Origin of the sequence: Glycomyces sp. NPDC021274 (assembly GCF_040641195.1) — a bacterium.
In the GTDB taxonomy this organism is placed as follows: domain Bacteria; phylum Actinomycetota; class Actinomycetes; order Mycobacteriales; family Micromonosporaceae; genus Glycomyces.
Genome location: NZ_JBFADC010000006.1, coordinates 284,534 through 327,851 on the forward strand (window position 1 = coordinate 284,534; position 43,318 = coordinate 327,851).

Genomic DNA, 43,318 nt, shown 5'->3' on the forward strand with positions numbered 1-43,318 from the left:
AGACTCTGTTCGAGTTCGTTCATATGCGTCGGTGTGAACGGGGACCGGGATAGTCACCGTTCTCGGCGCCTGGCGGGTTCAGGAGCCAGCGGCGGAGTTCGTCGCGCAGTTCGGGCTCGGTGAGGATGCTGCGGGCGCGCTTCAGTTTCTGCGTGTACATGCGCCGACCGACTTCGTGCATTTCGAATGCCATCCGAAGCCGGTCGGCGGGCGACTGCGAGTCCATTGCTCCAGTCTATAGGGGCCAGGTGCGAGGAAGACCGGGAGAAACGAGCCGATCAGTCGGCGTCGCGCATCCGCAGGAGCTTGCGGGCCTCGACCGTGGTGATCGCAGGCCGCTGGGCCAGCGCCGCCGCTGCCGCGGCCCGCTCCACCAGCTGGTCGTTGCCGGTGACCGCCTGCCGCCTCGCGTACGACACCGTGTCCTCCATGCCCACCCGCAGATGCCCGCCGTGGGCCAGCGAGGCGAACATGACAGGCAGCGTCGTCCTCCCGATGCCGGTGGCCGAGAAGGTGGTCCCCTCGGGGAGGTACCGGCGCACGCCCTCGGCGAACGCGGTCACCGTGGCGGCATCGCCGGCCGCGCCGCCCGGCACGCCGAGCACGAAGTCGACGTGCACGTGCCCGCCGAACGGCAGCCCCTCCTTGTCCAGCAGCCGCTCGAGCGCCGAGAGGTGTCCCAGGTCGAACAGCTCGTACTCGGGCACGACCGCCTTGTCCTGCATGCGCCGGTGCAGTTCGGTGATGAACGCCCAGCGGTTCATGAAGACGTCGTCGCCGAAGTTCACCGTGCCCATCGTGCAGGAGGCCATGTCCGGTTCGGCGTCGAGCACCGCGAGGCGGGCCCCTTCGCCGTCGCGCACCGAGCCGCCCGTCGAGAGCTGCACGATGAGGTCGGTCGTGTCCCGAAGGGCCGCAACGGCATCGCGCAGCCGCACCGGGTCGAGGGTCGGCCGGGCGTCGTCGTCGCGCAGGTGCACGTGGATGATCGAGGCGCCAGCCTGCTCGCACCGCTTCGCGGTGTCGACCAGCTCGTCCAGTGTCACCGGCAGCGCCGGGACCTCGGCCTTCTCCACTTCGGCCCCGGTAGGCGCCACCGTGATGAGGGTGCCGGTCATGCGACCTCCGCAGCCTCGTCCTGGCGGGCCGCGGCCTGCCGCGACCGCGCCGCGGCCGCGTCGCCGTCCTCCTTCGCGCGGACCGGCGCGTGCATGTTCGCCCACCACTGCTGGCCCGCCTTGGACAGCGTGTCGATCGGGTCGTAGAACGGGTACCGGCGGGTGAGCGCGTCGGGGTCGTCGGCCTCGATCGAGGTCCGGTAGTTCTTGGTCCAGTAGGAGATGCCCAGTTCCCGGTCGTACTCGGAGAGCTGGTGGACCCAGCGCTTGCCGACCATCGGCACGTCGCAGATGATCCGCGGCGTCGCGTATCCGGGCAGGTAGCCCATGATCGCCGTCTGCAGCTCCTGCGCCTGGGCGACCGAGGTCCGCCAGTGCTCGGCGTTGGGGATCATGTCGCACATGTAGAAGTAGTACGGGAGGATGTTCGCCTCGCCCTGCAGCGCGAAGCACAGGTCGAGCAGGTCCGCCTGGGTGTCGTTGACGCCGCGCATGAGCACGCCCTGGTTGCGCACGTCCCGCACGCCCGCGTCGAGCATCGCCGCCGCCGCCCGCGCCACGGCCGGGGTCACCGAGTTGACGTGGTTGATGTGCGTGTGGATGGCGAGGTTGACGCCCTGCCCGGCCGCGCGCTTGGCGACGCGGGCGAGCCCATCGACGATCTCGTCCTGCAGCCAGTGCTGGGGCAGGCCCATGAGCGCCTTGGTGGCCAGGCGGATGTCGCGGATGGTCTCGACGTCGAGGAGCCGGTCGAGGAACCGTTCGAGCTGCTTCCACGGCAGGTTCGCCACGTCGCCGCCCGAGACGACCACGTCCCGCACGCCCGGGTGCGCCTCGAGGTAGTCGAGGATCGCCGTCTGCCGGTCGACCGGTTTGAGTGCCAGCCGCCGCTTGTCCACTGTGGGCGTGGAGTTGCCGACGAGGTCCATGCGGGTGCAGTGCCCGCAGTACTGGGGGCAGGTCGAGAGCAGCTCGGCGAGCACCTTCGTCGGGTAGCGGTGGGTGAGGCCTTCGACGGCCCACATGTCGTGCTCGTGCAGCGAGTCGCGCGTCGCGAACGGGTGCGAGGGCCAGTCGGAGCGCCGGTCGGAGGCGACCGGGAGCATGTAGCGGCGCACCGGGTCGGCGTAGAACGCGTCCGTCCACGAGCCCGGGGCGGTCTCCTCGACCTGGGGCGCCATCGTGTTGAGCATCTGCGGCGGCAGCAGCATCGACATGGTCGCCGAACGCTCCATGTCGGCGGCGAGGTCCTCGTAGAACGACTCGTGGAGCCGGTCGCCGATGAGGTCCCGGAGCTGCTTGACGTTCTTGACGCAGTGCACGCGCTGCCACTGCGCCGAGGCCCAGTCGGCCTCGGTCACGTCCGCCCAGCCGGGGAACCGCGTCCAGTCGGGCTCCTCCAGCCTGCGACGCCGGTACTGGTAGGGCTGCTCGATCACGGGTGCTGTGTCTCCCGTCGGTCGATCCGACACCTTTTCACCTCCATGTCCGGGCTGTTGGCCCGGGGAACCTCGCAGACGGGGATGACCGTCCTTGTGACGAGGATAACCTTCCGTTACTGTAGTGCGCTAGGTCCCGCATATTGAGACTCCATAAACTCCCTGCTACAAGAAGGGCGGCAACGATGTCGAAAGGCTCACCGGTCGGATCGCACCGAGTCGTCAGCCCCGCCGGAGCGCTGCCACAAGCGGCCGACCGGCTCGACCCCGACCCCGAGATCGCCGACGACGAGGTCCGTATCAGCGTCGAGCGCCTCAACCTCGACGCGGCCTCCTACCGGCAGCTCCACACCTCCCACGGCGGCGACGGCGACGCCGTCCGCGCCGAAGTGCGCGCCATCATCGCGCAACGCGGCAAGATGCACAATCCCGTCACCGGCTCCGGCGGCATGCTCATCGGCACCGTCGACGCCGTCGGACCCCGCTCCCCGCTCGGCCTCAAACCCGGCCAGAAGGTCGCCACCCTCGTCTCGCTCACCCTCACCCCGCTGCGCATTGATGACGGCTTGATGCGCTGGGACGGCAACTCCGAGCAGGTTCCGACCAGCGGCCACGCGATCCTCTTCGCCCGCTCCATCGCCGCCGTCCTCCCCGATGACCTGCCCGAGCACCTCGCGCTCGCCGTCCTCGACGTGTGCGGCGCCCCCGCGCTCGTCCGCCGCGTCGTCGCCCGCCGACCCCACGCGACCACCACCGTCGCCGTCCTCGGCGCCGCCGGGAAGTCGGGCTCGCTCTCGCTCGCCGCCGCCCGGGACGCCCACGCCGCGAAGGTCGTCGCCGTCGTCCGCGACGAGATCGAGGACGCGCAACTGCGCGGCTCCGGCCTCGCCGACGACATCGTCATCGCCGACGCCACCGACCCGCTCCGCCTCGCCGAGAAGGTCAACGACGCCCTCGACGGCCGCGGCGCGGACGTCACCGTCGTCTGCGTCGACGTGCCCGGCTGCGAGCACGGCGCCATCCTCGCCACCGCCACCGGCGGCACCGTCGTCTTCTTCTCCATGGCCACCTCCTTCCCGGCCGCCGCCCTCGGCGCCGAAGGCCTCGCCGCCGACGTCGAGATGCTCATCGGCAACGGCTACGTCCCCGGCCACGCCGAGTACGCCCTCCACCTCCTCAGGGCGAACCCGCACCTGAAGGACCTCTTCATCGCACGCGTCGGCAAGGAGGACGAGGACTAGATGGCCGCCGAACTCCCGCTCGACCCCGCCGTCGTCGCCCAGGCCCGCCGCCTCGCCGCGAAAGCCGCGCAACCCGTCGTCGACCTGGCCCGCAGCCACACCACCGTCTCCGTCGAACGCGCCACCCTCCGCCTCGCCGGACTCACCGGCGCCGACCCCGACGGCATCCCCTGGGTCAACCGCCTCGCCGACGCCGTCCAAGAGCAGGTCGGCATCGAACACGGCATCGCCCTCCCGGTCTTCCACGCGCTCAAGGACTTCCCCGACCTCGACCGCCTCGCCCACGCCGCCGCCGCGGACGGCGTCCGCTTCACCCTCCCCACCGCCAACGACGCACGGACCGCCCGAGAACGCGCCCAGGCCGCCGTCCAGCACGGCTTCGACCGCATCGACCGGTCCCGCGACCGGCGGGACGCGCTCGTCGCCGAGATCGGCGACCCGCCCCAGCGCCCCTGGATCTACCTCATCGTCGCCACCGGCGACATCTACGAGGACATCCCGCAGGCCCAGGCCGCGGCCAAAGCAGGGGCGGACGTCATCGCCGTCATCCGCTCCACCGGGCAGTCCCTCCTGGACTACGTCCCCGAAGGCGCCACCCGCGAGGGCTTCGCCGGCACCTACGCCACCGGCGAGAACTTCCGGCTCATGCGCGCCGCGCTCGACGAGACCTCCCGCGAGGTCGGCCGCTACATCCGCCTCACCAACTACGCCTCCGGGCTCTGCATGCCCGAGATCGCCGCGCTGGCCGGGATGCACCGGCTCGACATGATGCTCAACGACTCGATGTACGGCATCCTGTTCCGCGACATCAACCCGATCCGCACCTTTGTGGACCAGCGCTTCTCGCGGCAGGTGCACGCCCGGGCCGGGATCATCATCAACACCGGCGAGGACAACTACCTGACCACGGCCGACGCGGTCGAAGCGGCGCACACCGTCACCGTCTCGCAGCTGCTCAACGAGCGGTTCGCGCACGAGGCCGGGCTGCCGGACCCGCTGCTCGGCCTCGGGCACGCCTTCGAAATCAACCCTGAAGTGCCCGAGTCGTTCCGGCTCGAACTCGCCCACGCGCTCCTGGCCCGCCAGCTGTTCCCGGACGCGCCGCTGAAGTGGATGCCGCCCACGAAGCACATGACCGGCGACGTGTTCCGCGGCAACCTCCTCGACGGGTTCTTCAACCTCGCCGGGGTCATGACCGGGCAGTCGATCCTCTTGGTGGGCATGATGACCGAAGCGGTCGTCACCCCCTGGCTCTCCGACCGCGACATCGCGCTCCAGAACGTCCGGTACGTGCTCAGCGCCTGCGCCGGGCTCGCCGAGGACTTCCACCCGCCCAAGGACGGCTTCATCGCCGCCCGCGCCAACCAGGTCCTCGGCGAGGCCGTCGACCTGCTCGGGAAGATCGTGGACGACGGCCTGCTCAACGCCATCGCCGACGGCACGTTCGGCATCATGAAGCGCCCCGCCGACGGCGGCCGCGGCCTCGACGGCGTCGCGAAACGCGCCGACGACTACTGGAACCCGGCCGCGGAGGAGCTGGACCGGACCAGCCCCGACCAGGACGCGCCGAAGGAGGCCGCCCGATGAGCCGCATCGTCAGGCCCTACGGGGACACCACCGGCGACGGCATGGTGCAGCTCTCCTTCACCCTGCCCGTCCCGCACGACAAGCGCGCCGAGGGCGCGGCCCTCCAGCTCGCCGCGAAGATGGGCCTCGACGGGGCGATGCTGGTGCACGCCAAGCCGATCGGCGAGGGCTACACGTTCTTCGTCGTGTACGGCGCGTCCACGCACCTCGTCAACCTCGACGAGGTCAAAGTGGTCGAGAAGGACTACCCGCACCTGAGCCCCAAGGAGGTCAACGACGCCATCCGCGAGCGGCTCGGGCGCAAGCTCTGCGTCGTCGGCGCCTGCATCGGCACCGACGCCCACACCGTGGGCATCGACGCGATCCTCAACATCAAGGGGGTCGCGGGGGAGAAGGGCCTGGAGTACTACCGCGAGCTGCGGGTCGTGAACCTCGGCGCGCAGGTCGCCGTGCCCGACCTCGTGAACCGCGCGGTGGACGAGGAGGCCGACGCGGTGCTCGTCAGCCAGGTCGTCACCCAGAAGGACGCCCACCTGCACAACACCCGCGAGATGGCCGCGGCCTTCCGTGAGGCGCTGCCGCCGGGCCGCCGCCCGCTGCTCGTCGTCGGCGGGCCCCGCTTCGACGAGGGCGCCGCGACCGAACTCGGCGTCGACCGGATCTTCACCCGCGGGACCACGCCCTCCGATGTGGCCTCGTACCTCGTCCACCGGCTCGTCACCAGTAGGGAGACCGCAGCATGACCGACCACGACGGCACCACCGTGACCCACCGCCGCTACATCCCCTACAGCCACTCCCACTACGGCGGAAACCTCGTCGACGGGGCCTACGGCCTGGGGATGTTCGGGGATGTCGCGACCGAGCTGTGCATCATCACCGACGGCGACGAGGGCCTGTTCGCCTCCTACTCGGACGTGCAGTTCAAGGCGCCGGTGAAAGCGGGCGACGTAGTGGAGGCCACCGCCACGGTGGTGCGCACCGGCCGCCGCAGCCGCACCGTCGAGTTCACGCTCAGCGTCGTGTGCCGCGCCGACCCCGCACGGGGCGACTCGGCGGCGGCCGTGCTCGACGAGCCGATCATCGCCACCACCGCCACGGGCACCGTGGTCGTCCCATGAGCAAAGCCGTCGTCTGCGTCGACGTCGGCTCGACCTACACCAAGGCCGCCGCCGTCGACGCGGACTCCGGCGACCTCCTCGGCACGGCCTCGCGCCCGACCACGATCGGCACCGACGTCATGGACGGCCTCCGCGCCGCCGCCGAGGAGGCGACGCCCAAGGGCGCCGACGTCGTCGACACCCTCGTCTGCTCCTCCGCGGGCGGGGGACTGCGCCTCGCCGTGATCGGCAACGAGCCCCTCGTGACCGCCCGAGCCGCCTACCGGGCGGGGCTCAGCGCCGGCGCCCGGGTCGTGGACGTGCGCGCCGGGAACCTCGCGGCGGGGGACTTCGTCGACCTCGCCGGGGCCCGCCCTGACGTGATCCTCCTGGCCGGAGGCACCGACGGCGGCGACGAGACCGCCCTGCGCGCCCACGCCGAAGCCCTCGCGCAGTCCGGCCTGCGCACACCGGTCGTGCTGGCGGGCAACGCGAACGCCGCCGACGACCTCGCCGAACTCCTCACAGGGGCCGGCATCGACACGACCCGTGTCGCGAACGTCCTGCCGCGCATCGGCGTCCTCAACCCCGTCCCTGCCCGCACCGCGCTGCGCGAGGTCTTCCTCCGGCATGTGATCAGCGGGAAGCACCTCTCCGCCAGCGCCGACTTCACCCGGATGGTCAAGGCCGCCACGCCCGACGCCGTGCTCACGGGCGTGGAACTCCTCGCCGAGGTCACCGGAGCGGACCTGCTCGTGGTCGACGTGGGCGGTGCGACCACTGACGTCTACTCGGTGCTCACTCCCGACGCCGAACGCGAGGGCCCGCGCGCCGAAGTGGCCGGAACCGCTTGGCGCTCAAGGACCGTCGAAGGCGACCTCGGCGTGCGCCACACCGCCGTGGGCATCGTCGAAGCGGCCGACGACGAGGACCTCTCGGCGAGCTGGGGCCTCCTGGAGGCCGCGCGCCTGCGCGCCGCGAATCCGGCCTTCCGGGCCGCCGACCCGGTCGGCGCCGTTGCAATGAGCGCTGACGCCGAGCTGAGCGCGCTCGCCGCCCGCATCGCGGTGCGGCGGCACGCCCGCGGCGAGCGCATCGGCGGTCCCCACGAACCGCTCCGCGGCGGCAAGGACCTCGCGGCCGTGAGCCTCGTGGTCGGCTCCGGCGGCATCCTCCGCCGCGATCCGGGCGCCGCCGACTGGCTGCGTGAGGCGGTCGGCGCGGACACCTCCGGCGGGGTCCGGCCGCCCAAGGACGCCCGCTTCGCGATCGACGCGGACTACCGGCTCGCTCCGGCGGGACTCCTCGCCGCGAACGGACACCGCTACGCCGCAATAGGACTGCTCGCGTCCACTTCGTTCTGATCCGAGGCAACCGTTCGCCCATCCTGCGGCGTACCAGTCCCTGACATCCCTCACCACCTTGCAAGCCACCGAAAGGCGACCATGGAACGACGCGATGTAATCAAGCTCGGTGCCGCAGTGACCGCCGGGGGCGCCGTCTTCGGCTCCGCCTCCGCCGCGCACGCGGAGCAGTCCACTGCGCAGGCCGCTGCCACGACCGCCGCGCAGATCAAGGCGGTCTGGGACACCGAGATCGCGAAAGCCGGCGGCACCTGGCAGGGTTACGTGACCCTCCTCGACGGCACCGCCGCGCCCGTGACGGCCGTGAGCAAGAACTCCAGGAGCATCCAGACCGCCGCGAGCATCAACAAACTCGGTATCGCGCTCGGCGTGCTCGACAAGATCGACCGCGGCGAACTCGCCCTGGACGACCGGATCACGCTCACCCCGGACATCATCCTCACCGGCTCCGGCTTCTACTTCCACCAGACCGCGTACGGCGACGAGATCACCGTCGCGAACGTCCTGGTCGCCATGCTCCTGACCTCGGACAACACCTCGGTGCGGCTGTGCGGCCTGGTCTGCCCGCCCGCCGAGATCAACGAGACGCTGGCGGCCAAGGGCTTCAACGACACCCGCGTCATCCCCAACCCGGCCAACCCGAGCCGCATGTGGCTCGGCGACACCACCGCGTACGAGACGAACCGACTGCTCACCCGCCTCGCCAAGGGCGAGCTGCTCTCCGCGAAGAGCACGAGCTTCTTCCTCAATGTCCTGAAGGGACTCAGCGGCTACCACGACGGGTTCCGCCGCAACATGTCCTCGGTCGAACGCGCGCGCGTCGCCGTGAAGTACGGCGCGGACGACGCCACCCGCAGCGAGTCGGGCGTGGTCTACAGCGCCTCGGGCGCCCCGGCCCTCGTCTACTCGTTCATGGCCCAGTTCACCGACCACTGGGGCAACTACGGCGCGACCCACCCGGCCGTCCAGGCCCACGCCGTCATGGGCCGCAAGATGTTCGACATCGTGAACGCCGCGGGCATGGCCGCGTCCGACGCGGTGACGCTCGAAGTGGAGCAGGAAGCCCTCAACGGCGGCCTGACCCAGTAGTCCGGACCACGGAGTCCCGGCCGCGCTCGCGGCCGGGACTCCGCCGTCTCCAGCAACCGTCAGCCGCCGTGCAGCCCCTGCTCACCGGCTCGCTACGATCCGTTCACCGCGCGGAGCGAGAGTGATGCTCGCAATCAGTTCCCGCGGCGCCCCCCGAGTCCGCGAGGCTTGGTCCACCGCACCGAAACGAGCACAACATGCCAGGACAACAGCACACGATCGGCCGCCGCGCCCTCCTCGCCGGCTCCGCCGGGATCGTCGCCGCCGCGGTCGTCGCCGAACCGGCCGCCGCAGGTGAGACGACTAGCGCGCTCCAGTCCACAGTGGATTCGATCGCGTCCGAGGCGCCCCGCACCCAGTGGGCCCAGTACACCGGCCCCGCCTTCGTCGACACCTACAGCACCAACACGGTCGAGAACCTCACCCCCGAGACCAACGCCGCCGTCCGCATCCTCAGCGGCTTCAAAGACCTGTGGCAGACCGGCTCGGCATGGAACAACGGCACGGCGCTCGACGAGGACGTCCTCGAAGCGAACCTGGAGTACAGCGAGGAGGTCACCGCCGCCCGCACCCCCGCCGCGTCCAAACAGGCCTACATCTTCGACCGCCAGCACCAGAGCTACAGCGCCATCGGCGGCCTCGGCCCCCTCGAAGCCCTCTACAAGACCGGCGCGAAGGCCGTCACCGCCATCACCGGCGCCCCCGACGGCATCCCCGCCGACAAGATCAGCGACTCGCTGCCCCCCGACGCCCCAGCCGGTTCGGCGATCGGCCCCGGCGCGACCGACTCCGACCTGGGCAAAGTCGCGCTCCTGGTGAACACGGTCCGAGGGAACAACACCTCCTCGAACCCGAGCAAACTCGCCTACCAGTACCCGCGCCCGTGGCGGATGAACCGCGCCAGCGAAGTCGTCGAGACCGGCGGCATCCCCGTCCTCGGCGTCCCCGCCTACGACTCGGCGGTCGCGGCCGCCCCCGAGCTGCTGCGCCAGCGCTCCACCACCCCCGCCGACGACGGCGGATTCCCCTCCGGCCACACCAACGCCGCCTGGCTCGCCGGGCTCGCACTCGCCTACGCGGTCCCCGAGCGGTTCCAGGAACTGCTGATGCGGGCCTCCGACACCTCGCACTCGCGGATCGTCGCCGGGATGCACAGCGCGGTCGACGTGGTCGGCGGCCGCATCCTCGGCACCGCACTCGCCGCCGCCGTGCTCTGCAACCCCGCGACCGCCCAGATCAAGGCCGACGCCCGCGCCCAGGCGCTGGCGTACTTCACCGAGCAGACCGGCGTTTCGGCCGACGAGCTGCACGCCTATGCGCACCGCGAGGCCACCGACACTGACGAGTACGCCGACCGCGAGGCCAACCGGGCGCGCTTCGCCGAACGCCTCACCTACATTCTCGAGCGCTCGGGCCGCGACACCGCGTTCACCGTCCCCAAGGGAGCGGAGGTCCTGCTGGAGACCCGCCTGCCCTACCTCAGCGCCGACCAGCGCCGCGAAGTCCTGCGCACCACCGCCCTCAGGGCCGGTTACCCGATCCTCGACGGCCCGGAGCAGTGGGGCCGACTCGACCTCTTCGCCGCCGCCGACGGCTACGGCCGCTTCGACGACGGCGTCCAGGTCACGATGGACGCCGCTCTGGGCGGCTTCAACGCCGCCGACACCTGGCGCGGCGACATCGGCGGGTCCGGGAAGCTCACCAAGGCCGGCACCGGCTCCCTCACCCTCACCGGCGACAACTCCTTCTCCGGCGGCGTCGCGCTGCAGGCCGGCACCCTCCGGGCCGCCTCGGCGAACGCCCTCGGCAAAGGCGGTGTCACCCTCACCGGCGGCACGCTCGCGGTCGACACCGGGCAGCTCGAAGTGCGCGCCCTCGCCCAGTCGAACGCGACCCTCCAGGTGCTGCTGAACGACGGCGACGAGCCCGCCCTGGACGTGGACAAGAAAGTCACCCTCGGCGCCGGTGCGGTCCTGCGGGTCACCCTCGACCCGCAGCGCCCGCCCACCCCGGGCGTCGACCTCCCGGTCATCAAGGCACAAGAGGTCAAGGGCACGTTCGCAGAGATCGTGCTCGACGTCCCCGGCTACACCGCCACCGCCGAGTACGAGAAGAAGCGCGTCAAGGTCCGCATCGACGCCGCCTGACCGGGTCGGCCCCGGCCGTACGCCGGCCGGGGCCGAATCCCCACAAATCCAGGGCCGTACATTTGTACGATTGCATTTGGACGAACGGCCCGCGATCTCCATAGGCTTCAGGCGACTCCCACGAAAGGAACACCATGAGCGCCAACGAAGTCCTCGCCTACTACACCCGGCCCGGCCCGCTCTCCGACGCCGGAGCGCACCACGACGCCCTGCTCGCCCTCCCGGCCGACGTCCCCGGCCTCCTCGCCGCCGTCCAAGGCGCCCTCGTGCACCAGGACTTGACCGGCCTCTACGGCTTCGCACTCCCCGAGGACCGCAGGGACACCGCCCACTTCCGCGCGACCGCGGGCATTCTCGACCGGATCCTCGCCGAAGACCGACGGCCCCTGACCGAGGCGCGCGAACCGGAACGCCGCTTCGCCTGCACCTGCCGCACCTTCACCCTCGTCACCGTCGCCGCTCTCCGCGCCCACGGCGTCCCCGCCCGCGCCCGCTGCGGCTTCGGCAACTACTTCCCGGCCCCAGGCTGGCACATCGACCACTGGGTCGCCGAGTACTGGAACGGCGAACGCTGGATCCTCTCCGACGCCCAGATGGACCCGATTCAAGTCAAGGAGTTCGGCCTCGACTTCGACCCTGCGGACGTCCCGCGCGACAAGTTCGTCGTCGCCGGGCAGGCCTGGAACGCCTACCGGGCGGGCGACATCGACGCCGACAAGTGCGGACTCCCCGGCATCCCCGGCGAGTCGGGCCCCTGGTGGATCGCCGCCAACCTCATCCGCGACACCGCCGCACTGTCCAACATGGAACTCCTGCCCTGGGACCTGTGGGGCGCGATCCCCGAACCCGAAGACGAGATCGGACCCGACCTCACCGCCCTGTTCGACGAACTCGCGACCACCACCGCCGACCCCGCGACCGCCGCCGAGGTCCGCTCACGCTACGCGACCGACGAGCGGCTCCGCGTCCCCGACCAGGTCCGCAACGCGGTCCGCCAGGCGGCCGAGCCGGTCATCCCGGCCTCCTGACCCACCGGTGCTGTACGGTTCGGTGCGTATCCCACACAAAAGGAGTGACCAACAGTGGACGTGGAGCGCACCGAGCTGCCCGGAATCGGCGTGCGGTTCGAATTCGAGACCAAACGCCATGTGCGCCTAGGCATCGTCGCCCACCGCGAGGGCCGCCGCGACTTCATCATCTACGACCCCGACGACCCCGACTCGATGCTCGACTGCATCGTCTTCTCCGCCGACGAATCCGCCGCCATCGGCGAACTCCTCGGCGGCGCCCGCATCGTCGAGAAGCTCAACCGGCTCCACCACGAGATCGACAACCTCGTCTCCCGCCAGCTGAAGATCGACGCCACCAGCCCCTACGCCGAGCGGCCCCTCGGCGACACCCGCGCCCGCACCCGCACCGGCGCCTCCATCGTCGCCATCGTCCGCGCGACGGACGGCGTCGAGACCGGCCCGCCCCCCTCCGCGCTCCTCCACGTAGGCGACCGCCTCGTGACCATCGGGACGCAAGAGGCCGTCGACGCCGTCGACCGGATCCTGCGCGGTATCGACTAATGCACGAGACCGTCGAGCTCCTCCTTGAACTCGGCCTCCTCATCGGAGCCCTCGGTCTGCTCGGAGCCATCGCCGGCAAGTTCGGCATCTCCGCCATCCCGCTCTACCTGCTCGCCGGCCTCGCCTTCGGCCACGGCGGCATCTACGAGATGCACGCCATCACCGGCTTCCTCGACGTCGGCGCCGAAGTGGGCGTCGTCCTGCTCCTGTTCACCCTCGGCCTCGAGTACACGCCGCGCGAACTGCTCGGCACCATGAAGACCTCATGGCTCGGCGCCGTCGTCGACCTCGTCCTCAACGCCACGCCCGGCGTGCTATGCGCGCTCCTGCTCGGCTGGGGACCCGTCGCGGCCGTCGTCTTCGGCGGCGTCACCTACGTGTCCTCCTCCGGCATCATCGCGAAAGTCCTCTCCGACCTCGGCTGGCTCGGCAACCGCGAAACGCCCACGATCCTCGCGCTCCTCGTGGCCGAAGACCTCGTCATGGCGCTCTACCTGCCGATCCTCACCACGATCCTCGCCGGACTCGCGTTCGGACAGGCCGCGATCGGCCTCGGCGTCGCCCTGCTCGCCGTCGCCGCGGCGTTCGTCATCGCCTCCCGCTTCGGCGGCCTGCTCTCCCGGTTCCTCGCCTCGCCGAGCGACGAGATCCTCATGCTCAAGGTCATGGGCCTCGTCCTCGTCGTCGCCGGACTCGCGGAGAAGGTGCACGTCTCGGCCGCCGTCGGCGCGTTCATCGTCGGCATGGCCCTCTCCGGCGAGGTCTCGCGCCAAGCCGAGGAGACCCTGGAGCCGCTCAAGAACCTGTTCGCGGCGGTCTTCTTCGTCAACTTCGGGCTCGAGACCGACCCCGGCGCGCTGCCACCGGTCCTCCCGGTCGCCATCGCGCTGGCGGTCTGCACGATCGCGACGAAGTTCGCCACCGGCTGGTGGGCCGCCGGCCGCTCCGGCTCCGCGTTCACCGGCAAGCTCCGCGCCGGACTCGTGCTCCTACCGCGAGGCGAGTTCTCGATCGTCATCGCCGGACTCGGCGTCACGGCGGGCCTCAATCCCGCACTCGGATCCGTCGCCGCCGCGTACGTGCTGATCCTGGCCGCCATCGGCCCGCTCGCACCGCGCCTCGCGGGCCCGATCGTCGCCAAGCGCCGCAAGAAGAACCGCGCGAGGCGACTCGCGCAAGCGGCGTCCTAGCAGCGCGGTGGCGGGAGTCGCATCCTTCACTCCCGCCACCGCACACGCCGCACCGCCAGCCCGGCTTGATAGAACTCAGGGATGGCTGAAACCGCGAAAGAGCCCCGCCCGCAAGACGAGGTCGTCGACATCGCCCGCGACCTCATCCGCATCGACACCACCAACACCGGCGACAACGCGACCGCGAAGGGCGAACGCGCCGCCGCCGAGTACGTCGCGGAGAAGCTCGCCGAAGTCGGCCTCGAAGCCCGGATCTATGAGTCGGCGCCCGGCCGCGCCTCGGTCGCCTGCCGCTACCCCGGCGCCGACCCCTCCCGCGGGGCCCTCCTCCTCCACGGCCACCTCGACGTCGTCCCCGCCGAAGCCAGCGAGTGGACCGTCCACCCCTTCTCCGGCGAGATCAAGGACGGCTACCTCTTCGGCCGCGGCGCGGTCGACATGAAGGACTTCGACGCCATGCTCCTCGCGCTCGTCCGCGACTGGAAGCGCCGCGGCAAGGTCCCCCCGCGCGACCTGGTCCTCCTCTTCACCGCCGACGAGGAGGCCGGCTCCGACTACGGTGCCCGCTTCATGGTCGAACAGCACCCCGAGGTCTTCGAAGGCGTCACCGAAGCGGTCGGTGAAGTCGGCGGCTTCTCCATGACCCTCCCCAACGACCTGCGCGTCTACGTGGTCCAGACCGCTGAGAAGGGCCTCGACTGGCTCCGCCTGCGCGCCACCGGCCGCCCCGGCCACGGCTCGATGCTCCACGACGACAACGCCGTCACCCGCCTCACCCGCGCCGTCGCCAACATCGGCCAGCACGAGTTCCCGGTCGAGATGACCCCCACCGTGCGCCAGTTCCTCGAATCCGTCTCCGACCTCACCGGCATCGAATTCGACCCGAACAACCCGGACGAGACGGTCGCCAAGCTCGGCCCCGTCGCCCGCCTCATCGGCGCGACCCTGCGGAACACGGCCAACCCGACCCGCCTCAACGCGGGCTACAAGACCAACGTCATCCCCTCCACCGCCGACGCCGTCATCGACTGCCGCTCGCTGCCGGGCCGCAACGACGAACTCGAAGCGATCCTCCGCGAACTCGCCGGCGACGGCATCGACTTCGAGTACGAGATCCGCCAGCCCGGCTACGAGACCTCCTTCGACGGCGTCCTCGTCGATGCGATGGCCGAGGCGATCCGCCAGGCCGACCCCGGCGCCCACACCGTCCCGTACATGCTCTCGGGCGGCACCGACGCGAAGGCCTTCGCCACCCTCGGCATCCGCTGCTTCGGCTTCGCCCCCCTGAAACTCCCCGCCGACCTCGACTTCACCGCCCTCTTCCACGGCATCGACGAGCGCGTCCCGCTCGACGGCCTGACGTTCGGCGTCGACGTCATGGACCGCTTCATCTCCCAGTCTTAGACCGCGAGAACCCAACGGGCCCTGAGCCAGTGAGCGCGCTCACCGGTTCAGGGCCCGACTGATGCTGGACACCGCCCCCTGAGCCCCGCTACAATCGGTGGCGATGTTGATCTTCCTTTAGAAAGCAGCCAGGCCTTCGCGTAGAGCACCGCTCCGCGACGGCCGCCGAGGCACGCATCGCAATCCATGAAGCCCTGAACGCTTCCCGCGTGCCGCTCATCCGCAATTCCCTCGCGAACGACTGCTTTCTGGAGGCGCGCATGTTCCGCCATGCCCAACTGACCCTTGTAGACATCACGAAGCGCTACGCCGACCACCTCGTCCTCGACCGCGTCACCTTCACCGTGAAACCGGGGGAGAAGCTCGGCGTCATCGGCGACAACGGCTCCGGCAAGTCCACCCTGCTCAGGCTCATCGCCGAAGTCGAGCCGCCCGACAACGGCGAGCTGACGATCGTCTCCCCCGGAGGCGTCGGCTACCTGCCGCAGCAACTCGACCTGCCCGAACACGACACCGTCGCCGACGCGATCGACCTCGCCCTCGCGGACCTCCGCGAGATCGAGCGGCACATGCGCGAGACCGAACAGGAACTCGCCGACGGCGACGACGCCGCAGGCGAGCGGTACGCCGAACTCCTCGCGCACTTCGAAGCCCGCGAAGGCTGGGACGCCGACCTCCGCGTCGACCAGGCACTGGAAGTCCTCGGGCTCCCAGGCCTCGACCGAAGCCGCCCTTTGGGGACGCTCTCGGGCGGCGAGCGCTCGCGACTGATGCTGGCCGCGACCCTCGCGGCCAGGCCCGCGCTCCTACTGCTCGACGAGCCGTCGAACGACCTCGACGACAACGCCGTCACCTGGCTCGAAGCGCAACTGCGCGACTGGCCCGGCACCGTGGTCGCCGTGACCCACGACCGCGCCTTCTTGGAGGCCATCACCACCACCATGCTCGAAGTGGTCGATCGGAAGGCGCGCCGCTACGGCAACGGCTACACCGGGTACCTCATTGCAAAGGAGACCGAACGCCTGCAAGCGGCGGAGGCTTACGAGACCTGGAAGGTCGAAGTCGAACGCCAGCAAGGCATCGTGGACCACAACGCAGGTCGCATGGATGCGATCCCGCGCAAGCTCGAAAAGCCCGGATCAGGTGCCGGGGCCTTCCGGGCTCGGGGTCGCACTCATGGTGCGGGCAGCCGCATCAAGGTCGCGAAGCAGATGCTCGAACGGCTCCGAGCGCACCCGGTCCCGAGGCCGCCCGATCCGATGCGCTTCGAATCCGCACTGGAGACCACCGGTGCGGGCACCGAGGCGCCCGCCTTGGTGCTGAACGACATCCGAGTGGGCGACCGACTCAAAGTGGACAGCCTGAAGATCGCCCACGGCGAGCGGGTCCTCATCACCGGACCGAACGGTGCGGGCAAGACCACGCTCATGAGGGTCCTCGCAGGAGAACTCGATTCCGACCAAGGCGAGGTCGAACGCAACGGAGCCGTCGGCCACCTGCGCCAACTCGCCGGACCGGGCTCGGGCCGGCAGTCGGTCCTGCGGGCCTTCGCCGAAGGCCGCGTCGGCACGCTCGAAGAGCACGCCGAAGCACTCGATCGCTTGGGCCTGTTCGCCCATGAACAGTTCGGCACCCAGGTGACGGCACTGTCGGTGGGCCAGCGCCGCCGCCTCGAACTGGCCCGACTCGTATCGAGACCGGTGGACATCCTGCTCCTGGACGAGCCGACCAACCACCTGTCCCCGCTGCTGGCCGAACAGTTGCAGGAGGCACTGAAGAACTACGCGGGAACGGTGGTCCTGGTCAGCCACGACCGCCGCCTCCGCGAGTCCTTCCAAGGCGGCCACCTGGAAATGGACGCGGGCACGATCGCCTGACACGCACCCGCCGAAGGTGGGACCGGAACCGGCGCAACCGGATTCGGTTCCACCCCCTCCCCGGAAAGGAACCCCTCATGGCCCTTACGATCATCTACGAGACCCACGCGATCACCGAGGACAACGAGAACGGCATCGCGACCGGTCGTCTTCCCGGCCGCTTGTCGGCCCGGGGGCGCGAGGTCGCCGCCGAACTCGGGGCTCGCCATTGCGCACCCCGCCCTGACGCCGTGTTCACCTCCGACCTCCAGCGCGCGGTCGAGACCGCGCGAATCGCCTTCGGCGACACCAACATCCCCGTCCATCAAGACCCGCGCCTGCGCGAATGCGACTACGGCGACCTCAACGGCCACCCGGTCGCCGAGGTCGCCGCACTCCGGGCCGTACGCATCGACCGGCCGTTCCCGGGCGGACAGAGCTACAACCAGGTCATCGAGGCGACCCGCGAATTCCTCCGCGACGTCGCCGCCGACCACGACGGCCGACGGATCGTCGTCATCGCCCACTCCGCGAACCGCTGGGCCCTGCAGGTCCTCCTCGGCGGTGCCCGTATCGAAGACCTCGTGGACGCCCCGTTCCAGTGGCAGCCCGGCTGGCCCTTCGTCCTCGACGGGAAGCTGTAGGTGGGGCTCGGGGCCGACTACCGGCGGATCTGGTTCGGCAACGCGTCGGCGAACCTGGCCGACGGGATCACCTTCATCGCACTGCCGCTGCTGGCGGCGACGATCACCACCAACCCGCTCGCGGTGGCCGGCCTCGCGGTCGCGCACTCGTCGTCCCGCATCGTCTCGGTCCTTGGCATCGGCGTGCTCATCGACCGCGCCGACCGCCGCCGCCTCGCCTACCTCGCGAACTTCGCCCGTGCCGCAATGTTCGCGCTCCTGACGGGCCTGGTCCTTCTCGACGCCGCACCGATCGCCGTGCTGTATCTGGTCTACGCCGTGATGGGCGTGGTCGAGACCCTGGCCGACGGCGCCGCGCGCGCCGTCCTGCCGCAAGCGGTGCCCGCAGCGGGACTCGACAAGGCCAACTCGCAGATCGCCGGTACCCAACTGGTGATCGACGAGTTCATCGGCCCGCCTCTGGGCGGGCTCCTGTTCGCCATGGCCGCCTTCGCGCCCACGGCGCTCAACGCCCTCGCCTTTCTCTTGGCGGGCCTCGCCTTCTGGCGACTGCGCGGCACGTACGCCGTCGCCCGGGACACGACCGACACCGCTCCACGAAGCATCCGCACCGACATCCGCGAAGGCGCCGCTTGGGCCATGCGGCACCGGGTCATACGACTGCTCATCGCCCTCAGCGGCATCACCTGCGTGGCGTACATGATCCCGTTCTCCTACCTCGTCCTCTACGCGCAAGCGGAGCTGGGCCTCGACGGGACCGGCTACGGCCTGCTGCTCGCGTTCTCCGCCCTCGGGGGACTGCTGGGCAGCTTCATCGCGACGAGGCTGCGCCGGCGGATCGGCTACGGGTGGTCCATGGTCGCCGCGCTCACCACTGGAGCTCTCTCGTTCGCGGTGATCGCACTGACGACCAACCTCGTCATCGTCGCGATCGCACTGGCCGTCTACATTGCACATGCGGTCGTCTGGGGCATCATGGCCACCACGGTCCGCCAGCGGGCCACCCCGGCCGCGATGATGGGGCGGGTCGGGTCGCTGGACGGCTTCGTCGGCCTGATCGGCCTCGCCGTCGGCGCGGGCGCGGGCGGACTGCTCGCCTCCGGTCTCGGCTATCGGATCCCGTTCGCGATCGCCGGTGCGGTCTTCGCCTGCGCGGCCGTGCTGTGCCTCCTCTCCATCGGCAGCCTGCGCGCATGGGAGGACGCCGACGCGTCGGACCAGCCCGACTGACGGCGAATCCCGGTCAACGGTGGGCCATGACCAGTGCTCTTCCGGCCGTCGCGCACTGCGCGGCGTACTCGGAGGGCGGGTAGCCGATGAGGTTCTTGAAGTCGTGGGTGAAGTGGGCGTGGTCGGACCAGCCGAGTTCGGCCGCGAGGCGGGACAGGTCCGCCTGCGGGTCCTCGGCGAGGCGGTCGGCCGCGTCGTGGAGGCGGTACCGCTGGATCAAGGTCTTCGGGCCGAGCCCCAGGAAGTCCTGGAAGAGCCGCTGGAGTGTCTTGGGGGACATGTCGAAGCGGGCCGCGACCTCGTCCACGCGCGTGATCGAGCGATCCTCGAGCATTGCCCGCACCACCGCGAGCAACCGTCCGTAGCGGGGATCGGGCCGCTCCGGGACCCGGTCGGTCAGGAACCGCGAGACCACCTGGATGGCGTCGATGTCGCCGCCGCTCATCACGATCGCGTTCAACTCGTCGACCTCGGGGCCGAACACCGTGGCCGCGCCCGCCGACCAGTCCGCCAGCGCCGTCCCCGCCACACCGCTGAACGCCGTGAACCCGCCCGGCCGGAACTTCACGCCGAACACGCGGCCGCGGCCGGTGAGCGGGTGCCGCGAGACGGCGATGCCGGGGCCGTGCAGCTCGGCGCCGATCACGGGCATGAAGCTCAGGTTCACGCACGGGTGGGGGATCACCACCGACTCGTACGAAGCGCCGTCCGGCAGGTCCCAGTGGACCGACCAGTACCGCTCGACGTACTGTCCGAGCAGGCCGGTCTCGCGGTATCGCCGCAGGTCGATGAAGCGCACGGCCTCCTGTGGTCGCAGCAGGCCCTTGTCGCTCGCGGTAGCTCCGTTCACGCCCCGAAAACTACCCCGGGGGTACGTCGTTTTTTTACAAGCGAGCCCGGGCGCGCCCGGGCGAGACTGGGCCCATGAGCGAAACCAAGGTCAACCCGATCCCGGACGGCTACCACTCGATCGTGCCGTTCATCGTCGTCAACGAGGCCGCCAGGGCCATCGAGTTCTACAAGGAGGTCTTCGGCGCGAAGGTCCTCATGCGCAACAACGGGCCGGACGGCTCGGTCATGCACTGCGACCTGCAGATCGGCGATTCGGTCCTCCAGTTGGGAGACGCGAACCCGCAGTGGGGCCTCGAATCGCCGAACGCCGAGCAGATCACCGGGTCGCTCGCGGTCTACGTCGAGGACTGCGATGCGGTGTACGCCAAGGCGGTCGAAGCCGGTGCCACCGTGCGCGAGGAGCCGTCGGTGTTCCTCACCGGCGACCGGTACGCGTCCATCGCCGACCCGTTCGGGCGCCGCTGGTCGATCATGACCCGGGTCGAGGACGTCTCGCACGAGGAGGCCGAGCGCCGCATCGACGAGTGGATCGCCTCCATGGGCGAAGGCTAGGAAGCGGAGACGGACCGCCCCGCGCCGGAGTCGGCGCGGGGCGGTCGCTTGCTGCGGGGATCGGGACTTCGATCGGGGAGTGGTACCGGCGCTATCGGGGGCTAACCGCAGTTGCCCCAGCTCTGGCGGCCGCCGAAGGCGCTGGAGCCGCTGGGGGAGTAGATGTAGCCCCAGTACTGGACGCACGCGTCCGCGGCGTACGCCGAGATCGACTCCCAGTGCGAGGCGCTGTCGTCGGCCCTGTGGTAGGTGGTGTCGCCCTGGACGACGAGCACGGCGGCGATGCGCGTCGGGGTGCCGTGGTAGGGGGAGCCGCTGGTCTTGTTGGTGACGACGCAGTTGCGGCCGTTGCTCGCGTTGTAGGCGAGGATGACCTCGCCCCACTTCGCGCCCGAGCTGGAGTTCACGTTGCGCACGCCGTCGGAGGCGATCGCGTAGCCCGATCCGCAGCCGTTGGTGACGGCCTCGGCGCGGGTGTGGGCCGAAGCCGGTTGCGCCGTGGCGACGAGCATGGCCGCCACGGCGACCAGCGTTGCGAAGATGATGAACGCCGGCCGCACGAGGCGGTTGGCGAGAGCGTTTGCCATGAAGGCACCGTCTTTCCTGTCGTGTCCTGTCCGCAGAGCCGGCCTCGCGGCCGGTCCCCGCAGCGGGGCGTGAGCACACTCTCACCGTCCCCGAGTGAACACGCTCCTCAAGGCGCGACGGGTTGCCTTCATGTCCAAGGAGGACAGGACGAATCGCGCCCCAAAGTCCACAGCGGACCCACCCGCACCGGTACTGGCCAGTCGTCACGAAAAACGGGTTCTTAAGGGCCCCTTAGTAACTCTCGGGGTACCCGACTGTGGGGGCCGACACATCGTCCAGCGCCAGGCGGATCTCCGGCGGCAGGAACAACTGCTCGGCCGCCAGCGAGGCCCGCAACTGGGTCGCGTTCCGGGCGCCCACGATCGCCGACGCCACACCCGGCTGGTCGCGCACCCACGCCAGCGCCACCTCCAGCGGGCTCACCCCGAGCCCCTCGGCCGCGGTCGCGCACGCCTCGACGATCCCCGCCGAACGCTCGTCCAGGTACACCCCGGCGAACCGCGCCCACTGCGCCGAGACCGCCCGCGAGTCGGCAGGCCGCCCGAACCGGTACTTGCCGGTCAGCACACCGCGCCCGAGCGGCGACCACGCGAGCACGCCCATCTCCAAGGCCAGGCAGGCCGGCAGGACCTCGCGCTCGACACCGCGCTGCAGCAGCGAGTACTCCACCTGGTTGGCCACGATCGGGGCCCGCCCCGGCCACGCCGACTGCCAGGCGAACGCCCGCGCGGTCTGCCACCCGGTGTGATTCGAAAGCCCCACATAGCGGACCTTGCCGCTCGACACCGCCGAATCGAGCACCGACATGGTCTCCTCGAGCGGCGTGTCCGGGTCGTACACGTGCAGGATCCACAGGTCGATGTAGTCGGTGCCGAGCCGCCGCAGCGAGCCCTCCAGCGACCGCATGAGCCAGCCGCGCGACGTGTCGCGCTTGCGCGGCGCGCCGTCCGTTCGCACCCCGGCCTTGGTCGCGATGTGCAGCTCCGACCGGGCCGCGATCTTGCCGATGAGCTGCCCGATCACCGCTTCGGACGCGCCCTGCCCGAACACGTCGGCGGTGTCCACGAGCGTGCCGCCGGCCTCCACGAACGTCTGCAGCTGCGCCGCGGCGTCCTCGAGGCCGGCCTCGTCGGTGGTCCACGTCATCGTCCCCAGGCCGAGCGAGGAGACTTCGATGCCGCTGCGTCCAAGTGGTCGGCGTTCCATGACCACACAAGTTACATCGAGCAACCTTCGCATGAAAGCCTCAGGTGCACTGGGAAGGGCAACAAGTGCGCATCGGACGCGAACGCCCCGGCACTGGCCGGTCGGCCGGTCTTCGAAATATGATCGCGGGCATGGAATCCTGGACCGCCCCGCACCTGCCCTCCCTCCCCGGCCACGGACCGGCACTGCGCCTGCACGACACCGCGTCCGCAGGACTGCGCGAGACGGTCAAGCCCGGCGCCGAGCGCGCCTCGATGTACGTCTGCGGCATCACCCCCTACGACGCCACCCACCTCGGCCACGCCGCCACGATGATCACCTTCGACCTCGTGCACCGGTACTGGCTCGACCAGGGCATCGACGTCCACTACGCCCAGAACGTCACCGACGTCGACGAGCCGCTCTTCGAGCGCGCGACCCGCGACGGCACCGACTGGCAGGTCCTCGGCCTCCGCGAGACCGCCCTCTACCGCGAGGACATGGAGGCCCTCCAGGTCCTCCCGCCCCGCCACTACATCGGCGCCGTCGAGTCCATCCCCTCCGTCGGCCGCGCCGTCGCCCGCCTCCTCGAGACCGGCGCCGCCTACCGCCACGAGTCCGGCGACATCTACTACGCCGTCGAATCCCACCCCGGCTTCGGCGGCGAATCGAACTACGACCGCGAGACCATGCTCCGCTACGCCCGCGAACGCGGCGGCGACCCCGAACGCGAAGGCAAGCGCGACCCCCTCGACGCGGTCCTGTGGGTCGCCCCCCGCGACGGCGAGCCCTCCTGGGACTCGCCCGTCGGCCCCGGCCGCCCCGGCTGGCACATCGAATGCGCCTGCATCGCCCTCGACCACCTCGGCGAGAGCATCGACGTCCAAGGCGGCGGCAACGACCTCATCTACCCCCACCACGAGTTCTCCGCGGCCCACGCCGAATCCCTCACCGGCACCAGCCCGTTCGCGCGCACCTACGTCCACACCGGCATGATCGGCCTCGACGGCGAGAAGATGTCGAAGTCCCTCGGCAACCTCGTGTTCGTCTCCAAACTCCGCGCCGAAGGCGTCGACCCCGCCGCCGTCCGCCTCGCCCTCCTCGCCGACCACTACCGCGCCGACCGGCAGTGGAGCGCCACCGCGCTCGCCGAAGCCGAACTGCGCCTGGGGCGCTGGCGCGAGGCCGCCGGCCGCGAGCTCGCCGTCCCGGCCGGCGCGATGCTGAAGGCCGTGCGCGAGCGCCTGGCCGACGACCTCGACACCGCCGGGGCACTCGCCGCGGTCGACACCTGGGCGAACGAAACACTCCAGAACGGCGGCGAAGACCCCTCGGCGCCCACCCTTGCCCGCGACACGATGCGAGGACTGCTCGGAATAGACTGCGCACGCTGATTGTGCGAAATGCCGAGTATCGGTACGCTCGCAGTTGAGCGTGGCCGACTCCCCGTCCTCCTGGAGTCGAATTGAAGATCCTGCTGCTGGCGTCCGCATTCAACGGACTCACCCAGCGCGTCTGGTGCACCCTGCGCGAGCAGGGGCACGAGGTCGGCGTGGAACTCGCCGCGGCCCACAGCGCCCCCGAGACGCTGACCCGCGCAGTCGAGCGCATCGACCCCGACCTCATCCTGTGCCCGTTCCTCAAGCACCGCGTGCCCGAAGCGGTCTGGCGCCGCTGGACCACCGTGATCGTCCACCCTGGACCCGTCGGCGACCGCGGCCCCTCCTCGCTCGACCACACCCTGCTCGGCCAGAGCCCCCGCTGGGGCGTCACCGCGCTCTCGGCGGTCGAGGAGATGGACGCCGGACCGGTCTGGGCCTGCTCCACATTCGACGTCCCCGAGGGCATCACGAAATCGGCGCTCTACAACAGCCGCGTGGCCGACGCCGCCATGGACTGCGTCGCCACCGTCGTGCGCAAGGTCCAGGGCGGCGACCGCCCCGTCCCCGCCGAGGAACTGCCCCCGCCCGTCCAGGGCACCGGTGAGCTCCCGCTGCTGCGCCGCAACGCCTTCGAGCTCGACTGGCGCGCGTCCGCGACCGAGCTCGCCCGCCGCATCGCCGCCGCCGACGGCGCCCCCGGCGCGCCCGCCGTCATCGCCGATCGCACCTACTGCCTCTTCGACGCCGCCGCCGTCAGCGAGCACACCGGCGCCGAACCCGGCACCATCGTCGGCCGCGACTGCGAATCCATCGCCTTCGCCACCGGCCGCGGCACCCTCTGGGTCGGCTACGCCGCCCTCCTCGAGAAGAAGCGCGGCCCGAAGCTCCCCGCCGCCATGGTCATCGACGCCGCCCACGCGGCGTTCAAACCCGCGCCCGAGGCCATCGCCGAGACCGTCTACCGCCGCGAAGGCGACATCGGTTACCTCACCATCCGCTCCTACAACGGCGCCATGCACACCGAGCAGTGCCGCCGCCTCACCGGAGCGGTCGAGAAGGCACTCACCGAGGACACCCGCATCCTCGTCCTCACCGGCACCGAGCACGCCTTCTCCAACGGCATCCACCTCGGCGTCATCGACGCCGCCGCGGACCCCGCCGCCGAGGCCTGGGACAACATCAACGCCATCGACGACCTGTGCCTCGCCATCGCCGAGGCCGAGCAGCTCACCGTCGCCGCCTTCTCCGCGAACGCGGGCGCGGGCGGCGTCATGGCCGCACTCTGCGCCGACGTCACCGTCGCCCGCGACGGCACCGTCCTCAACCCGTACTACGACATGGGCATCTACGGATCCGAACTGCACACCTGGTCGGTCGCCAACCGCGTGGGCGAGCAGGTCGCCTCCCGCCTCCTGGGGGAGAAGCTGCCGATCTCCGCGGCCGAGGCCAAGCACATCGGCCTCATCGGCGCGGTCGGCCCGCGCGACTGGGACGAGTTCCAGCGCTGGCTGCGCGCCGTCGCGATCGGCTACAACGACCCGGTCACGCGCGGGCGCATGTTCGCCGCGAAGGCCCGCCGCCGCGCCGAGTCCAAGCCCTTGTCGTACTACCGCACCATCGAGCTCGCCGAGATGGCCCGCGACATGTTCGACGACCGCCACGGCTTCCACGGGAAGCGCCGCGCGTTCCTCGGCAAGGCGGCCCCGACCGAGACCCCGGAGAAGCTCCGCTTCAAGTGAGGGGAGCAGCTCCGCTCAACGTGAGGCGGGCCGGAGAGGGTTTGCCAGTCTCGCCACTGCGTTGACAGGTGCCGTCCCACCTGATGGACTGTCCCTATGTTCGAAGAAGGACAGTACTTCGCGCCGGTCAACACCGACGCCGACGGCACGGTCGTCGTGGAACTGGGTGAGAACCACCCGGGCTTCGCCGACCCCGAGTACCGCGAGCGGCGCAACGCCATCGCGGCCCTCGCACTGGACTGGGAACCCGGCCAACCTATGCCGACCGTTTCCTACTCAGACACCGAGCACGAGATATGGCGGCTGGTCAGCGCCGAACTCTCCGTGAAGCACCAAGCCCTGGCCGCACACGAGTACCTGGAGGGCGCCGAGCGCCTCAAACTCCCCGCCGACCACATCCCGCAGCTCCACGAGGTCTCCGAGGCGCTGGAGCCGCTCACCGGCTTCAGCTACCTGCCCGCGGCGGGGCTCGTGCCCCTGCGCGAGTTCTACGGGGTGCTCTCGGACGGCAAGTTCCACGCGACCCAGTACATCCGCCACCACTCGGTGCCGCTGTACACGCCCGAGCCCGACGTCATCCACGAGGTCATCGGCCACGCCAACGCCCTGGCCTCGCCGCGCTTCGCCGCCCTGTACCGGGCCGCGGGCGAGGCGGCCCGCCGCGTCCACTCCGAGGACGCGCTCGAGTTCGTCTCCCGCGTCTTCTGGTTCACCCTCGAGTTCGGGGTCATGAGCGAGAAGGACGGCCTGAAGGCCTACGGTGCGGGCATCCTGTCCTCGTACGGGGAGATCGACGAGTTCCGGGGCATGGAGATCATGCCGCTCGACCTGGTCACGATGGGCACCATCGACTACGACATCACGAAGTACCAGGACCACCTGTTCGACGCCGGCTCGATGGAGCAGCTGGAGGACGTGGTGGGGGAGTTCTGGTCGACCTGCGACGACGAGTCCATCGAGCGCCTGAAGGCCGACGCCCGCTAGCGGCACAGCGAAGCGGCCGGGCGCACCGCCCGGCCGCACCCCACCTCGTCCCGCGGTTCAGCCGCCGCTCTTGAGCGCGGCCATGCGCGCCTCGATCTCGGCGTCGTCGGCGAGCCCGTCGAGGCTCTCGAACTGCTGGTCCAGTGACGACATCGACAGTTCCGCCTGGCCCCGGACCTTGGCCTCCTCGCGGCGGACCTTCTCCTCGAAGCGGTTGACCTCGCTGAGCGGGTCCATGATGTCGACGCTGCCGATGGCCTCGTTCACCTGCTGCTGCGCCTGCGCGGTCTTCGCGCGCGCGGCCAGGCTGCTGCGCTTGGACTGCAATTCGGTGAGCTTGGTCTTCATCTGGTTGAGCGCGGTCTTGAGCTTGTCGACGACCTCCTGCTGGCTCTGGATGGTCGGCGCGGCGGCCTGGATCTCCTTCTCCGCGGCGAGCTGCTTGCCCAGGGCCACTTTGACGAGGTTGTCGAACTTGTCGGCCTCGGCGGTGTTGCCCGCCGCCCGCAGTTCGTCGGCCTTGCGGCTGGCGTTGCGGGCCTTGTTCTCCCACTCCTGGGCCGCCTCCTTGTCGGCGGCGGCGTCCTCCTCCATCATCCGGAGGTTGCCGATGGTCTCGGCGATGGAGCTCTCGGCGTCGGCGATGCTGTTCTTGTAGTCGCGCTCCATCTGGGCGAGCATCTTCTCCGGGTCCTCCGCGGAGTCGATGGCCTCGTTGATGTTCGCCTTGAGCAGCTGGCCGATGCGGCCGAAGATCGATTGCTTCTTGGTCATTGGTGGTCCCCACGCCTTTCGGATCGGTTGTCAGTGGTCGCTGTCCTCGCGGTCGTCAGAATCGGCCACCACCGCCCCTGCGGGTGCCCGTGCCGCCGAAGGAACCCGGTGAAGGGCCGCGGCGGCGCGACGAGCTCGGCGCGCCGAACCCTCCGCCGCCGCGTCCACCGCCGGAGCCGCCCAGGAGCCCGCCGAGGAGGATGCCGCCGAGCATCGCGCCGGCGTTGCCGCCCCCGCCCACGCCCCCGCCGAAGCCGCCGCCCATGCCGCCGCCGGGCCCAGCCGGGTTGCGGTAGGCGTTCACGTCCTGCTGCGCGAGCCGCGAGGCCGCCGCGGCGAGCTGGTCGGCCCGCTGCGCGCCCGCCAGGGCCTGGACGGGGTCGGAGGGCGCGAGCGCGCGGGCGGCGTCGAGCTGCTGGTTCGCCTCGTTGAGGCGGGTGCGGGCCTCGGTGCCGACGCCGCCGCGGTTCGTGTTGATGTAGTCCTCCACCGCGGCGGCCGTGGCCGAGGCGTTCGCGATCGTCTGCGCCAGTTGGGCTTTCGCGCTCTCGCGCTGCTCCTGCTCGTCGCGCACCGCCTGCAGCTCCCCGCCGACGGCGGCCTGGGCCTGCTCGAGGCGGCGGGTGCTCTCGAGCGGGTCGACGGGCCCGGCGGCCTTGGCCGCCTCGATGGCGGCCGTGGCAGCGCGCGCGTCGGCGGCGGCGCGGCGGAGCCGCTCCCCGCCGGGGGAGCCGTCGGCCTTGCGTTCGGCTTCGCTGATGTCCTGCTGCAGAGAGGCGAGCAGCCCAGGCAGTCCCTGGGCGGCCTCGGCGAGTTCCGTCTGGCGTCCGGTCACCGCGTCGAGCAGCTGCTTCGCCTGGGCGAGACCCCCTTCGGCGGCGCGCACGCCCACCGCGGCCCGGCCGCCCTCCCCGTTCGCGAGCGCGTCGCGGGCCTCGGCGAGGCTCCGGTCGGCGAACGCGAGCCGGTCTTCGGCGTCGTCGGCATTGCGGGCGACGGTCTCGTACGCCGATGCGGGATAGGCCGCCGCGAGTGCCGCCAGCGCCTCCCTCGCCGCGCCGGTGCGGCCGGCGAGCGCCTTCGCGTCGGCGGCGAGCTTCTCGATGGCCTCGGGCGCGCGGCGGCCGAGGTCGCGCAGCTCCTCGAATTCGGCGGCGGCCCCGTCGAGCTCCGCGTCGGCCTTGGTGAGGCGGTCGACGATCTCGGTCAGCAGCGCGCGGCGCTGCTCCTCGGTCTCGGGCACGTCGTCGTCGAGGGTCTGGCGCAGCCGGAATGCCTCGGCGAGTTCGCTCTTGGCGGTGTCGAGGGCGGCGGAGAACCGGGCGGTGCTCTCCTGGCCGAACTCGGCGACGGCGAAGCTCAAGTCCTGGTCGCTGGTGCGGACGGCGTCGTCGCCCTCCACCAGCAGCCGGCTCGCCTCGCGGTCGAGGTCCTGCGTCGACATGCGCTGGATCTGCTTGCCGGTCGCCGCGCCCCGCTTGCCGCGCCGCTTGCGCCAGATGAGGAAGACGACGAGCGCGATCACCGCGAGGACCAGCAGGAACACCAGCCAGCCTGCGCCGCCGCTCGATCCGCCCGCGGCCTGCTCCCGGTAGCCGTCGGCGGCGGCGATCGCCGCACCGGCCCAGTCGTCGTCGGCGAGTTCCGGTTCGATCGCGGAGGCGGCGACCTCGTTCAGCTGGGAGTCCGAAAGGGGGAACCCGGCCGCCACCGACCAGGAGTAGCGGCGGTCGCCCGTGGCGATGGCGAGCAGGATGTCGTTGGTGCCCAGGCCGCTCTGCACAGCGGTGTCGTTCGCCCAGTCCTGCGGCGCAGAGCCCGAGAACGAGTCCACATAGGCCACATAGAGGCCGATCGCGGCGTCGGACCGGAGCCGGTCGATCGCCGCCTCGACTTCAGGGCCGCGGTCGCCGACCGCGCCGATCTGGTCGGTGACCGCGCCGGAGTCGAGCTCGACGGGCGGAACTGCGGAGGCCGCGGTTCCGGAGAGGGCGAGCCAGAGGGCGGCCAGTACGGCCGCCGCGTACTTCACTGTTGCCGACATCGGCGCCCCTGCGTCTTCCCGTGTCCTGAGCTGCGCTTATTGCGAGTTCAGGGTAAGGAAGATTCGTCGCGGGCTGCTCGATTCGGTGAAAGACCCCGTCGAGTGCGAAGCGGTGGGCTAGTAGAGGCCCGCTTCGTACTGCGGGCCGTACTTCTCCACGAGTTCCTCCAGGGTCGCATCGACGACCTGGGTCTCCTTGACCAGCTGCGCGTGCCGGGGCAGCGTGTCCGAGGTCCAGGTCTCGGGCTTCCAGATGCCCGACCGCATCGAGGCCTTGCCGCAGTGGAAGTAGATCGTGTCGATCTCGACGACCAGCGCCAGGACCGGCCGGTGGCCCTTGACGACCATGTCCGCGAAGAACGGCGCGTCCGAGACGACCCGGGCGCGACCGTTGATGCGGAGCGTCTCGCGCCGGCCGGGGATGAGCGAGAGCAGGCCGACGTGCGGGTTCGCGAGCACGTTGTGGTAGCCGTCGACGCGGTGGTTGCCCTTGCGTTCGGGGATGGCGAGCGTCGTGTCGTCGAGGACGTGCACGAGCTGCCCGGCCGGGTCGCCCTTGGGGGAGGCGTCGCAGTTGCCTTCCGCGTCGGCGGTCGCGACCACGCAGTAGGGGGAGGCGGCGAGCCATTCGCGGTCGCGCTGGTGGAGCGTCGCGCGCTCCTTCGTGGCGGCCTGGGGCATCACCTCGCCCACGATCTCCCGTAGCTTGTCGGGGTCGGTCACTTCGGTCCACAGGTGACTGTCGAGCGAGTCCATCTGGGTCCCTTCGGGGGAGGAAGCCGTTACGACCCGATGCTACGCCCGTCGCCCCCGATCTGCGACCGCTGTTCGTCGGCGTCGAGAATGCCGTCGCGGACCGCCGAGCGGATCACCCGGTACAGGATGTAGCAGCCGATGAGGTACAGAACGGGAATGAGGAGTGCTTCCATATGCCGCATCCTATTCGTCCCTGTGTGATCTTCGCCCGACACAATGCCCATACAGTGAAACCGAGTTCCCACTCAGCGGCACCCCCAAGTACCCTGGGTCCCGTGTCTGCGAACAGCCTTTTCCTTGATGTCCTGAGCCGCCGCGTCGTGATCGCCGACGGTGGTATGGGCACCATGCTGCAGGCCTACGACCCCACCCTCGATGACTACGACGGCTTCGAAGGCCTCTCCGACATCCTGTGCGTGACCCGCCCCGACATCGTCCTCGGCATCCACGACGCCTACCTGGCCGCCGGGGCCGACTGCGTCGAGACGAACAGCTTCAACGCCAACTACGGCGGCCTCGTCGAGTACGACATCGTCGACCGGGCCCGCGAGCTCGCCCGCGCCGCCGCCACCCTCGCCCGGCAGAAGGCCGACGAGTACGCGACCCCCGAATGGCCGCGCTTCGTCCTCGGCTCCATGGGCGGCGGCACCCGCCTGCCGACCCTGGGCCACGCGCCGTTCGCGCTCCTGCGCGACCACTACCAGGAGTGCTCGCAGGGCCTCATCGAAGGCGGCGCCGATGCGCTCCTCGTCGAGACCGCCCAGGACCTCCTCCAGGCCAAGGCCGCCGTCATCGGCGCCAAGCGCGCCAACGCCGCCCTCGGCACCAAGATCCCGATCATCGCCCAGGTGACCGTCGAGACCACCGGCACCATGCTCGTCGGCGGTGAGATCGGCGCGGCCCTGACCAGCCTCGCGGCCCTCGGCATCGACCTCATCGGCCTCAACTGCGCCACCGGCCCGGAGGAGATGAGCGAACACCTCCGCTACCTCTCCCGCCACTCGCCGGTCCCGATCTCGGTCATGCCCAACGCCGGCCTGCCGACCCTCGGCCCGAACGGCGCGGTCTACCCGCTCACGCCCGAAGAGCTCGCCGACGCCCACGAGGACTTCGTCAAGAACTTCGGCGTCAGCCTCGTCGGCGGCTGCTGCGGCACCACCCCCGACCACATCCGGGCCGTCCGCGCCCGCCTCGGCGGCGCCCCCGAGAACCTCGTCAAGCCCAAGGAGCGCACCCCGGTCATCGAACCGGGCGTCTCCTCCTCGTACCACCACGTCCCGTACCTGCAGGACGCCTCGATCCTCAACATCGGCGAGCGCACCAACGCCAACGGCTCCAAGGCCTTCCGCGACGCCATGCTCGCCGCCGACTACGACCGCTGCGTCGAGATCGCCCGCGAGCAGGCCGGCGGCGGCTCCCACGTCCTCGACCTCTGCGTCGACTACGTCGGCCGCGACGGCGCCGTGGACATGAACGTCCTCGCCGCCCGCTTCGCCACCGCCTCAACGCTCCCGATCATGCTCGACTCCACCGAGCCGAACGTGGTCGAAGCCGGGCTCGACGCCCTCGGCGGCAAATGCATCGTCAACTCCGTCAACTTCGAGGACGGCGACGGCCCCACCTCCCGCTACCAGCGGATGATGCCGCTCGTCGCCGAGCACGGCGCGGGCGTCGTCGCGCTCTGCATCGACGAGGAGGGCCAGGCCCGCGACCGCGACTGGAAGGTCCGCGTCGCCGCCCGCCTCATCGGCGACCTCACCGGCACCTGGGGCATGAAGATCCAGGACATCTTCGTCGACGCCCTCACCTTCCCCATCTCCACCGGCCAGGAGGAGACCCGCAAGGACGGCATCGAGACGATCGCGGCCATCCGCGAGATCGCCCGGCTCTACCCCGGCGTCAACTTCACCCTCGGCGTCTCCAACATCTCGTTCGGCCTCAACCCGGCCGCCCGCCAGGTCCTCAACTCCGTGTTCCTCAACGAATGCGTCGAAGCGGGCATGACCAGCGCGATCGTCCACTCCTCCAAGATCCTGCCGATGGCCTCGATCCCCGAGGAGCAGAAGCAGGTCGCCCTCGACATGGTCTACGACCGCCGCACCGAGGACTACGACCCGCTCCAGAAGCTCATCGAGATCTTCGACGGCGTCAGCCTCGCCGGCACCAAGGAGGCCCGCGCCGAAGCCCTCGCCGCCCTCCCGCTCCCAGAGCGACTCGCCCAGCGGATCATCGACGGCGACAAGAACGGCCTCGACACCGACCTCGACGAGGCCCTCGCCAACGGCAAGCGGCCCCTCGACATCATCAACGACCACCTCCTCGAAGGCATGAAGGTCGTCGGCGACCGCTTCGGCTCCGGCCAGATGCAGCTGCCGTTCGTCCTCCAGTCCGCCGAGGCCATGAAGTTCGCCGTCGCCCACCTCGAACCCCACATGGACAAGGCCGACGCCGCAGACAAGGGCACCATCGTCCTCGCCACCGTCCGCGGCGACGTCCACGACATCGGCAAGAACCTCGTCGACATCATCCTGTCCAACAACGGCTACACCGTCGTCAACCTCGGCATCAAGCAGCCCATCAACGCCATCCTCGACGCCGCCGAAGAGCACCAGGCGGACGTCATCGGCATGAGCGGCCTGCTCGTCAAATCCACGGTCATCATGAAGGACAACCTCGCCGAGATGATGGCCCGCTCGATGCACACGCGCTGGCCGGTCCTCCTCGGCGGCGCCGCGCTCACCCGCGCGTACGTCGAGGACGACCTGCGCGAGATGTTCGAAGGCGGCCAGGTCCACTACGCGCGCGACGCGTTCGAGGGCCTCGACCTCATGAACAAGGTCATGACCGCCCGCAAGACCGGCGTGCCCATCGTCGACGCCGAGAAGGAGGCGAAGATCGCCCTGCGCCGCGAACGCCGCGCCAAGCAGGCCACGATGGTCGCCGACACCCTCCCGGACCTCAACGACACGTCGGTGCGCTCCAACGTCGCCACGGACGTCGAGATCCCGGTCCCGCCGTTCTACGGCTCGCGCGTCGTCAAGGGCATCCAGACGTCCGAGTACGCGGCGCTGCTCGACGAGCGCGCCACCTTCCTCGGCCAGTGGGGCCTCAAGCCCGCCCGCGGCGACGGCCCCTCCTACGAGGAGCTGGTCGAGACCGAGGGACGCCCGCGCCTGCGCTACTGGCTCGACCGGCTCGCCACGGACAACGTCATCGAGGCGAAGGTCGTGTACGCGTACTTCCCGGCGTACTCCGAGGGCAACACCCTCGTCGTCCTCGACGAGAACGGCCACTCCGAGCGCACCCGCTTCACCTTCCCGCGCCAGCGGCAGGGCCGGCGGCTGTGCCTGGCGGACTTCTTCCGCGCCAAGGACGGCGACCGCCTCGACGTCCTCGGCATGCAGCTGGTCACCTTGGGCTCCAAGGTCTCCGAGTACACCAACGAGCTGTTCCAGGCCAACGCGTACCGGGACTACCTCGAGGTGCACGGCCTCACCGTGCAACTCACCGAGTCGCTCGCCGAGTACTGGCACCGGCGCATGCGCCGCGAATGGGTCCTGCCCTCGGGCGGCACCGTCGCCGACGCCGACCCCGGCGACCTCAAGGGCTACTTCGACGTCGACTTCCGCGGCTGCCGCTACTCGTTCGGCTACCCGGCCTGCCCCGAGCTGGCCGACCGCGCCACCCTCGTCGAACTCCTCGGTGCCGAACGCATCGGCGTCGAACTGTCCGAAGGGGACCAGCTCCACCCGGAGCAGTCGACCGACGCGATCGTCCTGCACCACCCCGAGGCGAGCTACTTCAACGCCAAATGACCCCGGTAGGTGCCCGGTCGTCTTAGGGCGCCGGGCACCGAAACCGCGGCCGCGTTCACCGCAGCTCCATCCGCCCGGCACCATAGAGCCATGTCGCACGAACTCGTCGCCTACCTCGGGGTCATGGACGCAGGCAAGTCCACGCTCGCGCTCCAGTACCACCACTCCCTCGGCGGCACCGGCGTCGTCTACACCTCCATGGACCGCGGCGGCGAAGGCGTCGTCTCCAGCCGCATCGGCCTCAGCCACGAGGCCCGCGAGGTCAAACCCGGCTTCGACATCTACGACGACCTCGCCGCGATCAAACCCCCGTACGTGATCGTCGACGAAGTCCAGTTCCTCGAAGCCCCCAGGCAGATCAACCACCTCGCCGACGCCGTCGACGGCCTCGGCCTCGACGTCTACGCCTTCGGCCTCAAGACCGACTTCCTCGGCCGCCTCTTCCCGGCCACCCAGCGTCTCATCGAACTCGCCGACCGCGTCGAAGAACTCCCCGTCCGCGTCAACTGCTGGTGCGGCGAACGCGGCACCCACAACGCCCGCGTCCGCGACGGCGTCATGGTCTTCTCCGGCGACCTCGTCGAAGTCGGCGACATGGACTCCTACACCGTCCTGTGCCGCCGCCACCACCGCGCCGGCCTCGCCTGACACCGCGAGACCCCGCTCGCACCGAGCGGGCCGCCTCGGGGCCCCAGCCTCACTATGTGCGAGCCCGCTCGCGGCCCCGCCCGCACTGTGTGAGCCCGCTCGCGGCTCCGCCGCGACCCGAGCCGACCCACCCGCCCCGCCCGTACTGTTGACACCGTGACCGACCAAGCGAAAGCCGCGTTCCCGCAAGCCGTGCTCTTCGACATGGACGGCACGCTCGTCGACAGCGAGATCATCTGGGACACCGGCATCGAAGAACTCGCCGCCCTCCTCGGCGGCGCCCTCGACCCCGAGGTCCGCGCCCGCATGGTCGGCACCAACGAGGACGCCTCGGTCATCATGCTCCTCGACAGCCTCGGCATCCCCGTCACCGAAGCCCCCCACCGCCAGACCTGGCTGCGCACCCGCATGAAGGAGCTCTTCGCCCAAGGCGTCGAATGGAAGCCCGGCGCCCGCGAACTCCTCCTCGAATGCCGCGCCGCCGGCATCCCCACCGCGCTGGTCACCTCCACCCCGCGCGAACTCGCCGACGTCATCATCGGCCACGTCGGCCCCGAGAACTTCGACCTCACCATCTGCGGCGACGAGGTCGAGCAGCGCAAACCCGACCCCGAGCCCTACCTCGCCGCCGCCGCGAAGCTCGGCGTCGACGTCGCACGCTGCGTGGCCCTGGAAGACTCCGTCTCCGGCGTCGGCTCCGCGCTGGCCGCCGGCGCGGTCACCCTGGCCGTCCCGAGCGAAGTCCCGCTCCCGGCCGACCTCGACGTGCTGCGCCTCGACACCCTCGAGGGCATCGACCTGGCGTACCTGCGCAGCCTCGGTGAGGCCTGTCCGGTGAACCCGGAAGGCCGCTAGCCTCCCGCGGCCACCGGGCCCCGCCCGAAAACGCGTTGACGGCCGCCCCAGCCCGCATCAGGCTGTTCCCATGGAGCCCAGCCACGTCATCGTCAAAGCTCTGGCCGACCCCGAACGCCTCCGCGTCTTCGCCGACATCGTCCTGGGGGAGCCGGGCACCAGCGTCACCGACCTGAAAGCGCGCCACCCGCGCGCCGAGAAGGCACTCCACCGCCTCTTCGAGTCCGGACTCGTCATCCGCGAAGACGGCAAGGTCCGCGCCGCACCCGAGGCCTTCAAAGCCGCCGCCGCGGCCGCCCGCGAAGCCCGCCCCGACGCACCGCCCGGGGTGAGTCTCGAAGTGGCCCACCTCTACTCGAACGGTCGGATCACCGCCCGGCCCGTCAACCGCCGCACCCGGGTCGCGCTCCTGCGCGACCTCGCGGACCGCCACTTCGCGTTCGACCGCGTCTACACCGAGCAAGAGATCAACGAACCGCTCGCCGCCGAATTCGAGGACCCGCTGCAACTGCGCCGCGACCTCATCGACGAACTCCTCCTCGAACGCAACCTCGACGGCAGCGAGTACCGCCGCCGCGAAGCACCACCGATCTGATGACGCCCTGAACGACGACGTCCCGCCCTCCGCGAAACGGAAGGCGGGACGCGACGCGTTCAGGGCTACAACCGAGCGGACAGCTCCTCGCGGTTCGTGTCGCCCCAGACCTCCAGCGGTGCCAGCGCCCGGTTCAGCGACTCCCCGAGCGGCGTCAGCGAGTACTCCACCCGCGGCGGCACCTCCGCGTACAGCTCCCGGTGCACGATCCCGCTCGCCTCCAGCTGCCGCAGGTTCTCGGCCAGCACCTTCTCGCTCACGCCGTCGAGCTTGCGGCGAATCTGCCCGAACCGCACCGGGCCCTCGGCCAGCACCCACATCAGGTGCATCTTCCACTTGCCGCCGACCACGTCGATCGCGAGCGACATCCCGCAGATTTGATCTGCGTCACTCTGCGTCTCCATCGGACCCCTCCCGGCCATATTTCGAACCTCGAAGTAAGTAGCCCCACCCGAAAGTGCGGTCTTGCAGAGCTTATCCGGCCGGACGAACATGGATCCCGTCAACAAGACCATGGGAACACCACTTCGCAAGGGGCACAACATGACTGCGCACAACAAGTCCGTCACCGTCATCGGCCTGGGCCCGATGGGCCAGGCGACCGTCAAGGTCCTCCTCGACGCCGGGTACGACGTCACCGCCTGGAACCGCACCCGACCCAAACTCGACGCGATCGCCGAACTCGGCGCGAAGCCCGCCGACACGGTCGCCGAGGCCGTCGCCGCCAACGACGTCGTCCTGCTCTCCCTGATCCACTACGACGCCATGTACGGCGTCCTCGAGCAGGGCCCCGCCGACCTCACCGGCAAGACCATCGTCAACCTCTCCTCCGACTCGCCGGTGAAGACCCGCAAGGGCGCCGCATGGGTCACCGCCCGCGGCGGCGCCTTCGTCACCGGCGCCTACATGACCCAGAGCGACGACCTCAAGCACGCGTCCTCGCGCCTCTACGTCAGCGCACCCGAGACCGACTACGAGGCCCACCGCGAACTCCTCGAGACGCTCGTCCCCGGCGTCGAGTACCTCGGCGAGGACTACGGGCTCGCCCAGCTCTACTACCAGGCCGGGCTCGCCCAGTTCCACGCGTTCCTCACCTCGCTGGAGCAGGCCGTCGCGATCATCGACGCCGGCGGCGGCGACGTCGAAAAGTTCATCGAGTTCGCCTCCAACGGCACCGAGAGCAACCGCGACTTCACCCTCTTCTTCGGCGCGGCCGCCAAGCAGGGCGGCTGGGGCGACATCGCGAACCTCAGGATGATGCACGCCGGCGCCCAGCACGTCATCGACGCCGCAGAAGAGGTCGGCGTCGACGCCTCCCTCACCCGCACCGTCCAGGACCACTACCAGCGCGCCCTGGACGCGAGCGAGAAGGCCGGGCACGCCGTCCCCGTCTACCAGATCCTCCGCCGCGCCGCCTGACCCCCGCGAACGAACGAGCCGGGGTCGGTCCACCAGCCCGACCCCGGCCCCACCGAAAGGAGTAACCACATGGGCTCGAGCACAAGCATTCTCGGCCTCGGCGCCATGGGCTCGGCCATCGCCGCCCGACTCCGCGAGACCGGACACGCCACCACCGTCTGGAACCGCACCGCCGCCAAGGCCGCACCGCACGTCGCAGCCGGATCGAAGGGCGCCGCCACCGTCGCCGAAGCCGCCGCCGCGAGCGACGTCATCCTCGTCGTCCTCCTCGACCACGCCAGCGTCCGCGAACACCTCGACCCCCATATCGCCGAACTCAAGGGCAAAGTGGTCGTCAACCTCGTCACCACCACACCCGACCAGGCCCGCGAAACCGCGGCCTGGGCCGCCGACCACGGCATCCGCTACGTCGACGGCGCCATCATGGCCGTCCCGTCCATGATCGGCGAACCGCACGCCCGCCTCCTCTACTCAGGGGACGAGCACGCGTACAACACCGTCCTGCCGCTCCTGGAAACCCTCGGCACCGCCGAGTACACCGGCAAGGACCCCGGCCTCGCCTCGCTCAAGGACATGGCCCTGCTCGCCGCCATGGACCTCATGTTCCTCGGCTACGTCCAGGCCATCGCCATGATGCGCACCACCGGAACCCCCGCCGTCCAGACCGCCGGCGAAGTCGAAGCCTGGCTCGCCGCCATGCTGCCCCACGGCCGGGAACTCGCCGCGATCGTCGACCAAGGCACCTACGACACCGGCGGCCAGAGCGTCGACTTCGACCGCTTCGGCATCCAGTCGCTCATCACCGCCAGCCGCGAACAGGGCATCAGCGCCCAGTTCCTCGAACCCCACCAGAAACTCCTCGAAGAGCTCGCCGCCACCGGCCACGGCGACAGCGACTGGATCCGCATCATCGAACGCCTCACCATCCACTGACCGACCACCGCAAGACCTGAACACACGAAGGACACCACCATGTCAAAGGGCACCATCAGCATCCTCGGCCTCGGCGCCATGGGCTCGGCCATCGCCGCCCGCCTCCGCGACACCGGCTACACCACCACCGTCTGGAACCGCACCCCCGCCAGAACCCAACCGCACGTCGCAGCCGGCTCCAAAGCCGCCGCCACCATCGCCGAAGCCGCCAAAGCCGGCGACATCATCCTCGTCGTCCTCCTCGACCACGCCAGCGTCCACGAAAACCTCGAACCCGTCGCCGCCGAACTCAAAGACAAGGTCGTCGTCAACCTCACCACCACCACACCGAACGAGTCCCGAACCACCGCCGCCTGGGCCGCCGAGCACGGCATCACCTACCTCGACGGCGCCATCATGGCCGTCCCCCAGATGATCGGCCGACCAGGCTCCAAGCTGCTCTACTCCGGTGACGAGAACGCCTACGCCATCGCGAAGCCGGCCCTCGAAACCCTCGGCACCGCCGAATACGAAGGCACCGACCCCGGGATCGCCGAACTCAAGGACATGGCCCTCCTGACCGCCATGTACGCGATGTTCACCGGGGTCCTCCAGGCCTCCGCGATGATGCGCACCGTCGGCGTCCCCGCCACCCAGACCGCCCGCGACGTCACCGCCTGGCTCAGCGCCGTCGTCCCGCTCGCCGAACCCACCGTCGCCGTCGTCGACACCGGCGACTACGACCCGGCACCCGGCCAGGACGTCGCCTTCACCAAGGCCGCCGTCGGCTCACTCGTCACCGCCGCCCGCGAACAGGGCATCAGCGCCGACTTCCTCGAACCGCTCGTCAAGCACCTCGACGAACTCATCGCCACCGGCCGCGGCACCGCCGACTGGGTCAGCGTGATCGAAAAACTCACCATCCGCTGACACGCCAACGGGGCGGACCCCCTACCGGTCCGCCCCGAGCAGCGCCAACTTGTCGTAATCATCAGTCCCCGGCGACGCCGTCAACGTCACCAGCATCTGCCCCGAACCGTCCGCCACCCGGAACTGGTCCTTATACAGCTCCAACGCACCCACCATCGGATGGTCGAACCGCACCGACCCGATATTGCAGTCCTTCACCTCGGCCCGCGCCCACAACTCAGCGAAGAACCGGTGCCGCACCGACAACTCGCCGATCAGCCCCGTCAACTCCGGATCATCCGGGAACAACGCCGCCATCTTCCGCAACTGCGCCACCGTCTCCCACGAGCACACCGACTCCCAATCCGGGAAGAACGCCCGCGAATCATCGTCGAACAGCAGCCGCACGAAGTTCGGATTCGCCTCCAGATCCCACCCGAACCCGCCGTACAGCAAGCGCGCCAACCGATTCGACGCCAACACGTCCTGCCGGTGGTTCATGATCAGCGCCGGGAACCCGTCGATCGCCGCGAGCATCGTCTGCAGCGAGGGCCGCACCCCCGCGCTGGCCTGCAGCGGACTCAGCCGCGAGTTCCCCGCCAGCCGGTGCAGGTGCGCCCGCGTGGTCTCGTCCAGCCGCAGCGCCCGCGCCACCGCGTCGAGCACCTGATCGGACGGGTGCTTCGCCCGGCCTTGCTCCAGGCGCGTGTAGTAGTCCACGCTCACCCCGGCCAGCAGCGCCAGCTCCTCCCGCCGCAGGCCGGGCACGCGCCGCCGCGAGTCCTCCCGCAGCCCCACGTCACCGGGGTTCACGCGGGCCCGGCGCGCCTGCAGGAACTTCCCCAGGTCGACCACGTCCTCGAGCCGGTGGATCTCGGTCTTCCTGGTCTCTGTCGCATCAGGTGTCATCACGCAAACCTCCGCGGCAAGTATCGCCGGGATCCCTCGCGAATGCCTAGGTCTGTCAGTCCTAGGGTCGAACGACCCCAGGTCGAACAGACGTCTGGCAGCCCCGCCGAAACCCCAGAAGCATGGTCCGCATGAGAACGCACCTGGTCTACGCCCACCCGCACAACGGCTCGCTCAACGCCTCGCTCCGGGACGAAGCCGTCCAGACCCTCGAGGGCCTCGGCCACACCGTCACCGTCTCCGACCTGTATGCCATGAACTGGAAGGCCGTCGCCGACTACGACGACTTCGGCCCCACCGAGAACGAGCACTTCATGGCCGCCGCCGGCGAAGCCTGGGAGAAGGACTCGATCGCCCCCGACATCAAGGCCGAGCAGGCGAAGCTCCTGGAAGCCGACCTCGTCCTCCTGCAGTTCCCGCTGTGGTGGTACACGGTCCCGGCGATCATGAAGGGCTGGTTCGACCGGGTCTTCACCAACGGCTTCGGCTACAGCCCCTCCCGCGACTGGCCGCGCTTCGGCGACGGCGTCTTGAAAGGCAAGCGCGCCATGGTCATCGTGACCACCGGCGCCGCCGAGGCACACCTCTCGGACCGCGGCGTGAACGGCGACATCAACGACCTGCTCTTCCCGATCCAGCACGGCGTCCTCTTCTACACGGGCATGGCAGTCCTCCCACCCGTGGTCATCACCGGCGCAGGCTGGCAGACCGAGTACGCCGACAGCGCCAAGCACCTGCGCGAACGCCTCGAGACCATCGCCGAGACCGAGCCGATCGCCTACCGCAAGCAGACTGAGGACTACGACGAGGACAAGCGCCTGCTCCCCGGCCGCGAAACCGAGGGCACCACCGGATTCGCGCTGCACATCGCCCGCTAGCAGCACGCGAAAGGGCCGGAGCGGCATCGCCGCTCCGGCCCTTCACTCGTTTTCTCTATCTACCGCACTACTCGAACGGGAACTTGTCGGCGAACGCCGGCTTCAGGTCGTCCAGCCACACCGCGTTCTCATCGAACTTCGCAAAGAACGGACGGCCGACGAGGTCAGGATCCCTGGCCTGGAGCATCCGCAGCGCGAACACCTTCTCCTCGCCGATCTCCACGACCCCGTCCACCGCGACCTTGCCCGGCGTGGCCGACATCGACGGACCCCGCACGGTCCGGCACAACCCCGACACCTGGCTGAACGCGTCGCGGAAGATCTCCCACGCCCGCACCAGCGGCACCGAGAAGTAGTCCTGCGGACCGGTGTCCCGCTCCACGAACATGTAGTAGGGGATCATCCCCAGCTTGTGCTGGGTCCTCCACATCCCCGCCCACTGCTCCGCGTCGTCATTGATCGTCCTGATCAGCGGCGCCTGCGTCCGGATCACCGCACCGGTGGCACGGATGCGCCGCACCGCCTCCTGCACGATCTCGGAGTCCAGCTCCTTGTGATGCGAGAAGTGGGCCATGAACGCCAGGTTCTTGCCCGACGCCACGACCCGTTCGAACAGCCGCAGCGTGTCGTCCGCGTCGGGGTCCGACACGAACCGCTGCGGCCAGTACGCCAGCGCCTTCGAACCGATCCGGACCGACTCCACGTGATCCATCTCGAGCAGCGGCTCGATGTACCGCCGCAGCACCGGCTCGCCCATGATCATCGGATCCCCGCCCGTGAGCAGCACACTGCTCACCTCGGGATGGTCCCGCACGTAACCCGTCAACTGCTCGACGTCGTTGTTCGCCATCTTCAGGTCGGCGATGCCCACGAACTGCGCCCAGCGGAAGCAGTAGGTGCAGTACGCGTGGCAGGTCTGGCCCTGCTGCGGGAAGAAGAGCACCGTCTCGCGGTACTTGTGCTGCAGGCCCGGGATCGGCTCCTCGCCGGCCTTCGGGATGTTCAGCGCGAGCTGCCCGGCCGGGTGCGGATTGAGATTGAACCGGATCCGGTTGGCCGCAGCCGTCACCTCCTGCTTGGAGGCGTCGTTCTGGAGCAGGCCCGCGATGTGGTCGACGTCCTCGGTCGGCAGCATGTCCTCCTGGGGGAAGACCAGCCGGAACATCGGGTCCTCGAACGGATTGTCCCAGTCGATGAGCTCGTCGACGACATAGGCGTTCGTTCGGAACGGCAGGACGGACGCCACAGCCCTTGTCCGGAGCCGCTGCTCCTCGGTCAGCGGCGCTCGCTGGAGCAACTCGTCCAGGTGGCGGATGGTGTAGGCCTGGAACCGCCTACCGGTGTTTTCAGGAGCAGTCACGAGAACCCCCTCCTCTGCGATGTCGGTTTGCAACTGGGCAGGCGGGCCTGGTTACAAACAAGTGCGCGAAACCAACGACCACCCTGCCTCCCGCGGGCGAAGCCGCCCGCCGTTCGGCTCCGTGACGTTTCGGCCACGGATGGTGCACCCGATGCTTTCGCGCACACTGTGCGTGAATATGAAATTTTCAGTCGTTTGTGACGACCCTAACCCAGCGTCGCCTCAAGCGAAATCGGGACCGCCTTGAGGGCCTGGCTCACCGGGCAGTTCTCCTTGGCTCCCTGCGCGATCTTCTGGAACTCGTCGTTATCGATCCCGGGGATCGAGGCGCGGACGGTCAGGGCGATGTCGGTGATGCCCGTGCCCGGCTTGAAGGTGACGCCGGCTTCCGTGACGATCTCGTCCGCGGTGTATCCGGCCTTCGCGAGGGCGCCCGAGAACGCCATGGAGAAGCATGAGGTGTGCGCGGCAGCGATCAGTTCCTCCGGGCTGGTCTTGCCCTCGGGGTTGTTCGTGCGAGCCGCCCAGGTGACAGGGGTGTCCGGCAGTCCCGACGACAGGAAGCTGGTGACGCCGTTGCCTTCCTGGAGGTCGCCGGTCCAACGAGTGCTTGCATTGCGAGTGGCTGACATGCCTTCTCCTTTAGGAGTCGAAGTACCTTCGCTCGCAGGCTAACAGCCGCAGATGGAGTCTGGAGACGGTCCGAGACGGCGCCCGCGCCCGGGGTTCATCCACCGTCTTTCTGGAAGACCTTGATGTCTCCGCTGGTCAAGCGTATCGTTGAACCCGAGGTGACCCCCCTGGTTTCGGCCCCCTCGAGGGTGTGTATATTTGTCTTTGCCCGCGGGGGAACGGAACAGCCGAGGAAAACGAGGCCGGTCCGGAGATCACGGAGGCACGCGACAAGCTCTGAGGAGCGCTGGCGCGGTCCGAGATCGAGACGCGGGGATCACCTGAGACTCCATAGAGGCTCAATCGCGTGTGACGAGGGTCAATGACCCCCAGTTAGACAGCGCGGTTCGAGACTAGTAATGTTGTTCGGGTTGCTCCGGCTGAGGCCGAATCCTTATGAGGATCGTTCTGGGTTGGCGTGTTGTTTGAGAACTCAACAGGGTGTTTGGATGGTCAGCGTGCGGGCTGACTGGATTGGTTCGGCACAAGGTGTCGGCTGGTTTGGTTGGTA

Annotated in this window: 40 protein-coding genes and 1 pseudogene (1 of these 41 only partly in view); 26 read left to right on the forward strand and 15 right to left on the reverse strand. The window is 69.9% G+C overall.

Annotation, left to right across the window (positions count from 1 at the left end):
* The 4 genes in view from AB0I03_RS16265 to AB0I03_RS16280 are tightly spaced (at most 52 nt apart) and all read right to left on the reverse strand, a layout consistent with a single transcriptional unit that may run on beyond the window.
* Positions 1–23, reverse strand: the 5' portion of a protein-coding gene (locus AB0I03_RS16265; protein WP_360412956.1) for a nucleotidyl transferase AbiEii/AbiGii toxin family protein. 580 nt of this gene lie to the left of the window's left edge; the window shows 23 of its 603 coding nt (coding positions 1–23); it begins with the start codon at positions 21–23; the stop codon falls past the left edge of the window.
* Positions 20–226 carry a hypothetical protein gene (locus AB0I03_RS16270; RefSeq protein ID WP_360412958.1) on the reverse strand — a complete coding sequence of 69 codons (207 nt, stop codon included), beginning with the start codon at positions 224–226 and terminating at the stop codon, positions 20–22. Before AB0I03_RS16270 ends, AB0I03_RS16265 begins: the two co-directional genes overlap by 4 nt.
* 52 nt (positions 227–278) lie before the next feature.
* A complete protein-coding gene (locus AB0I03_RS16275) occupies positions 279–1,118 on the reverse strand; it encodes a 3-keto-5-aminohexanoate cleavage protein (RefSeq protein WP_360412961.1) in 840 nt (279 codons plus the stop codon).
* The gene (locus AB0I03_RS16280) at positions 1,115–2,557 is read right to left on the reverse strand and encodes a lysine 2,3-aminomutase (protein WP_360412964.1); all 1,443 of its coding nucleotides are present in this window, start codon (positions 2,555–2,557) and stop codon (positions 1,115–1,117) included. The genes AB0I03_RS16275 and AB0I03_RS16280 overlap by 4 nt, the downstream gene beginning before the upstream one ends.
* A gap of 185 nt (positions 2,558–2,742) precedes the next feature.
* On the opposite strand from AB0I03_RS16280, the gene AB0I03_RS16285 reads away from it, so the two are divergent.
* From AB0I03_RS16285 to AB0I03_RS16350, 14 genes are all read left to right on the forward strand, one after another.
* A complete protein-coding gene (locus AB0I03_RS16285; protein WP_360412967.1) occupies positions 2,743–3,798 on the forward strand; it encodes an L-erythro-3,5-diaminohexanoate dehydrogenase in 1,056 nt (351 codons plus the stop codon).
* Positions 3,799–5,385 carry a lysine 5,6-aminomutase subunit alpha gene (locus AB0I03_RS16290; RefSeq protein WP_360412970.1) on the forward strand — a complete coding sequence of 529 codons (1,587 nt, stop codon included), beginning with the start codon at positions 3,799–3,801 and terminating at the stop codon, positions 5,383–5,385. It begins immediately after the preceding gene.
* On the forward strand, positions 5,382–6,128 hold the full coding sequence (locus AB0I03_RS16295; protein WP_360412972.1) for an OAM dimerization domain-containing protein: 747 nt from the start codon (positions 5,382–5,384) through the stop codon (positions 6,126–6,128). The genes AB0I03_RS16290 and AB0I03_RS16295 overlap by 4 nt, the downstream gene beginning before the upstream one ends.
* Positions 6,125–6,505 carry a hotdog domain-containing protein gene (locus AB0I03_RS16300; protein WP_360412975.1) on the forward strand — a complete coding sequence of 127 codons (381 nt, stop codon included), beginning with the start codon at positions 6,125–6,127 and terminating at the stop codon, positions 6,503–6,505. The genes AB0I03_RS16295 and AB0I03_RS16300 overlap by 4 nt, the downstream gene beginning before the upstream one ends.
* Positions 6,502–7,848, forward strand: coding sequence for a glutamate mutase L (locus AB0I03_RS16305; RefSeq protein ID WP_360412978.1), 1,347 nt, complete (start codon positions 6,502–6,504; stop codon positions 7,846–7,848). Before AB0I03_RS16300 ends, AB0I03_RS16305 begins: the two co-directional genes overlap by 4 nt.
* A gap of 81 nt (positions 7,849–7,929) precedes the next feature.
* Positions 7,930–8,937 (forward strand): serine hydrolase, encoded by a 1,008-nt coding sequence (locus tag AB0I03_RS16310; RefSeq protein ID WP_360412981.1) that lies wholly within the window; start codon positions 7,930–7,932, stop codon positions 8,935–8,937.
* Positions 8,938–9,134: 197 nt separating this feature from the next.
* Positions 9,135–11,084: a phosphatase PAP2 family protein gene (locus tag AB0I03_RS16315; RefSeq protein WP_360412984.1), complete on the forward strand. Its 1,950-nt coding sequence runs from the start codon at positions 9,135–9,137 to the stop codon at positions 11,082–11,084.
* 134 nt (positions 11,085–11,218) lie between these two features.
* Positions 11,219–12,112, forward strand: a complete 894-nt coding sequence (locus AB0I03_RS16320) for a transglutaminase domain-containing protein (RefSeq protein WP_360412987.1) — start codon at positions 11,219–11,221, stop codon at positions 12,110–12,112.
* A 54-nt stretch (positions 12,113–12,166) separates the two neighbouring features.
* The gene (locus AB0I03_RS16325; protein ID WP_360412989.1) at positions 12,167–12,655 is read left to right on the forward strand and encodes a TrkA C-terminal domain-containing protein; all 489 of its coding nucleotides are present in this window, start codon (positions 12,167–12,169) and stop codon (positions 12,653–12,655) included.
* Complete coding sequence (locus tag AB0I03_RS16330; RefSeq protein ID WP_360412991.1) at positions 12,655–13,845, forward strand: cation:proton antiporter; 1,191 nt, start codon at positions 12,655–12,657, stop codon at positions 13,843–13,845. The genes AB0I03_RS16325 and AB0I03_RS16330 overlap by 1 nt, the downstream gene beginning before the upstream one ends.
* An 81-nt stretch (positions 13,846–13,926) precedes the next feature.
* The gene (locus AB0I03_RS16335; RefSeq protein WP_360412994.1) at positions 13,927–15,249 is read left to right on the forward strand and encodes a M20/M25/M40 family metallo-hydrolase; all 1,323 of its coding nucleotides are present in this window, start codon (positions 13,927–13,929) and stop codon (positions 15,247–15,249) included.
* A gap of 209 nt (positions 15,250–15,458) precedes the next feature.
* Positions 15,459–17,126 (forward strand): ribosomal protection-like ABC-F family protein, encoded by a 1,668-nt coding sequence (gene abc-f / locus AB0I03_RS16340; protein ID WP_360412997.1) that lies wholly within the window; start codon positions 15,459–15,461, stop codon positions 17,124–17,126.
* A 77-nt stretch (positions 17,127–17,203) separates the two neighbouring features.
* The gene (locus AB0I03_RS16345) at positions 17,204–17,749 is read left to right on the forward strand and encodes a histidine phosphatase family protein (RefSeq protein WP_360413000.1); all 546 of its coding nucleotides are present in this window, start codon (positions 17,204–17,206) and stop codon (positions 17,747–17,749) included.
* Positions 17,750–18,979 (forward strand): MFS transporter, encoded by a 1,230-nt coding sequence (locus tag AB0I03_RS16350; protein WP_360413003.1) that lies wholly within the window; start codon positions 17,750–17,752, stop codon positions 18,977–18,979.
* 13 nt (positions 18,980–18,992) lie between these two features.
* Here the strand turns inward: AB0I03_RS16350 and AB0I03_RS16355 are convergent, their stop codons facing one another.
* On the reverse strand, positions 18,993–19,829 hold the full coding sequence (locus tag AB0I03_RS16355; protein ID WP_360413006.1) for a helix-turn-helix domain-containing protein: 837 nt from the start codon (positions 19,827–19,829) through the stop codon (positions 18,993–18,995).
* A 74-nt stretch (positions 19,830–19,903) separates the two neighbouring features.
* On the opposite strand from AB0I03_RS16355, the gene AB0I03_RS16360 reads away from it, so the two are divergent.
* Positions 19,904–20,383 (forward strand): VOC family protein, encoded by a 480-nt coding sequence (locus AB0I03_RS16360; protein ID WP_360413009.1) that lies wholly within the window; start codon positions 19,904–19,906, stop codon positions 20,381–20,383.
* Positions 20,384–20,484: 101 nt separating this feature from the next.
* Here the strand turns inward: AB0I03_RS16360 and AB0I03_RS16365 are convergent, their stop codons facing one another.
* Positions 20,485–20,970 carry a hypothetical protein gene (locus AB0I03_RS16365; RefSeq protein WP_360413011.1) on the reverse strand — a complete coding sequence of 162 codons (486 nt, stop codon included), beginning with the start codon at positions 20,968–20,970 and terminating at the stop codon, positions 20,485–20,487.
* 232 nt (positions 20,971–21,202) lie between these two features.
* A complete protein-coding gene (locus AB0I03_RS16370) occupies positions 21,203–22,177 on the reverse strand; it encodes an aldo/keto reductase (RefSeq protein ID WP_360413014.1) in 975 nt (324 codons plus the stop codon).
* 131 nt (positions 22,178–22,308) lie between these two features.
* Between AB0I03_RS16370 and mshC the strand changes: the two genes are divergently transcribed.
* The 3 genes from mshC (at position 22,309) to AB0I03_RS16385 (ending at position 26,261) form a co-directional block, all read left to right on the forward strand.
* Positions 22,309–23,550 carry a cysteine--1-D-myo-inosityl 2-amino-2-deoxy-alpha-D-glucopyranoside ligase gene (gene mshC / locus AB0I03_RS16375; RefSeq protein WP_360413017.1) on the forward strand — a complete coding sequence of 414 codons (1,242 nt, stop codon included), beginning with the start codon at positions 22,309–22,311 and terminating at the stop codon, positions 23,548–23,550.
* A gap of 71 nt (positions 23,551–23,621) precedes the next feature.
* The gene (locus AB0I03_RS16380) at positions 23,622–25,277 is read left to right on the forward strand and encodes an enoyl-CoA hydratase-related protein (protein WP_360413020.1); all 1,656 of its coding nucleotides are present in this window, start codon (positions 23,622–23,624) and stop codon (positions 25,275–25,277) included.
* Between the two features lie 96 nt (positions 25,278–25,373).
* The gene (locus AB0I03_RS16385; RefSeq protein ID WP_360413023.1) at positions 25,374–26,261 is read left to right on the forward strand and encodes a phenylalanine 4-monooxygenase; all 888 of its coding nucleotides are present in this window, start codon (positions 25,374–25,376) and stop codon (positions 26,259–26,261) included.
* 57 nt (positions 26,262–26,318) lie between these two features.
* Here the strand turns inward: AB0I03_RS16385 and AB0I03_RS16390 are convergent, their stop codons facing one another.
* The 4 genes from AB0I03_RS16390 to AB0I03_RS16405 all read right to left on the reverse strand — a co-directional run bounded on the left by AB0I03_RS16390 (position 26,319) and on the right by AB0I03_RS16405 (position 30,008).
* Positions 26,319–27,035 carry a PspA/IM30 family protein gene (locus AB0I03_RS16390; RefSeq protein ID WP_360413026.1) on the reverse strand — a complete coding sequence of 239 codons (717 nt, stop codon included), beginning with the start codon at positions 27,033–27,035 and terminating at the stop codon, positions 26,319–26,321.
* Between the two features lie 55 nt (positions 27,036–27,090).
* Positions 27,091–29,079 (reverse strand): TPM domain-containing protein, encoded by a 1,989-nt coding sequence (locus AB0I03_RS16395; RefSeq protein ID WP_360413029.1) that lies wholly within the window; start codon positions 29,077–29,079, stop codon positions 27,091–27,093.
* Between the two features lie 117 nt (positions 29,080–29,196).
* Complete coding sequence (locus AB0I03_RS16400) at positions 29,197–29,835, reverse strand: pyridoxamine 5'-phosphate oxidase family protein (protein WP_360413031.1); 639 nt, start codon at positions 29,833–29,835, stop codon at positions 29,197–29,199.
* 26 nt (positions 29,836–29,861) lie between these two features.
* The gene (locus AB0I03_RS16405; RefSeq protein WP_360413034.1) at positions 29,862–30,008 is read right to left on the reverse strand and encodes a hypothetical protein; all 147 of its coding nucleotides are present in this window, start codon (positions 30,006–30,008) and stop codon (positions 29,862–29,864) included.
* A gap of 102 nt (positions 30,009–30,110) precedes the next feature.
* Between AB0I03_RS16405 and metH the strand changes: the two genes are divergently transcribed.
* From metH to AB0I03_RS16425, 4 genes are all read left to right on the forward strand, one after another.
* Positions 30,111–33,650 (forward strand): methionine synthase, encoded by a 3,540-nt coding sequence (gene metH, locus AB0I03_RS16410; protein WP_360413037.1) that lies wholly within the window; start codon positions 30,111–30,113, stop codon positions 33,648–33,650.
* A 90-nt stretch (positions 33,651–33,740) separates the two neighbouring features.
* Positions 33,741–34,298, forward strand: coding sequence for a thymidine kinase (locus AB0I03_RS16415; protein WP_360413040.1), 558 nt, complete (start codon positions 33,741–33,743; stop codon positions 34,296–34,298).
* 156 nt (positions 34,299–34,454) lie between these two features.
* Positions 34,455–35,153: an HAD family phosphatase gene (locus AB0I03_RS16420; protein WP_360413043.1), complete on the forward strand. Its 699-nt coding sequence runs from the start codon at positions 34,455–34,457 to the stop codon at positions 35,151–35,153.
* Positions 35,154–35,223: 70 nt separating this feature from the next.
* Positions 35,224–35,748, forward strand: a complete 525-nt coding sequence (locus AB0I03_RS16425) for a DUF2087 domain-containing protein (RefSeq protein ID WP_360413046.1) — start codon at positions 35,224–35,226, stop codon at positions 35,746–35,748.
* 65 nt (positions 35,749–35,813) lie between these two features.
* Here AB0I03_RS16425 and AB0I03_RS16430 read toward each other — a convergent pair whose 3' ends face one another.
* Entirely contained in the window at positions 35,814–36,152 is a 339-nt protein-coding gene (locus AB0I03_RS16430) for a helix-turn-helix domain-containing protein (protein ID WP_360413049.1), read from the reverse strand.
* Between the two features lie 139 nt (positions 36,153–36,291).
* Between AB0I03_RS16430 and AB0I03_RS16435 the strand changes: the two genes are divergently transcribed.
* The 3 genes and pseudogenes from AB0I03_RS16435 to AB0I03_RS16445 all read left to right on the forward strand — a co-directional run.
* On the forward strand, positions 36,292–37,167 hold the full coding sequence (locus AB0I03_RS16435) for an NAD(P)-binding domain-containing protein (RefSeq protein ID WP_360413052.1): 876 nt from the start codon (positions 36,292–36,294) through the stop codon (positions 37,165–37,167).
* Between the two features lie 69 nt (positions 37,168–37,236).
* The gene (locus AB0I03_RS16440; protein WP_360413055.1) at positions 37,237–38,100 is read left to right on the forward strand and encodes an NAD(P)-binding domain-containing protein; all 864 of its coding nucleotides are present in this window, start codon (positions 37,237–37,239) and stop codon (positions 38,098–38,100) included.
* A gap of 30 nt (positions 38,101–38,130) precedes the next feature.
* Positions 38,131–39,009 (forward strand): annotated as a pseudogene (locus AB0I03_RS16445) (NAD(P)-binding domain-containing protein); the annotation flags it as partial.
* A 21-nt stretch (positions 39,010–39,030) separates the two neighbouring features.
* On the opposite strand, the gene AB0I03_RS16450 reads toward AB0I03_RS16445, so the two are convergent.
* The gene (locus tag AB0I03_RS16450) at positions 39,031–39,897 is read right to left on the reverse strand and encodes a helix-turn-helix transcriptional regulator (protein ID WP_360413058.1); all 867 of its coding nucleotides are present in this window, start codon (positions 39,895–39,897) and stop codon (positions 39,031–39,033) included.
* 131 nt (positions 39,898–40,028) lie between these two features.
* Here AB0I03_RS16450 and AB0I03_RS16455 point away from each other — a divergent pair, with 131 nt between their 5' ends.
* Positions 40,029–40,775: an NAD(P)H-dependent oxidoreductase gene (locus AB0I03_RS16455; RefSeq protein ID WP_360413061.1), complete on the forward strand. Its 747-nt coding sequence runs from the start codon at positions 40,029–40,031 to the stop codon at positions 40,773–40,775.
* 67 nt (positions 40,776–40,842) lie between these two features.
* Here the strand turns inward: AB0I03_RS16455 and AB0I03_RS16460 are convergent, their stop codons facing one another.
* The gene (locus AB0I03_RS16460) at positions 40,843–42,135 is read right to left on the reverse strand and encodes a lysine 2,3-aminomutase (RefSeq protein ID WP_360413064.1); all 1,293 of its coding nucleotides are present in this window, start codon (positions 42,133–42,135) and stop codon (positions 40,843–40,845) included.
* A 206-nt stretch (positions 42,136–42,341) separates the two neighbouring features.
* The gene (locus AB0I03_RS16465; RefSeq protein ID WP_360413067.1) at positions 42,342–42,767 is read right to left on the reverse strand and encodes an OsmC family protein; all 426 of its coding nucleotides are present in this window, start codon (positions 42,765–42,767) and stop codon (positions 42,342–42,344) included.
* Positions 42,768–43,318: the final 551 nt, after the last annotated feature.

Bases quoted from the DNA above. Each gene is read 5' to 3' on its own strand.
- AB0I03_RS16285 (WP_360412967.1), top strand. From the start codon at position 2,743: ATGTCGAAAGGCTCACCGGTCGGATCGCACCGAGTCGTCAGCCCCGCC.
- AB0I03_RS16335 (WP_360412994.1), top strand. From the start codon at position 13,927: ATGGCTGAAACCGCGAAAGAGCCCCGCCCGCAAGACGAGGTCGTCGAC.
- AB0I03_RS16300 (WP_360412975.1), top strand. From the start codon at position 6,125: ATGACCGACCACGACGGCACCACCGTGACCCACCGCCGCTACATCCCC.
- AB0I03_RS16275 (WP_360412961.1), bottom strand. From the start codon at position 1,118: ATGACCGGCACCCTCATCACGGTGGCGCCTACCGGGGCCGAAGTGGAG.
- AB0I03_RS16320 (WP_360412987.1), top strand. From the start codon at position 11,219: ATGAGCGCCAACGAAGTCCTCGCCTACTACACCCGGCCCGGCCCGCTC.
- AB0I03_RS16465 (WP_360413067.1), bottom strand. From the start codon at position 42,767: ATGTCAGCCACTCGCAATGCAAGCACTCGTTGGACCGGCGACCTCCAG.
- AB0I03_RS16395 (WP_360413029.1), bottom strand. From the start codon at position 29,079: ATGTCGGCAACAGTGAAGTACGCGGCGGCCGTACTGGCCGCCCTCTGG.
- AB0I03_RS16270 (WP_360412958.1), bottom strand. From the start codon at position 226: ATGGACTCGCAGTCGCCCGCCGACCGGCTTCGGATGGCATTCGAAATG.
- AB0I03_RS16330 (WP_360412991.1), top strand. From the start codon at position 12,655: ATGCACGAGACCGTCGAGCTCCTCCTTGAACTCGGCCTCCTCATCGGA.
- AB0I03_RS16290 (WP_360412970.1), top strand. From the start codon at position 3,799: ATGGCCGCCGAACTCCCGCTCGACCCCGCCGTCGTCGCCCAGGCCCGC.
- AB0I03_RS16415 (WP_360413040.1), top strand. From the start codon at position 33,741: ATGTCGCACGAACTCGTCGCCTACCTCGGGGTCATGGACGCAGGCAAG.
- AB0I03_RS16440 (WP_360413055.1), top strand. From the start codon at position 37,237: ATGGGCTCGAGCACAAGCATTCTCGGCCTCGGCGCCATGGGCTCGGCC.
- AB0I03_RS16425 (WP_360413046.1), top strand. From the start codon at position 35,224: ATGGAGCCCAGCCACGTCATCGTCAAAGCTCTGGCCGACCCCGAACGC.
- AB0I03_RS16430 (WP_360413049.1), bottom strand. From the start codon at position 36,152: ATGGAGACGCAGAGTGACGCAGATCAAATCTGCGGGATGTCGCTCGCG.
- AB0I03_RS16315 (WP_360412984.1), top strand. From the start codon at position 9,135: ATGCCAGGACAACAGCACACGATCGGCCGCCGCGCCCTCCTCGCCGGC.
- AB0I03_RS16455 (WP_360413061.1), top strand. From the start codon at position 40,029: ATGAGAACGCACCTGGTCTACGCCCACCCGCACAACGGCTCGCTCAAC.
- AB0I03_RS16370 (WP_360413014.1), bottom strand. From the start codon at position 22,177: ATGGAACGCCGACCACTTGGACGCAGCGGCATCGAAGTCTCCTCGCTC.
- AB0I03_RS16360 (WP_360413009.1), top strand. From the start codon at position 19,904: ATGAGCGAAACCAAGGTCAACCCGATCCCGGACGGCTACCACTCGATC.
- AB0I03_RS16305 (WP_360412978.1), top strand. From the start codon at position 6,502: ATGAGCAAAGCCGTCGTCTGCGTCGACGTCGGCTCGACCTACACCAAG.
- AB0I03_RS16385 (WP_360413023.1), top strand. From the start codon at position 25,374: ATGTTCGAAGAAGGACAGTACTTCGCGCCGGTCAACACCGACGCCGAC.
- AB0I03_RS16365 (WP_360413011.1), bottom strand. From the start codon at position 20,970: ATGGCAAACGCTCTCGCCAACCGCCTCGTGCGGCCGGCGTTCATCATC.
- AB0I03_RS16345 (WP_360413000.1), top strand. From the start codon at position 17,204: ATGGCCCTTACGATCATCTACGAGACCCACGCGATCACCGAGGACAAC.
- AB0I03_RS16310 (WP_360412981.1), top strand. From the start codon at position 7,930: ATGGAACGACGCGATGTAATCAAGCTCGGTGCCGCAGTGACCGCCGGG.
- AB0I03_RS16450 (WP_360413058.1), bottom strand. From the start codon at position 39,897: ATGACACCTGATGCGACAGAGACCAGGAAGACCGAGATCCACCGGCTC.
- AB0I03_RS16405 (WP_360413034.1), bottom strand. From the start codon at position 30,008: ATGGAAGCACTCCTCATTCCCGTTCTGTACCTCATCGGCTGCTACATC.
- AB0I03_RS16435 (WP_360413052.1), top strand. From the start codon at position 36,292: ATGACTGCGCACAACAAGTCCGTCACCGTCATCGGCCTGGGCCCGATG.
- mshC (WP_360413017.1), top strand. From the start codon at position 22,309: ATGGAATCCTGGACCGCCCCGCACCTGCCCTCCCTCCCCGGCCACGGA.
- AB0I03_RS16295 (WP_360412972.1), top strand. From the start codon at position 5,382: ATGAGCCGCATCGTCAGGCCCTACGGGGACACCACCGGCGACGGCATG.
- AB0I03_RS16390 (WP_360413026.1), bottom strand. From the start codon at position 27,035: ATGACCAAGAAGCAATCGATCTTCGGCCGCATCGGCCAGCTGCTCAAG.
- AB0I03_RS16400 (WP_360413031.1), bottom strand. From the start codon at position 29,835: ATGGACTCGCTCGACAGTCACCTGTGGACCGAAGTGACCGACCCCGAC.